This window comes from Enterovirga sp. CN4-39, assembly GCF_049446235.1.
GTDB lineage: Bacteria > Pseudomonadota > Alphaproteobacteria > Rhizobiales > Beijerinckiaceae > Enterovirga.
On the sequence record NZ_JBMSEF010000001.1, the window covers coordinates 559,718 to 614,977 of the forward strand.

At 67.6% G+C, this 55,260-nt stretch carries 54 protein-coding genes (2 of these 54 only partly in view); 34 read left to right on the top strand and 20 right to left on the bottom strand.

Annotated elements, in window-relative coordinates; translation table 11 throughout:
* The 3 genes from ACO2SS_RS02775 to ACO2SS_RS02785 form a co-directional block, all read right to left on the bottom strand.
* Nucleotides 1–416: the start of an alpha-ketoacid dehydrogenase subunit beta gene (locus ACO2SS_RS02775; protein WP_423276024.1), read on the bottom strand. 598 nt of this gene lie to the left of the window's left edge; only the first 416 of its 1,014 coding nucleotides appear in the window; its start codon is at nt 414–416; its stop codon lies off the left edge, out of view.
* A gap of 3 nt (nt 417–419) precedes the next feature.
* Nucleotides 420–1,652: a 3-methyl-2-oxobutanoate dehydrogenase (2-methylpropanoyl-transferring) subunit alpha gene (locus tag ACO2SS_RS02780; RefSeq protein WP_423276025.1), complete on the bottom strand. Its 1,233-nt coding sequence runs from the start codon at nt 1,650–1,652 to the stop codon at nt 420–422.
* Nucleotides 1,653–1,719: 67 nt separating this feature from the next.
* Entirely contained in the window at nt 1,720–2,004 is a 285-nt protein-coding gene (locus ACO2SS_RS02785; protein ID WP_423276026.1) for a hypothetical protein, read from the bottom strand.
* 106 nt (nt 2,005–2,110) lie between these two features.
* On the opposite strand from ACO2SS_RS02785, the gene ACO2SS_RS02790 reads away from it, so the two are divergent.
* Nucleotides 2,111–2,641 carry an Lrp/AsnC family transcriptional regulator gene (locus ACO2SS_RS02790; RefSeq protein WP_423276027.1) on the top strand — a complete coding sequence of 177 codons (531 nt, stop codon included), beginning with the start codon at nt 2,111–2,113 and terminating at the stop codon, nt 2,639–2,641.
* A 69-nt stretch (nt 2,642–2,710) separates the two neighbouring features.
* Here the strand turns inward: ACO2SS_RS02790 and ACO2SS_RS02795 are convergent, their stop codons facing one another.
* The 9 genes from ACO2SS_RS02795 to ACO2SS_RS02835 form a co-directional block, all read right to left on the bottom strand.
* Nucleotides 2,711–3,718 (bottom strand): Gfo/Idh/MocA family protein, encoded by a 1,008-nt coding sequence (locus tag ACO2SS_RS02795; protein ID WP_423276028.1) that lies wholly within the window; start codon nt 3,716–3,718, stop codon nt 2,711–2,713.
* On the bottom strand, nt 3,715–4,749 hold the full coding sequence (locus ACO2SS_RS02800; RefSeq protein ID WP_423276029.1) for a Gfo/Idh/MocA family protein: 1,035 nt from the start codon (nt 4,747–4,749) through the stop codon (nt 3,715–3,717). Before ACO2SS_RS02800 ends, ACO2SS_RS02795 begins: the two co-directional genes overlap by 4 nt.
* A complete protein-coding gene (locus ACO2SS_RS02805; protein ID WP_423276030.1) occupies nt 4,746–5,939 on the bottom strand; it encodes an extracellular solute-binding protein in 1,194 nt (397 codons plus the stop codon). The genes ACO2SS_RS02800 and ACO2SS_RS02805 overlap by 4 nt, the downstream gene beginning before the upstream one ends.
* A gap of 63 nt (nt 5,940–6,002) precedes the next feature.
* Nucleotides 6,003–7,475 (bottom strand): mannitol dehydrogenase family protein, encoded by a 1,473-nt coding sequence (locus ACO2SS_RS02810; protein WP_423276031.1) that lies wholly within the window; start codon nt 7,473–7,475, stop codon nt 6,003–6,005.
* On the bottom strand, nt 7,472–8,317 hold the full coding sequence (locus ACO2SS_RS02815) for an ABC transporter permease (protein ID WP_423276032.1): 846 nt from the start codon (nt 8,315–8,317) through the stop codon (nt 7,472–7,474). The genes ACO2SS_RS02810 and ACO2SS_RS02815 overlap by 4 nt, the downstream gene beginning before the upstream one ends.
* Before the next feature lie 4 nt (nt 8,318–8,321).
* Nucleotides 8,322–9,218 carry an ABC transporter permease gene (locus ACO2SS_RS02820; RefSeq protein WP_423276231.1) on the bottom strand — a complete coding sequence of 299 codons (897 nt, stop codon included), beginning with the start codon at nt 9,216–9,218 and terminating at the stop codon, nt 8,322–8,324.
* Between the two features lie 23 nt (nt 9,219–9,241).
* Nucleotides 9,242–10,324, bottom strand: a complete 1,083-nt coding sequence (locus ACO2SS_RS02825; protein WP_423276033.1) for an ABC transporter ATP-binding protein — start codon at nt 10,322–10,324, stop codon at nt 9,242–9,244.
* Between the two features lie 136 nt (nt 10,325–10,460).
* A complete protein-coding gene (locus tag ACO2SS_RS02830) occupies nt 10,461–11,669 on the bottom strand; it encodes an extracellular solute-binding protein (RefSeq protein ID WP_423276232.1) in 1,209 nt (402 codons plus the stop codon).
* 48 nt (nt 11,670–11,717) lie between these two features.
* Nucleotides 11,718–12,476, bottom strand: a complete 759-nt coding sequence (locus ACO2SS_RS02835) for an SDR family NAD(P)-dependent oxidoreductase (RefSeq protein WP_423276034.1) — start codon at nt 12,474–12,476, stop codon at nt 11,718–11,720.
* Nucleotides 12,477–12,797: 321 nt separating this feature from the next.
* Here ACO2SS_RS02835 and ACO2SS_RS02840 point away from each other — a divergent pair, with 321 nt between their 5' ends.
* Both ACO2SS_RS02840 and uxuA read left to right on the top strand, forming a co-directional pair.
* Complete coding sequence (locus ACO2SS_RS02840; protein WP_423276035.1) at nt 12,798–13,463, top strand: GntR family transcriptional regulator; 666 nt, start codon at nt 12,798–12,800, stop codon at nt 13,461–13,463.
* Between the two features lie 28 nt (nt 13,464–13,491).
* Nucleotides 13,492–14,706: a mannonate dehydratase gene (gene uxuA / locus ACO2SS_RS02845; RefSeq protein ID WP_423276036.1), complete on the top strand. Its 1,215-nt coding sequence runs from the start codon at nt 13,492–13,494 to the stop codon at nt 14,704–14,706.
* A gap of 172 nt (nt 14,707–14,878) precedes the next feature.
* On the opposite strand, the gene ACO2SS_RS02850 is transcribed toward uxuA, so the two are convergent.
* The 3 genes from ACO2SS_RS02850 to ACO2SS_RS02860 all read right to left on the bottom strand — a co-directional run bounded on the left by ACO2SS_RS02850 (nt 14,879) and on the right by ACO2SS_RS02860 (nt 16,608).
* On the bottom strand, nt 14,879–15,487 hold the full coding sequence (locus tag ACO2SS_RS02850; RefSeq protein WP_423276037.1) for an HdeD family acid-resistance protein: 609 nt from the start codon (nt 15,485–15,487) through the stop codon (nt 14,879–14,881).
* 232 nt (nt 15,488–15,719) lie between these two features.
* On the bottom strand, nt 15,720–16,010 hold the full coding sequence (locus ACO2SS_RS02855) for a hypothetical protein (RefSeq protein ID WP_423276038.1): 291 nt from the start codon (nt 16,008–16,010) through the stop codon (nt 15,720–15,722).
* A 28-nt stretch (nt 16,011–16,038) separates the two neighbouring features.
* A complete protein-coding gene (locus ACO2SS_RS02860) occupies nt 16,039–16,608 on the bottom strand; it encodes a DUF1269 domain-containing protein (RefSeq protein WP_423276039.1) in 570 nt (189 codons plus the stop codon).
* Between the two features lie 652 nt (nt 16,609–17,260).
* On the opposite strand from ACO2SS_RS02860, the gene ACO2SS_RS02865 reads away from it, so the two are divergent.
* The 4 genes from ACO2SS_RS02865 (at nt 17,261) to ACO2SS_RS02880 (ending at nt 22,737) form a co-directional block, all read left to right on the top strand.
* The gene (locus ACO2SS_RS02865) at nt 17,261–18,541 is read left to right on the top strand and encodes an arginine deiminase (protein ID WP_423276040.1); all 1,281 of its coding nucleotides are present in this window, start codon (nt 17,261–17,263) and stop codon (nt 18,539–18,541) included.
* A gap of 26 nt (nt 18,542–18,567) precedes the next feature.
* Nucleotides 18,568–20,082, top strand: a complete 1,515-nt coding sequence (locus ACO2SS_RS02870; protein ID WP_423276041.1) for a Na+/H+ antiporter NhaC family protein — start codon at nt 18,568–18,570, stop codon at nt 20,080–20,082.
* Nucleotides 20,079–21,152, top strand: coding sequence for an AI-2E family transporter (locus ACO2SS_RS02875; protein WP_423276042.1), 1,074 nt, complete (start codon nt 20,079–20,081; stop codon nt 21,150–21,152). Before ACO2SS_RS02870 ends, ACO2SS_RS02875 begins: the two co-directional genes overlap by 4 nt.
* Before the next feature lie 187 nt (nt 21,153–21,339).
* Nucleotides 21,340–22,737, top strand: a complete 1,398-nt coding sequence (locus tag ACO2SS_RS02880; protein ID WP_423276233.1) for an amidohydrolase family protein — start codon at nt 21,340–21,342, stop codon at nt 22,735–22,737.
* Between the two features lie 70 nt (nt 22,738–22,807).
* Here ACO2SS_RS02880 and ACO2SS_RS02885 read toward each other — a convergent pair whose 3' ends face one another.
* The 3 genes from ACO2SS_RS02885 to ACO2SS_RS02895 are packed head-to-tail and all read right to left on the bottom strand — an operon-like array spanning nt 22,808 to nt 26,086.
* Nucleotides 22,808–24,703 carry a bifunctional sugar phosphate isomerase/epimerase/4-hydroxyphenylpyruvate dioxygenase family protein gene (locus ACO2SS_RS02885; protein ID WP_423276043.1) on the bottom strand — a complete coding sequence of 632 codons (1,896 nt, stop codon included), beginning with the start codon at nt 24,701–24,703 and terminating at the stop codon, nt 22,808–22,810.
* A gap of 40 nt (nt 24,704–24,743) precedes the next feature.
* Nucleotides 24,744–25,421 (bottom strand): GntR family transcriptional regulator, encoded by a 678-nt coding sequence (locus ACO2SS_RS02890; protein WP_423276044.1) that lies wholly within the window; start codon nt 25,419–25,421, stop codon nt 24,744–24,746.
* A complete protein-coding gene (locus ACO2SS_RS02895; RefSeq protein WP_423276045.1) occupies nt 25,418–26,086 on the bottom strand; it encodes a GntR family transcriptional regulator in 669 nt (222 codons plus the stop codon). Before ACO2SS_RS02895 ends, ACO2SS_RS02890 begins: the two co-directional genes overlap by 4 nt.
* A gap of 172 nt (nt 26,087–26,258) precedes the next feature.
* On the opposite strand from ACO2SS_RS02895, the gene dctP reads away from it, so the two are divergent.
* From dctP to ACO2SS_RS02950, 11 genes are all read left to right on the top strand, one after another.
* Nucleotides 26,259–27,251, top strand: a complete 993-nt coding sequence (dctP, locus tag ACO2SS_RS02900; protein ID WP_423276046.1) for a TRAP transporter substrate-binding protein DctP — start codon at nt 26,259–26,261, stop codon at nt 27,249–27,251.
* A 57-nt stretch (nt 27,252–27,308) separates the two neighbouring features.
* The gene (locus tag ACO2SS_RS02905; RefSeq protein ID WP_423276047.1) at nt 27,309–27,827 is read left to right on the top strand and encodes a TRAP transporter small permease; all 519 of its coding nucleotides are present in this window, start codon (nt 27,309–27,311) and stop codon (nt 27,825–27,827) included.
* Entirely contained in the window at nt 27,824–29,125 is a 1,302-nt protein-coding gene (locus tag ACO2SS_RS02910; protein WP_423276048.1) for a TRAP transporter large permease, read from the top strand. Before ACO2SS_RS02905 ends, ACO2SS_RS02910 begins: the two co-directional genes overlap by 4 nt.
* Before the next feature lie 26 nt (nt 29,126–29,151).
* Entirely contained in the window at nt 29,152–29,601 is a 450-nt protein-coding gene (locus tag ACO2SS_RS02915; RefSeq protein WP_423276049.1) for a type II 3-dehydroquinate dehydratase, read from the top strand.
* The gene (locus ACO2SS_RS02920; protein ID WP_423276050.1) at nt 29,594–30,475 is read left to right on the top strand and encodes a shikimate dehydrogenase; all 882 of its coding nucleotides are present in this window, start codon (nt 29,594–29,596) and stop codon (nt 30,473–30,475) included. Before ACO2SS_RS02915 ends, ACO2SS_RS02920 begins: the two co-directional genes overlap by 8 nt.
* 255 nt (nt 30,476–30,730) lie before the next feature.
* Nucleotides 30,731–32,836 carry an acetate--CoA ligase family protein gene (locus ACO2SS_RS02925; RefSeq protein WP_423276051.1) on the top strand — a complete coding sequence of 702 codons (2,106 nt, stop codon included), beginning with the start codon at nt 30,731–30,733 and terminating at the stop codon, nt 32,834–32,836.
* Nucleotides 32,836–33,825: an NADPH:quinone oxidoreductase family protein gene (locus ACO2SS_RS02930; protein WP_423276052.1), complete on the top strand. Its 990-nt coding sequence runs from the start codon at nt 32,836–32,838 to the stop codon at nt 33,823–33,825. The genes ACO2SS_RS02925 and ACO2SS_RS02930 overlap by 1 nt, the downstream gene beginning before the upstream one ends.
* Nucleotides 33,826–33,841: 16 nt before the next feature.
* The gene (locus tag ACO2SS_RS02935) at nt 33,842–35,068 is read left to right on the top strand and encodes an acyl-CoA dehydrogenase family protein (RefSeq protein ID WP_423276053.1); all 1,227 of its coding nucleotides are present in this window, start codon (nt 33,842–33,844) and stop codon (nt 35,066–35,068) included.
* Nucleotides 35,061–36,125, top strand: a complete 1,065-nt coding sequence (locus tag ACO2SS_RS02940) for a phosphotransferase (RefSeq protein ID WP_423276054.1) — start codon at nt 35,061–35,063, stop codon at nt 36,123–36,125. Before ACO2SS_RS02935 ends, ACO2SS_RS02940 begins: the two co-directional genes overlap by 8 nt.
* A complete protein-coding gene (locus ACO2SS_RS02945) occupies nt 36,115–36,996 on the top strand; it encodes a crotonase/enoyl-CoA hydratase family protein (RefSeq protein ID WP_423276055.1) in 882 nt (293 codons plus the stop codon). Before ACO2SS_RS02940 ends, ACO2SS_RS02945 begins: the two co-directional genes overlap by 11 nt.
* A gap of 40 nt (nt 36,997–37,036) precedes the next feature.
* Nucleotides 37,037–37,954, top strand: a complete 918-nt coding sequence (locus ACO2SS_RS02950) for an SMP-30/gluconolactonase/LRE family protein (RefSeq protein ID WP_423276056.1) — start codon at nt 37,037–37,039, stop codon at nt 37,952–37,954.
* Nucleotides 37,955–37,957: 3 nt separating this feature from the next.
* Here the strand turns inward: ACO2SS_RS02950 and ACO2SS_RS02955 are convergent, their stop codons facing one another.
* Nucleotides 37,958–38,752 (bottom strand): helix-turn-helix domain-containing protein, encoded by a 795-nt coding sequence (locus tag ACO2SS_RS02955; protein ID WP_423276057.1) that lies wholly within the window; start codon nt 38,750–38,752, stop codon nt 37,958–37,960.
* A 134-nt stretch (nt 38,753–38,886) separates the two neighbouring features.
* Between ACO2SS_RS02955 and ACO2SS_RS02960 the strand changes: the two genes are divergently transcribed.
* On the top strand, nt 38,887–40,170 hold the full coding sequence (locus ACO2SS_RS02960; protein ID WP_423276058.1) for a CaiB/BaiF CoA transferase family protein: 1,284 nt from the start codon (nt 38,887–38,889) through the stop codon (nt 40,168–40,170).
* Between the two features lie 19 nt (nt 40,171–40,189).
* On the opposite strand, the gene ACO2SS_RS02965 is transcribed toward ACO2SS_RS02960, so the two are convergent.
* On the bottom strand, nt 40,190–41,278 hold the full coding sequence (locus ACO2SS_RS02965) for an SDR family oxidoreductase (RefSeq protein WP_423276060.1): 1,089 nt from the start codon (nt 41,276–41,278) through the stop codon (nt 40,190–40,192).
* A 124-nt stretch (nt 41,279–41,402) separates the two neighbouring features.
* On the opposite strand from ACO2SS_RS02965, the gene ACO2SS_RS02970 reads away from it, so the two are divergent.
* From ACO2SS_RS02970 to ACO2SS_RS03040, 15 genes are all read left to right on the top strand, one after another.
* Nucleotides 41,403–42,545 (top strand): ABC transporter substrate-binding protein, encoded by a 1,143-nt coding sequence (locus tag ACO2SS_RS02970; RefSeq protein ID WP_423276061.1) that lies wholly within the window; start codon nt 41,403–41,405, stop codon nt 42,543–42,545.
* Between the two features lies 1 nt (nt 42,546).
* Entirely contained in the window at nt 42,547–43,314 is a 768-nt protein-coding gene (locus tag ACO2SS_RS02975) for an ABC transporter ATP-binding protein (protein WP_423276062.1), read from the top strand.
* On the top strand, nt 43,311–44,042 hold the full coding sequence (locus ACO2SS_RS02980; RefSeq protein WP_423276063.1) for an ABC transporter ATP-binding protein: 732 nt from the start codon (nt 43,311–43,313) through the stop codon (nt 44,040–44,042). Before ACO2SS_RS02975 ends, ACO2SS_RS02980 begins: the two co-directional genes overlap by 4 nt.
* Nucleotides 44,039–44,908, top strand: a complete 870-nt coding sequence (locus ACO2SS_RS02985) for a branched-chain amino acid ABC transporter permease (RefSeq protein WP_423276064.1) — start codon at nt 44,039–44,041, stop codon at nt 44,906–44,908. The genes ACO2SS_RS02980 and ACO2SS_RS02985 overlap by 4 nt, the downstream gene beginning before the upstream one ends.
* Complete coding sequence (locus ACO2SS_RS02990; RefSeq protein WP_423276065.1) at nt 44,905–45,918, top strand: branched-chain amino acid ABC transporter permease; 1,014 nt, start codon at nt 44,905–44,907, stop codon at nt 45,916–45,918. The genes ACO2SS_RS02985 and ACO2SS_RS02990 overlap by 4 nt, the downstream gene beginning before the upstream one ends.
* Entirely contained in the window at nt 45,911–46,288 is a 378-nt protein-coding gene (locus ACO2SS_RS02995) for a Zn-ribbon domain-containing OB-fold protein (protein WP_423276066.1), read from the top strand. Before ACO2SS_RS02990 ends, ACO2SS_RS02995 begins: the two co-directional genes overlap by 8 nt.
* A gap of 4 nt (nt 46,289–46,292) precedes the next feature.
* A complete protein-coding gene (locus tag ACO2SS_RS03000; RefSeq protein WP_423276067.1) occupies nt 46,293–47,441 on the top strand; it encodes an acetyl-CoA acetyltransferase in 1,149 nt (382 codons plus the stop codon).
* A 3-nt stretch (nt 47,442–47,444) separates the two neighbouring features.
* Complete coding sequence (locus ACO2SS_RS03005) at nt 47,445–48,308, top strand: MaoC/PaaZ C-terminal domain-containing protein (protein WP_423276068.1); 864 nt, start codon at nt 47,445–47,447, stop codon at nt 48,306–48,308.
* A 4-nt stretch (nt 48,309–48,312) separates the two neighbouring features.
* Complete coding sequence (locus tag ACO2SS_RS03010; protein ID WP_423276069.1) at nt 48,313–49,107, top strand: enoyl-CoA hydratase/isomerase family protein; 795 nt, start codon at nt 48,313–48,315, stop codon at nt 49,105–49,107.
* Nucleotides 49,108–49,109: 2 nt separating this feature from the next.
* Nucleotides 49,110–50,165 carry an acyl-CoA dehydrogenase family protein gene (locus ACO2SS_RS03015; RefSeq protein WP_423276070.1) on the top strand — a complete coding sequence of 352 codons (1,056 nt, stop codon included), beginning with the start codon at nt 49,110–49,112 and terminating at the stop codon, nt 50,163–50,165.
* A gap of 10 nt (nt 50,166–50,175) precedes the next feature.
* A complete protein-coding gene (locus ACO2SS_RS03020) occupies nt 50,176–51,330 on the top strand; it encodes an acyl-CoA dehydrogenase family protein (RefSeq protein ID WP_423276071.1) in 1,155 nt (384 codons plus the stop codon).
* A gap of 25 nt (nt 51,331–51,355) precedes the next feature.
* Nucleotides 51,356–52,144 carry a crotonase/enoyl-CoA hydratase family protein gene (locus ACO2SS_RS03025; RefSeq protein ID WP_423276072.1) on the top strand — a complete coding sequence of 263 codons (789 nt, stop codon included), beginning with the start codon at nt 51,356–51,358 and terminating at the stop codon, nt 52,142–52,144.
* A 45-nt stretch (nt 52,145–52,189) separates the two neighbouring features.
* Nucleotides 52,190–53,167, top strand: coding sequence for a Bug family tripartite tricarboxylate transporter substrate binding protein (locus tag ACO2SS_RS03030; protein ID WP_423276073.1), 978 nt, complete (start codon nt 52,190–52,192; stop codon nt 53,165–53,167).
* A 47-nt stretch (nt 53,168–53,214) separates the two neighbouring features.
* Nucleotides 53,215–53,994, top strand: a complete 780-nt coding sequence (locus ACO2SS_RS03035; RefSeq protein WP_423276074.1) for an SDR family NAD(P)-dependent oxidoreductase — start codon at nt 53,215–53,217, stop codon at nt 53,992–53,994.
* Between the two features lie 98 nt (nt 53,995–54,092).
* Nucleotides 54,093–55,260 carry the 5' portion of an ABC transporter substrate-binding protein gene (locus tag ACO2SS_RS03040; RefSeq protein ID WP_423276075.1) on the top strand. It continues 44 nt past the right edge of the window, so 1,168 of the gene's 1,212 nt are visible here — the first part of the coding sequence; the start codon lies at nt 54,093–54,095; its stop codon lies off the right edge, out of view.

The window sequence follows — 55,260 nt, forward strand, 5'->3', positions numbered from 1 at the left end:
TGGGTGAACAGCGCCTCGGGGCTCTGGCTGTGCGTCTGTCCGCCGAAGATGCCGCCGCCGGTCGGCATGCGGACGACGATCGGCGCCGTGAACTGCCCGGCCGAGCGGTAGCGGATGCGCGCCGCCTCCGAGACGAGCTGGTCGTAGGCCGGATACATGTAGTCGGCGAACTGGATCTCGACGCAGGGCTTCAGGCCATAGGCCGCCATGCCGATCGCGGCGCCCACGATGCCGAGCTCGCTGATCGGCGCATCGAAGCAGCGATGCTTGCCGAAGCGCGGCTGCAGGCCCTGCGTGCAGCGGAAGACGCCGCCGAAATAGCCGACATCCTCCCCGAAGACGACGACGTCGTCGTCCCGCTCCATCGAGACCGCCATCGCGTCGCGGATGGCTTCGATCATCGTGCGGCGGGCCATGCGTCAGTACCCCGCCTGCTGCCGCTGCTTGCGCAGATGCGGCGGCATCTCCGCGAAGACGCCCTCGAACATGTCGCGCGAGGAGGGCTTGGGGCCTGAATGCAGGGTGCCGTGGCTCTCCGCCTCGCGCTGGGCGGCCAGGACCTCGTCGAGGATCTCGGCCTCCCCCTGCTTGTGGCGCTCCTCCGACCAGAGCCCGCGCGCGATGAGGTGCGCCTTCAATCGCAGGACCGGATCGCCGAGAGGCCATGCCTCGAACTCGGTCTTCGGCCGATAGGCGGCGGGGTCGTCCGAAGTCGAATGCGCGCCGGCCCGGTAGGTCACGTATTCGATGATCGTCGGGCCAAGATTACTGCGGGCGCGCTCGGCCGCCCATTTCGCGACGGCATGGACCGCCAGGTAGTCGTTTCCGTCCACGCGCAGGGCCGGGATCCCGAAGCCGTGGCCGCGCGCCGCGAAGGTGGACGAGCCGCCGCGCGCGATGCCCTGGAAGGTGGAGATCGCCCACTGGTTGTTGACGATGTTGAGGATCACCGGCGGCCTGTAGGTGGAGGCGAAGACGAGCGCCGCGTGGAAATCGGATTCCGCGGTCGAGCCGTCGCCGATCCAGCCGGCAGCGATCTTCGTGTCGTTCTTGATGGCGGAGGCCATCGCCCAGCCGACGGCCTGGATGTACTGCGTCGCGAGGTTGCCGGAGATCGAGAAGAAGCCGTCCTCCCGGGACGAGTAAAAGACCGGGAGCTGCCGGCCATGCACCGGATCCTCCGCGTTGGAGAAGATCTGGTTCATCATCTTCGCCATCGGATAGCCGCCCGCGATGAGGAGGCCGGCCTGGCGGTAGGTGGGGAAGTTCATGTCCCCGGGCTGCAGCGCCTTGCGGAAGGCGGTGGAGACGGCCTCCTCGCCGAGATGCTGCATGTAGAACGAGGTCTTGCCCTGGCGCTGGGCGAGCAGCATGCGGGCATCGAAGGTGCGAAGCCGCATCATGTCGCGCAGCCCCGACAGAAGCTCCTCGTCTGTCAGCGACCCGGCCCAGGGGCCGACGGCCTGCCCGTCCTCGTCGAGAACCCGGATCAGCGTGTAGGCGAGGTCGCGGATCTCCTCCGCGGGGGCGTCGATTGCGGGCCGGCGCACCTCCCCGGCCCTGGGGATCTGGAGATCGGAGAAGTCCGGCGTGCCGCCGGGCCGCACGGCGGGCTCCGGAACGAACAGGGACAGCCGGTCACTCGCCCTCATCTGTGGCCTCCGGGCCGCCTCGGGGACAGGGTCAATACCTGAAAGCGAGGCTGGATCCGCGCCGGCGTCAAGCCGCCGAAACCCGCGGGGTCTGGCCCAAGGCTTCCCAGGCTATGGCGCGCCGCACCGCCGGATGCCGGGAGCTGCGCGCCGCGATGAGCTGGGTGTCGGCCGATTCCGGGATGCCGAGGGTGATCCGCGCGAGCTTCGTCTGGTCCGGCCGCGTCGTCATCGCGACGGCCCGAAGTTCGTAGCCCGAGCGCTCCGAATCCCCGAGCAGGCGCACGAGACCGTCGTAGCCCTCGTTGAGATCCGCCTCGATCACGACCTCCCGCAGCCTCTGGTCCGACATCGGCTCCTCCCCGTCTTCTGGCGAGCGTTATCTTATCGGTGCGCGGCGGTGATTTCTTCCCGTTCATAGGGCAATATGGCGGAACCTTAGAACAGGATCCCGGATCTTGCGAAAACCACGAAACAGCCAATCTGCATCGGCCGGCAAGGCGACCGACCTCCCGCTCGACCAGACGGATCGCAAGATTCTGTCCGCGCTCCGCAACAATGGCCGGCTCACGATGGCGGAGCTCGCGCAGGAGGTCGGGCTGTCGCAATCGCCCTGCTGGACACGCGTAAAGCGGCTGGAGGCGAGCGGCGCGATCGAGCGGTATGTAGCGATCCTCGACCACCGCGCCGTCGGGCTGCCGAACACCGTCTTCGTGGAGGTGACGCTCGACCGGCACGACGAGCGCGCGCTCGAGGAATTCGGCGCAGCCCTCGCCAGGATCCCCGAGGTGGTCGAGGCGCATCTCGTCACCGGCGACTACGACTACCTCGTGAAGGTCGCGGTCGCCGGAACTGAGCACTATGAGCGCTTCCTGCGCGAGAGCCTCTACCGCATCGCCGGCATCCGCCATTCGCGATCGACCTTCGCGCTCAGGGCGCTGAAGAGCAGCATCTCGGTGGATCCGCTGCTGGTCCGGGACCAGCGATAGATCCCGACCCTCACGGACCCGCGCTGCTGCGCGGCGCAGAACGAGGCCTGGACCAAGCCAAGGCCGACATCAGCCGGCTCGAAACCCGGAGACGCGCAGCACCTCATCGACGAGCTGCTGGGTGGCCAGAGCATCTTCGCCCGTGACCGCTGGATCACGGTTCTCGCGGCAGGCGCTGAGAAACTCGCCGATCAGCGCTCGGTGCGCGTCGATCGGGAAATCCATGATGTTCGCCCCGCTACCCGTCGAGCCCTCGGCCTGCACCGTTTCCTCGGTGCCATCCGGATAGTCCACCCGGAGGTTGCCCCCGACGAGCGACGCCGAACCCCTCCGGCCGATGATCTCGATCCGCTCGGGCTGGCCCGCCATGAAGGCGGTGGTCGCCGTGATTGTCCCCGGCGCTCCGTTCCCGAGATGAACCAGGGCCGAAACGTAGTCCTCCGTCTCCATACGATGCAGGCCGGTCGTGCGCGCCTCGGCGGCCACGACCTTCGACACTCCGACAAGTGATCGGAAGAGATCGAGTGTGTGGATCGCTTGCGTCAGCAGGACGCCGCCGCCGTCTCGGGCCATCGTGCCGCGCCCGGGCTCGTCGTAATAGCTCTGCGGCCGCCACCACGGTACGTTCATCCACGCCGCCTCGATCCCGCCGAGGCTGCCGGAGCGGAGAAGAGCGCGGAGGCGCAGGCTCCCCGGCCGGAACCGGTGCTGCAGCACGACGCCCAGGTGCCGGCCTGCGCGGCGCCCAGCCGCGACGAGCCGCTCGCCGCGCTCCACCGTGAGCTCCAGGGGCTTCTCGACCAGGACGTGCTTGCCGGCCGCGAAGCACCGCTCCGCCACATCGAGGTGCGCCGCCGGAGGCGTCAGGACGATCACGGCCTGCACAGCCGGATCGGCGATCGCGGCGTCCAGGTCGTTCGTAACCGGGAACGGGAAGCTTTTCGCAAACGTCGCCGTGCGCTTGGGACTGCGGCTCGCCGCCCAGCGCACCTCCGCCTGGTCGGCCAGTTCGAGCAGGCTGCGCGCGTGCGGCTGCGAGGCGGGCCCGAGCCCGATGATGGCAATCCCGAGCTTCATGCCTGCCCTATTCCGCCGACGCCCGTTGCAGGGACGCGCCGGGCCCTCGCCTGAGCCTCGAGCGCAAGCCGCGTCACAGTGAACATGTGCTGCTGCGAGGCGGCAGTCTCGGTCCGGTTCTCCACATCCGCCTTGAAGGCACCGAAATAGGTCAGCGGCTCGCCGCTGGCCTCGATATGGCGGACACCCTTCCCGTCCGTGATGAAGACGTGGTCCGTTCCAGGGCGGCCGGCGATGTCGACGTATTTGCGCAGTTCGATCGTGCCTTCAGTCCCGAGGATCGTGAGGCGTCCGTCGCCCCAGGTCGGCAGACCATCCGGCGTGAACCAATCGACGCGGACATAACCCGTCGCGCGCTCGCTCTCGATGATGAGGTCGCCGAAATCCTCGAAGGCCGGCAGTTCCGGATGGCCGACATTGCCGACGGCGCTCGTCACGATCCGAGCATGCTGCGACCCAGTGAAGAAGAGGAACTGCTCGATCTGGTGCGAAGCGATGTCGGTCAGGATACCGCCATAGGTGCTCGTGTCGAAGAACCAGGCCGGACGGATCGCACGGTTCAGCCGATGCGGCCCGAGCCCGACCGTTTGCACGACGCGCCCGATCGCGCCCTCCGCGATGAGCCGCGCAGCGACGATCGTCGATGGCGCAACGAAGCGTTCGGAGAAGCAGATCGAGAAGATCCGCCGGGTTTCGAAAACCGCGCCCTCGACGAGCGCCAGAGCCTCGAAGCTCGTGACGCCGGGCTTGTCGACCATCACGTCCTTGCCCCTTCGCATGGCCTCGATCGCGATCGGGGCCCGGTCTCTCGGGATTGCGGCGCAAAGAACGGCGTCCACACTCGAGTCGTCGAGCAGGCGATCGCGGTCGACCGCCCGCAGATCCGGGAAGCGCTCCTGGAAGCCCGCGAGGACCCGCGGGTCCGAGGTGGCCGGGCAATAGCCGGCGCAGGTCGCGCCGGCGGCCAGAAGCTCGCCCACCATGTGGTAGATGTGCCGGTGGTCGAGGCCGATGGCCGCGAAGCGCATCATTGCTTCGACTTCCTGGCGCCGACCTCCTGGTCCCAGCGCCTGAAGGCCGCGACGAGCCGGTCAGGCGCGAGCGGCACCTCGACAGGTAGCTCGGCGATAAGCTTGTCGTAGATCGGCCGCCCGTATTCCCTGATGACGTCCTGGCTCTCCTGAGGCGCCATCGCCAGAGTCACGCCCTTCACGGCCGGGCCGGGATAGAAGTAGCCCTTGTCGTAGGTGAGCGCCTGCTGCTCCGGCTTCAGCATGAAGGACATGAGCTGCAGCAGGACCGCGACCTTGTCGTTCGGCACGCCCTTCGGAATGCACATGAACTGGGTGTCCGGCACCCAGCGCGTGCCCTCGAGCGCGAAGACTTCGACCTCCTTCGGGACGATCCCGAGCGCTCGCGGATTGATGTCCCAGCCGCAAGTCGAGACGATGATGTCGCGCGTGCCCTCCCCCAGTTCCTTCATCGTGACCGCCGTCCCGGCCGGGTAGTAGTCGATCCCGTCGTCGAGCTCCTTCAGCCAGGACCAGGTCTTGTCCCACCCCTTCATCGGGTCCTTGGGGTCGCGATCGCCCAGGATGTAGGGCATCGCCATGAGGAAGGTCCAACCCGGCCCTGAATTCACCGGCCGCGCATAGGTGAAGCGGTTGGGATTCTGCTTCACCCAGGCCAGAAGATCGGCCGCCGTCTTCGGCACGGTCTTCACCTTGTTGGCGTGGTACTCGAACACCGGTCCCGAAGGGGAGTACACGACCGCAACGCCCTGGTCGCGGCCGAAATTGCGCTGCATCATCAGCGCCTGCTCATGGTAGGTGTCCGCCGCCTTGGGCAGTCCATCCGGATACTTGGACCACACCTCGATCCACAGACCCTGCTGGACGCCGTCCGACATGGCGCCCGGTCCGGTCAGGACGAGGTCGATGTCCACACGCCCGGCATCCTGCTGCGCCTTCAGCTTGCCCGGCAGTTCCGGCGAGGGAGCGCGCTGGAAGTTGATGCGCGAGACGAGCTTCGGGTTCTGCGCCCGAAAGCGGTCGATACCTGCCTGGGTCAGTTGCAGCTGACCCGCAACGTCGATGATGTTGAGCGTCACCGGCTGGCTCGGCGCCGGGAGCGCCTGGGCAAAGGCTCCGCTCGCCCCCGCCGCCGCGAGCCCGGATAAGCCGCCGACCACGGCGCGGCGCGTGACTTGGTCTCGTCCCATCGTTTCCTCCAGGCCTTGTCCTCTGTCGGGACTTGCTTCGAGCGAGGCCGATCTCACCCGGTGCTACATGGCTGCTGCCATCCTGACGGTTTCGGCCGCACCTCTCTCGAACAGCGTAGCGAGCCAGTTCCGGACCGGCTCTCGGAAGCGGGGCTCGGCGGGAAGGTCCGTGCCGAACATCTGCCTCATGCCAAGCAGCGCGTCGACGATACGGTCCGGGTCATGGCCGGCCGCATCGGCACGGGCGCGGAGATCGGTCGCGAGCGGGTCGCGCACATCGATTGGGGCGCCCCTCTCGTCGGTCCCGGCCACGTAGCGCATCCAGGCCGCGAGACAGAGGGCGATGCGCTCGATCGGCAGCCCCTGCGTGATGCGCTCGCGAGCTGGCCCCAACAGACGGTTCGGAAGCTTCTGCGAGCCGTCCATGGCGACCTGCCACGTCCGATGCTTCAAGGCGGGGTTGCGGAAGCGCTGGAAGAGCTGGTCCTTGTAGGCAGCAAGATCGAAGCCTGGCAGGCGCGGCAGCGTCGGCGTGACCTCGTCGTCCATCAGCCGGCGGACAAGGCGTTCCATTCCCTCCTGCCGCACCGCGTCGGCGATGGTCTCGCTCCCGGACAGATAGCCGAGATAAGCCATGGTCGAGTGGCTTCCGTTCAGGAGCCGCAGCTTCATGAATTCGAACGGCTCGACATCCGCCACGAAGGTCGCGCCCGGCCAGTCCGGTCGCCCGGCGGGAAAGTGGTCCTCGATCACCCATTGCGAGAAGGGCTCTGCCATCACGGGCCAGCTGTCCTCGAGGCCCAGCAGGGCCGCGACCCGGTCGCGGTCCCCGTCCGTCGTTGCCGGCACGATGCGGTCGACCATCGTGGACGGGCAGGCGACCTCGCCCTCCACGTAGTGGCCGAGGTCGGCGTCGCGCAGACTCGCTAGCCCCGCCAGCACGCGTTTGGTCACGACGCCGTTCGACGGGAGGTTATCGCAGGAGAGCACAGTGAACGGCGCAATCCCGGCCGCCCGCCGCCGCCCTAGTGCCTCGACGATCAATCCCGGCGCGGAGCGCGGAGCGGCCGGATGCTCGAGGTCGTGGCGGACGTCAGGGTTGTTCGGGTCGAGTTCGCCAGTCGCAGGATTATGGCAGTAACCCTTCTCCGTGACCGTCAGCGACACGATCCGCACATCGGGATCGGTCATCCTCTCAAGGAGCGCAGCGGGGTTTTCCGGAACGACGACCACACCCGTCAGCGCGCCGATCACCCGCACCTCGTCGTGGTCGCCGGCGCGGACGTTCACGGCATACAGGCCGTTCTGAGGGAGCAAGGCGTCCCGCGTGTCGGGCGAGCGTAGCGATGCGCCGAGAATACCCCAGCCTAGGTCGCCGCTGGCTAGCACGTCGTCGGTGTAGACAGCCAGGTGCGCCCGATGAAACGCTCCGATCCCGAGATGGACAATGCCCGTTTTCAGTTGCGCACGGTCATAGGCGGGCCTCCGGACAGAGGAGGCGAGAGAAGGGAGAGTACGGTCCGAGAGCCTGGTCATGGTTGCGCCTGCTGCTGCTTTGCGCGCGCGACGATCTGGGTCGGGTTCACAAAGCGCAACGCTATTACCAGCCAGATGAGCGTGACGACCATGTAGACGACCGCCATGGCATCGATCGACTGCCCAGCCCGTACGCCGGCGGCGAAGACGGCGTAGTAGAGCGCGACCACGAGCGTCTGGCTGGTCGGGCCCGCCGTCAGGAACGTCAGCTCGAACATTGCTATCGTACGCACGAGCACCAGCAGCATCGCGGCGAGCATCCCCGGCAGCAGCAGCGGCAGAAGGATGCGGACGAAGAGTTGCAAGGTGGATGCCCCGAAGACACGCGCCGCCGCCTCGATCCGCGGATCGATCTGCTCGATGAAGGGTATCATGACGAGCACGACGAAGGGGATCGTGGGAACGAGGTTCGCGAGCACCACGCCCCAGAACGTGCCGGCGAGGTTCAGCTGGTAGAGCACCGTCGCGAGCGGGATGCCGTAGGTGATCGGCGGGACGAGGAGCGGCAGAAGGAAGATCAGCATGGCCAGCCGCTTCCCCGGGAAGTCGCGTCGCGCCATGGCATAGGCTGCCAGCACGCCGAGCAGCCCCGACACGATCACGACCGCGAAGACGACCTGGAAGGTCACGATCAACACGTCGTGGAGCTGGAACTCCTCCCAGGCCGAGAAGTACCAGCGAGTCGTGTAGGCGACCGGCAGCCAAGTCCCGAGCCACCGCGTCGCGAAGGAATTCACCAGAACCGACGCGATCATCGCCAGGAGGTTCAGGACGAACAGGATGGTCACCGCCCACACGGCGATGCGCCAGATGCGAGAGCTGAGTCCTGTATCGCGGATCATCGCCTCAGCCCTTCGTGCCGCCCACGGGCCCGCGATAGAGCAGGCCCCGCGCGCCGAGCACCGCCGCCACGAGAGCAAGCTGGACCGCGCCCATGATCATCGCGATCGCCGAGGCCAACGAGTAGTCGTATTCCTCGAAGGCGGCCTGGTACGCGGCGATCGAGATCACGCGTGTCGCGCCGGCAGGGGCGCCGAGGAGCACCGCCGAGGGAAACACCGCGAAGGCCTGTACGAAGGACAGGCAGAAGGTGATCGCGAGGCCAGGCAGGATGAGCGGCATGATGATCTTGGTGAAGCGCTGGCGCGCGCTCGCTCCGTGAACGGCGCCCGCCTGCTCCAGCGCCGGATCAATTCCGGTGACGTAGGAGAGGGTCAGCAGGAACGTGAAGGGAAAGCCCGTGATGAGGAGCGATGCGAAGACGCCCCAGTAGTTGTTCGTGAGCTTCACGGGGCCGGACAGGACACCTGCCCAGATGAGCGCGCGGTTGAACCAGCCTTGCGGGCCCAGATAGTTCAGGAGGCCTTCGGCGACGAGCACGGTTCCAAGCGTGACCGGCAGCACGAGTATGGTCGTCAGAAGCCGCTGGCGCCGCATCAGGCGGACCCGCATGGCGATCGGAACGGCCAGCGCGAGGTTCAGGATGGTTACAGGAAGCGCGATCCGAAGCGTAGTCCAGATCGTGTCGTAGAGGAACGGATCGGAGAAGAAGTGGGTGTAGTTGCCAAGGAACCCGCCCTGTTTCGGCCGGAACGAGAGAGCGAGCCCATACAGGAAGGGATAGACGAACAGCGCCAGGATCGCGATCATCGCGGGTAGAACGAGAAGAGTGGTGCCATCGAGCCCCCGCACGGCAAGCCGCGTCTGAAGGCTTGCTTCTTCCTCGATCCCAGCCGCTGTCACGATCTGATCCAGCGGGACCGAACTCACGCTACGGCCTCCGCAAAGACCAGCGTTCGCGATGGCTCCGCCCGAAGCTGGATCTCGGCGCCCTTGTCGAGCGCTCGGTCGGTTCGAAAGAACAGCGGGGTCCCGTCAGCGGCGACTGCATTTCCGAAGAAGGCGCGGCCGCGATACTCGATCGCCACCACGCGTGCCGGGAGGCCCCGTTCCGTGCCACCCGGCACCAGGTCTTCCGGCCTGATCGAGACGAGAGCACCGCTTCCCGCCCTGACGTCCTCCCGGACGATCCCGGACAGGCGGGCGCCCGCCACCTCGACCTCGGCGCGGCCATTCGCGATGCCCACCACCTTGCCCGTCAGACGGTTGCGGAAGCCCATGAAGTCCGCAACGTCCTGGTGCGCGGGCTTCTCGTATAGCTCCTCCGGCGTGCCGACCTGGCGGATCACGCCGTCCCGCATGACGACGACGCGGTCTGCCATCGAGAGCGCCTCGTCCTGGTCGTGGGTGACGTAAACCGTGGTGGAGCCGATCATCTCGTGAATCCGCCGGATCTCAGCCCGCATCTCGAGGCGCAGCTTCGCGTCCAGGTTCGAGAGCGGCTCATCCATGAGCACGACCGCCGGCTCGATGACGATGGCGCGGGCGATGGCGACGCGTTGCTGCTGTCCACCCGACATCTGGCCGGGAAGCTTGTCCGCCTGCTCGCGGAGCCGCACGAGGCCGAGCGCCTCGTCGACGCGCCTGTTGATCTCGCTCCGCTTCACGCCCCGCATGGCCAGGCCAAACCCGACATTCTTCCGGACCGTCAGATGCGGAAAGAGCGCGTAGCTCTGGAACACCATACCGAAGCCGCGCTGCTCGGGTTTCAGCTGGTCAATCCGGCGGTCACCGAGATGGATGGAGCCGCCGGACAGCGGCAGCAGGCCCGCGATGCAGTTCAGCGCCGTCGACTTGCCGCAGCCCGAAGGGCCCAGAAGCGCAATGAACTCGCCGGCCTTGATCGATAGGTCGATCCCGGCGAGCGCGGCATGGCTGCCGAAGGTTCGCCTGACCTTGCGCAGTTCGAGAGCGACCCCGCCCGGGACTGCTGGTGCGTAAAGGGTCATGGGTATTGCCGGGGGAGAGAGGGGCGACTGGACACTCCTTCTGACGGACAGCTTGACCCGATCCCCGGCCTCAGACCCGAGCAGGAAGGTCCAGAGAGGGGCAGGATGGTCGAGCCCGCTTTGGCACGGCCAGCCATTAGCCCCTCCGCTTGCCGCCCGAACCGATCTCCTGGTCCCATCGCTTGAAGGCGGAGACCATCTTCTCGGGCTCGAGCGGCGTCTCGATCGGATTGTCGGCAATCCAGCGCTCATATTGCGGGCGGCCGAATTCCTTGATGGCGGCCTGGCTCTCAGGCGGAGCCATGTCGAGTGTCACGTTCTTCGCGGCAGGACCGGGGTAGAAGTAGCCCTCGTCGTAGGTATAGGCCTGCTGCTCCGGCTTCATGACGAAGCTGATGAGTTCGAGCAGGACTGCAATCTTCCCCTCTGCGACACCTTTCGGGATCGCCATGTATTGGGCGTCCGAAACCCAGTGAAAACCCTTCAGGGTGGCTACTTCGGCCTCCTTCGGCACAATGCCGAGGGCGCGCGGATTGATGTCCCAGCCGGTCGTCGACACGATCATGTCGCGCGTACCCTCGCCGAGTTCCTTCATGGTGACCCCGGTGCCGGTCGGATAATATTCGATGTTCTCGCCGAGCGCCTTCAGGTAGCCCCAGGTCTTATCCCAACCCTTCATCGGATCCTTCGGGTCGGCGTCACCGAGGAGGTAGGGCAGGCCCATCAGCCAAGTGCGGCCCGGGCCGGAATTCGCAGGCCTCGCATAGATGAAGCGGTTCGGGTTCTGCCTGGTCCAGTCCAGCAATTCCTGCGCTGTCGCGGGCGCCGTCTTCACCTTGGCCGGCATGTATTCGAGAAGCGGGCCCGACGGGTAGTAGACCATGCACATGGCCTGTCCTTTGGCCAGATTGTGCATGTCGAGCGCCGCCTTCTGCAGGATTTCGTCCGGGTTCGGCAGGGTTCCGGCGAAGCGGGGGAACAGCGGCTGCCACAGGTTCTGGTCGATGCCGCCGGACACCGCGTCTAGTCCGCCGAGCATAAGGTCGATGTCCACCCGGCCGGCATCCTGCTGGGCCTTCAGCTTGGCAGGCAGTTCGGGCGCGGGCGCCTTGGTGAAGGTGATGCGCGAGACCAGTTCGGGTCGCGCCTTGCGGAAGCTCTCGATGGGCTTCTGCACGAGGGCGAGCGCGCCGCCGACATCGATGATGTTGAGCGCAACCGGCGACTTCGGCAGGGTGGGTCTCTCGCCCTGCGCTCTCGCCCCGCTCAGGCCCATCGCTGCGAGCGTCGTGAGGCCGCCGACCACCCTGCGGCGTGACGGAGCGGAGATCGTCGGGCTCTTCATCATGCGCCTGCTCCCGTTGTCGTTCTACGCTGGTCCGCCGCAGCCGGCTCAGAACATCCCGAGCCCGCCATTGATCTGGATGACCTCGCCAGCGAGGAAGCCCGATCTCTCGGACGCGAGGTAGACGACCGCCTCCGCGACGTCCTCTGGCGTCCCCTCCCGGCGAAGCGGAGTGCGTTCTGCCGTGGCCTTACGGCCCTCAGGCGTGTTGAAACGGTCGTGAAAGCGCGTCCCGATCAGCCCCGGCGCGACCCCGTTCACCCGGATGCCGAGCGGCCCAACCTCCTTGGCGAGCCCGCGCGTATAGGTCGTGATCGCGCCCTTGGAGGCAGCGTAGTGCGTCGCTCCCGGACCACCGCCATCGAATGCCGCGAGCGAGCTCATGGTGACGATCACGCCGCGTCGCCTCGGCTCCATCCGGGAGAGTGCCGCCTTGCAGGCGAGGAACGTACTCTTCACGTTGACGGCGAAGACCTCGTCCCAGAAGTCCGGGCTCGTATCGACGCAGCGCTCCCGCTTCAGCAGTCCGCCCGCATTCGCGAACAGGATCTCGACGGGTCCGAGCGCTTCCTCGGCTCTGGCGAAGGCCTCCTCGACCTCCTCCCACTTCGTCATGTCCGCCCGCAGCGCGAGCGCTCGCCCCCCGGCCGCCGAGATGCGGCTTTCGAGCTCCCGCGCCTCGACTTCGCTCGTGATGTACGTGAAGGCTACGGCGGCGCCTTCCCGGGCGAAAGCGAGCGTCGCCGCGCGCCCGATGCCGGAGGCGCCGCCCGTCACGAATGCGACGCGCCCCGCAAATTCGCGCATCTCGCCTCCCGACGCTGTCATGGCCGGTAGGTCCGCTTCGCGAACCGGCGCCGATCCGCGTGGCCGTGTGGGGAGATGATCGGCAGAGCGGCGACCTCGGCACCGAGATGCCGGGCGGAGCCGCACGCGCCCGCCTCAACCGGCAACAGCCTGTCCGGATGCAACGCCACGCTGGACGCCTCCCCCTTCCGCAAGATGCGGCTGCTCATTGTCGCGCAATCAATACTAATATATCAATCCGGTCAATCGGTCGAAAGACAAGCGCCAGAAGACATGGATCCGCACCCGACGCTTCCCCCGACCGAGACCGAGCCCCGAAGGATGCAGCGGCGTCCTTTGACGGCGGCATCGGCCATCTGTGCCGAGCTCAGGGACGAGATCGTCTCGCTCGGGCTCGAGCCGGGCGCGGCATTATGCGAGAAGGACCTCACCGAGCGTTTCGGCGTCAGCCGCACACCTGTCCGGGAGGCGCTCATCCGCCTCTCGGAGGAGGGCCTCGTCGACATCCGCCCGCAGGCCGGGACCTTCGTTGCCCGCATCCCCCTTTCCGGGATTCCCGAGGCGGTCGTGGTCCGGCAGGCTCTCGAGGGCGCGCTCGTCGAGATGGCGGCCATGCGAGCCGGTCCGGCCGGCGCAGATGCGCTGAGCAAGATCATCGAGCGGCAGGAGGCCTTTGCCAGGCTGGGCGATCAGGCGGCGTTCCACGAGGCGGATGAGGGATTCCACGAGGCGATCGCAGCCCTTTCCGGCCATGCGGGGATCTGGAAGACCGTCCGTCAGGCCAAGCTGCAGATCGACCGATGCCGAAGGCTGACTCTCCCGGCGCTCGGCCGAATGGGTCAGGTCATCGGCGAGCACCGGGTCATCGCCGACGCCGTCCGCGACGGGAACGCTCCCGCCGCCCGGAGTGCGATGCAGGCCCACCTTCAGGCCGTCCTCCCGGATGCTCGGATCCTCGCAAGGCTCCATCCGGCCTACTTCACCTGAGCTCCACCACAACCGGGGAGAGGGAAACATGCGGCAGGGCTGGCGCTGGTACGGGCCGGGACGCGATGCCGTCTCGCTCGACGACATCCGCCAAGCGGGCGCGACGGACGTCGTGACCTCCCTGCACGACATCCCGATCGGCCAAGCGTGGACGGCATCCGAAGTAGCCGCCCGCAAGCGCCTGATCGAGGACGCCCCGGACGGCCGTTCCGAACTTGCCTGGACGGTCGTCGAGTCGATCCCGGTGCCCGATTCCGTCAAGCGTCTCGGCCAGCGGGCGAAAACCGAGATCGAGGCCTGGATCGCGAGCCTCGAGGCGCTCGCTGCCAACGACGTCAAGGTCGTCTGCTACAATTTCATGCCCGTGGTCGATTGGACCCGCACCGATCTCGACTGGGTGCTGCCGACGGGCGCGACGGCGCTCCGCTTCGAGCAGGATCGCTTCGCTGCCTTCGACCTGCACATCCTCGCGCGCGACGGCGCCGAGGCGGATTACGCGCCGGAGGAACGTGAGCGGGCACACGGGATCTACGACGCGATGAGCCAGGAGGACCGTGACGGCCTCGTCGTCACGATCGCGAGCGCCCTCCCCGGCTCTACCACGGACCCGCTGTCGATCCCGGCCTTCCGCGAGCGGCTCAGGAGCTATGCGGGCATCGGTGCGACGCGGCTCCGGCAGCACCTGATCGAGTTCCTCCAGGCGGTCACGCCCGCTGCCGAGGCGTTCGGGATTCGGCTGACACTCCATCCCGACGACCCGCCGCGCCCGTTATTCGGCCTGCCTCGCGTCGCCTCGACCGAGGAGGACTACGCGGCCCTCTTCGAAGCCGTCCCCTCCCCGGCGAACGGCATGTGCTTCTGCACGGGCTCGCTCGGGGTGCGCGCGGACAACGATCTGCCGGCAATCGTTCGCCGGTTCGGCGACCGCATCCACTTCGCGCACCTGCGCGCAACGAAGCGCGATGCCGACGATCCGCGCTCCTTCCACGAGGCCGCGCATCTCGAAGGCGATGTCGACATGGTCGCCGTGCTCCGCGAACTCGTGGCAGAGGACAGGAAGCGCGGCCCGGGGCAGAAGCTGATCTTCCGACCCGACCACGGCCACCGGATGATGGACGACCTCCGCAAGACCGTGAACCCAGGCTACGCCGCCATCGGCCGGCTGAAAGGGCTCGCGGAACTTCGCGGCATCCTCTACGCGCTCGACGCCCCGCCAGAAGCTGTACGCGTGCGCCAGGTCTGATTGGAGATAATGAGAGCAGCCAGTTTCACGCGTTTGCCGATACGCGTTCGCTTCGGGCGGTGACGTCACCCGAGCGGGTCTCGGGAGGCCCTCCTGAAGGCTCGCCCCGCTCCCTCAACACCCGACAGCTTCCGAACTGTACAGGAAGAACCCTCCTCAGAGCGGGCGCGCCTTAAGTCGGCGTGGCTGCTGGGGCCTTCGCGTAGCCGAGCCATGCCGCACCGTGGACGATGAGATCGATCCCGAGCAGCAGCCCGAAGATCCAAAGGCCGGTCTTCGGGAACTCCGCCAAGACGATGACGCCTGCCGCAACTCCGAACGTGCCTGCGCCTAGCATCCCCCAGCCGCCTTGCAGCCGATGCCTCAGCGCAAAGAGGATCCTGACGGCGCCGGAAAGCACGAGCGATAGCCCGAGAGCGTAGGCAAGGAGGAGTTCACCCTGTCGCGCCGAGCGCACGAGGAACTGCGTGAGGTCTATCGCGCTCGAGCCGCCAGTGCCCACCAGCAGGAGACCGACGAGGACGTACAGCAATCCGAGCAGCATCTGCCACCGCATGCCGCCCAGTCGCCGGCTCCAGACCGCGTGGATGATCTCGCTGGCCCCGACGAGGATCGCGATCGCGCCGATGAAGGTCGGGCTGACGAACGAGGCGAGCGCCAGGTCTCCGAGAACGAGCGCGCCCGCGAGAACCATCACAGACCCCAACAGGAGCCGAGTTCGACCGAGAGCCCTTTCCGGCATCTCTGCCCCGCTCGGATAGGCACTATTGCCGCTTCTCATGAGCCTCTCCCTCGCCGTCAGGGCCGCTCCGGATTGAGCGGGCGACCTGCCCGACGCGCCCTCGACAGTGTGGCGCGGCCACGAGGGGCAGCGGTCGATCTCGACCTGGAGGGCGAAGCTAAGGAAGCTGCACCTCGGGACGATCGGGTTGATGACAGAAAGGCTCCCGATCGCGCGACATTTGCGTCCGAGCCGATCCGGCGACGCCTTCCTGGCCTCGGGGACCGTCCTCCTACCAACGACCGCGGCGGCTCACCCACCGGCCAGGAACCCAAACCCAACGCCAGCGCCGATCGGACCAGACCCAGCGACCAGGTATCCAGACAAAGTTCCGGCGAGGCGGCGGGCGACGCTCCGTCCGGGGCCGCGGTGCAGGAGGCCGGCGCCGCCTCGGGCGGCTGGGCCGGTCCGGCCGGTTCGGTCGCTCTCGTTGCGCCTCGGCCTCCGTCGACACAGTCAGGACGAGCGGTAGCACCAGCGGCGCGCCGAGGAGCGCAGAAAGAAGGAAACGGCGCGACAGCACTTTGGCCTCCCGGTGTTCGAGCCAGACGTCAGGCGCGCTGCGCCGCCATCTCGGCGGCGGCCTCCATCCCGTCGCTCGGGCTGGGTGGGTGGGCTCGCGAGAGCGCGGCCTGCAGCTTCGCTTCCTGCTCCGGTGACAGCGAGGAGCGGATCACGTGCCCCTTGTACTCGGACAGCTCAGCGAGGACCTTCTCGGGTTGGGACTTCCGGATCAGCAGGAACAGCGCAGAGGTGTCGGGCTTGAGCGTCTGCCCGATCGACTTGATGAGGTCGTCGTTGATCCCATAGTCGATCATGTTCCCGGACAGGGCCCCCGAGCCCGCCCCAACGGCGCCGCCGATCGCGAGGCCGGCGAGCGGGTTCAGGAAAAGCAGGCCGATGAGGCTGCCCCACAAGGCTCCACGCAGGCCGCCCGTGGTCGCGCCGAGACTCACCAGGTTCACGCTCTGTTTGATCCGAACGGATCCGTCCGAGCTGCGGATGGCGACGACGGCATCCTCGAGATCGATCAGATATTCTTTCTGCAGGCGCGACAGCTCCGTCAGAACACGGTCGGCATCGGTCGGGTTGTCAAACCCAACGATCACCAGTTCAGCCATGCGACGCCCTCCTCCAGCAGCGACGATCGTGGATCGTCGCAACGGGGAGCGTAACCCGGCCCGGCCATGTGACCATCAGGTCAAACCCCGAGCGCGGGAGGAAACTCTGCGGAGGGCTACCCGACGGCAGGCCGTCTTCGGAGGATCTCTCAATTCAAGACAGGCGCCTCGCCTCGCCTTGGTCGCGATCCCCTCCTCCTGGCGATCGCGTTGCCAACATGGTGGGTCCGCGCCAGTCGCCGAGCCCGGACCGACGTTCCCGCCCTCAGCCGTGGAGCTCTATCCAGCCCAGGGCATTCTCCGCCGGAACTCGGGGTTATGCCTGATTGCCCGCCAGCCGGAGGCCGGTACGTTCTGCAACAGCTATTGATGTCTGACTTCCTGAGCTCGGGACCGGGACGCCGCCAAATATTGCCGCGGGGTTCTTCGTGCGTTCACCCGGCCAGGCGCCAAGCGGATCGACATGCCAGTACGAATGACGATGGCTCAGGCCTAGCCTCTTGATACGGCGGCACCGGCGGCGGTGAGCAGGGACGGGCTCGACGGATGAGCGACCTTCTCCGTCGCCGCCATCGCCCGGATCTCGGCATCCACCGACGGGGCCGCCTCCAGCACCGTGTTGACGGAGCTTCACACGACCGGGAGCACGATCATGAGCGCCACAATGACCACATCGGAAGCTCCGGCGAGGTCGCTATCTGCTTTCGGCGTCCACTCCGAGGTCGGCACTCTTCGCAAGGTGATGGTTTGCGCCCCGGGGCGTGCGCACCAGCGCCTGACGCCATCGAACTGCGACGCGCTGCTGTTCGACGACGTCCTATGGGTAGACGTGGCCAAGCGCGACCACTTCGACTTCGTCCAGAAGATGCGGGACCGCGGCATCGATGTCGTGGAGATGCACAACCTCCTCACCCAGACTGTCGCCATCCCGGAGGCGCGGGCGTGGATCCTCGACAACCAAGTCGTGCCGGACCAGGTCGGGCTCGGGCTCGTCGACGAGATCCGGAGCTACCTGGACGACCTGCCGGACCGCGAACTGGCCGAGACACTGATCGGCGGATTGTCGACTGAGGAGTTCCCCGAGGATGTCGGCGGCGAACAGCTCGCCCTGATCAGGGATGCAGCCGGAGTCACCGAGTATCTTCTCCCGCCGCTCCCGAACACGCTCTACACGCGTGACACCACCTGCTGGATCTACGGGGGATGCACGCTGAACCCGCTCTTCTGGCCGGCGCGCCACGAAGAGACCATCCTCACGACCGCGATCTACCGCTTCCACCCGGACTTCGCCGGCAAGGTCAACGTCTGGTGGGGCGATCCTCTGCGCGACCACGGGCTGGCGACCCTCGAGGGCGGAGACGTGATGCCGATCGGCAAGGGTAACGTGCTGATCGGCATGAGCGAGCGCACGTCCCGACAGGCGATCAGCCAGCTCGCCGCCGCCCTGTTCGCGAAGGGCGCGGCGGAACGCGTGATCGTGGCCGCCATGCCGAAGCTGCGGGCCGCAATGCATCTCGACACGGTCTTCACCTTCGCCGACCGCGACTGCGTGCTGATCTATCCCGACATTGTCGACACGATCCACGCCTACTCGTACCGGCCCGCAGACAACGCGAGCGGGGTCGAGCTGCACAGGGACGAAGGCTCGTTCGTCGAGGTCGTGGCGGCCGCCCTCGGCATCAGGCAAATGCGCGTCATCGAGACGGGCGGCACCGCCTACATGCGCGAGCGGACGCAATGGGACAGCGGGGCGAACCTCGTCTGCGCCTCGCCCGGAGTTGTCTTCGCCTATGACCGCAACGCCTACGCGAACACCCTGCTTCGGAAGGCGGGCATCGAGGTCATCACCATCTCGGGCGCCGAGCTCGGCCGCGGGCGCGGCGGGGGGCATTGCATGACCTGCCCCATCATCCGCGACCCGGTGGACTTCTAGGAGCCACCAGGCTCGGGGCGGGGAACATGGGGGACGCACCGAGGCCGCGCCCCATACGCGACCCCTCCTACCTCGACGCCCTCACGCCGCTGGTCGTGCTTGTCGCCCTGATCGGCGGCGCAATCCTGCTGTTCGGCCTCGACGCGACGGATGGCCCTGTCCAGGTGGCCCTGCTCCTCGCGGCCGAAACGGCGGCCCTGGTCGCCCTGAAGAACGGGCATGCCTGGGAGGCGATCGCCGATGCGGGCCGGAGGGGCATTTCGTCAGTCGTGAGCGCGATCTTCATCCTGCTCGCGGTGGGTGCCCTGATCGGCACCTGGAACATGGCGGGGACGATCCCGACGCTCGTGTTATACGGCATCCAGCTCATCAGCCCGGACTGGTTCTACCTGGCCTCGCTGGCGATCTGCGGCGGCATCTCCCTCGGGATAGGCAGTTCCTGGACGACCGCGGGCACGGTCGGTGTCGGGCTCGTCGGCCTGGCGGCGCTCGCCGGGGTCTCGCCCGCGATCACGGCGGGAGCCGTGATCTCCGGAGCCTATCTGGGCGACAAGCTCTCGCCGCTCTCCGAGACCACGGTTCTCGCCGCCCAGCTTACCGGGAACGACATCCGCACCCACCTGCGGGCGCAGCTCTGGACCTCCGTTCCAGCCTTCGCGCTCGCCGCCTTGGCCATGACGATCCTGGGCTGGGCCGATGGTAGCAGCGGGGCCGGCGAAGCCGCGGTCGCGTCCGAGCTGACGGCCCTGGACACGCTGTTCCGCATCACGCCGCTAAACCTCCTGCCGCTGGTCCTGCTCGTGGCCTTATCGGTCCTGAGGGTCCCGTCGTCGCTGGCCATCATGGCAGCCGCTCTGTTCGCCGGCGCGATCGCGCCGATCCTCCAGCCCGAGGCTGTCCTCCGCTTCGTCAACGCACCCGAGCTCGGCACGGCAACGGCCTCCATCAAAGCCGTCTGGCAGGCGACGGCAAACGGGTTTCAGGCCAAGTCCGGCATCCCCGTGGTCGACGACCTTCTGTCTCGCGGCGGCATGGCCAGCATGCTCAAGACCGTGTGGCTGATCCTCGCCGCGATCGCGCTCGGCAGCGTCCTTGCGGAGTTCGGCATGCTTGCCAAGCTGGTGACGCCAGTGATCCGCCGCGTGCGCACCACCGGCCAGCTCGTCGGCGCGGTCGTGGGAACAGCCTTCGGCCTGAACGTCGTGGCAGGCGACCAGTACATCGCGCTGGTGCTGCCCGTCCGGCTGTTCCAGAACGAGTTCGAGAAGCGGGCCATCGCGACCACGACGCTGTCGCGTGCCGTAGCCGATGCCGGAACGGTCACGTCCCCGCTCGTGCCCTGGAATTCGTGCGGCGCCTACATGTCGGCTGTCCTGGGGGTGCCGACCCTTCTGTATCTGCCCTTCTGCGTGTTCAACATCGCGAGCCCGTTCCTGACGCTGGCGCTCGCCGCCGGGGGAGGTCACAGGCCACGCCGGCCAGAGGATCCGTTGGTCCGCGACACGAGAACGAGCTCAGCCGTCGTGCCCGAGGGAACATGAGCAGGCAGCTCGCCTCGAGCGGCTGGACCGGATTGATCGGCGCCGTCATCGTCCTCGCAGCCTTGAAGGCTGCGGACGCCGTGGTTGCGCCAGTCGCGTTCGCCTTGTTCCTGATCGCTCTCCTTTGGCCGCTGCAGCGCCGGTTGGAGGCGCTGATGCCGCGCCTCCTCGCCCTCGCGATCACCATCTCCGTTCTGGTCGTCACGTTCGCCGCTTTCGCCTCCCTGATCGCCTGGGGCTTCGGCCGGGTCGGGCGCTGGGGGCTCGCCAACATGGGACGCTTCCAGTCCCTGTACGACAGGGGCACCGCCTGGCTCGAGGGGCACGGAATTCCCATCGCGAGCCTCTGGGCTGACCACTTCAACGTCGGATGGGTGCTGGGGGTGGTGCAGAAGTTCGGTGCGCACGTGAACACGACCCTCAGCTTCTGGGTCGTCGTGCTCGTCTACGTGAGCCTCGGGCTGCTCGAGATCGAAGGCACCGCGCGGAAGATCAAGAAGCTGCCGGACGAAGCCACCGTCAGGTTCCTCAGCGAGGGGTGCGCTCGTACGGCAGCCAAGATCAGACGATACATGGGAGTCAGGACGCTCATGAGCCTGCTGACCGGCCTGCTCTTCTGGGCTCTGACGTCCCTCTTTGGATTGCCGCTCGCCCGTGAGTGGGGCGTCATCGCCTTCACGCTCAACTACATCCCGTTCATCGGTCCGCTTGTCGCGACGCTGTTTCCGACCTGCCTTGCCGTGTTGGAATTCGAGGAGTGGCAGGCAGTCTTCGTCGTTTTCGCAAGCCTGAACCTGATCCAGGCGGTCGTTGGGAGCTATGTCGAGCCGCGCGTGTCAGGCACCGCGCTCGCGATGTCCCCCTTCCTGGTCCTGTTCTCGATCTTCCTTTGGACGTTCCTGTGGGGCCTCCCGGGAACCTTCATAGGGGTGCCGATCACGGTGGCCGTGCTTGCGTTCTGCGCACAGCACCCGAAGACCCGCTGGCTCGCCATGCTGCTTGGGCCACCCGACGAAGCGGAGGATGCGGTGAAACTCGGTGCGGGGCGAGAGCCTGGCCTGCCGGGCTGACCATCACCTTTGCCCATGGGCGCGCCAGAGGAGAGTGCCTCTCTCGATACTCTTCCGGCTTCCTCTCGGGGTTTCCCCCGATGGCGAGACCTAGGGGGTGAAGCGAACCTTCGGGACGGCCCGCGACAGGATCGAGCCCGACCTGCAGGGGCGTGGCCGGACGATGCAAGTTCTTGGGGCACGCGCCATGTCCGCACGATCAACGGCCGAAGCCGCGAGGCACGCGATATCGGGCTGCCTCGTGCTGGGAGTTGCCCTCTGGATCGGGCATTCCGCGGCAGCTGTGGCGCAGCCCGGGCCGCCTTCCCCGTCCGAAAGGCCCGCAATCCTTTTCGAGAATGTCCGGATCTTCGACGGACGGAATCCGACGCTGTCGACCCCTTCTCACGTCCTGGTGAAGGGGAATGTTATCGAGCGCATCTCCACGACTCCGATTGAGCGCGCGGCAGAAACAGATGTCGTCGTGCTTCCAGGAGCAGGACGGGTGCTGATGCCCGGCCTCATCGACGCGCATTGGCACGCCATGATGGTGCGGCCGACACCCGCGATGCTCCTGTCCAGCGACATCGGCTACTCAACCCTCCTCGCCGGGGTGGAGGCGACGGCCACGCTGATGCGAGGCTTCACCACTGTGCGTGACCTGGGCGGGCCCTCATTCAGCCTGAAGCGGGCCATCGACCAGGGTCTGCTGCCCGGACCCCGCATCTACCCGTCCGGGGCCGTGATCACGATCACCAGTGGGCATGGCGACTTTCGCCAGCTCTCGGACTTACCGCGAACAATCGGGGGGATGCTTGCCCGCGTCGAACAGCTCGGCGGAAGCATGATCGCCGACAGCCCGGATGAGGTGCGCATGCGGGTGCGGGAGCAACTCATGCAGGGTGCCTCGCAGATCAAGCTCACGGCAGGTGGCGGCGTCGCTTCCCCGTTCAGTCCGCTCGACGTCTCCACCTTCACGGCCGAGGAGCTTCGCGCCGCTGTGGAGGCCGCCGAGAACTGGGCAACCTATGTCTGCACTCACGCCTATACGCCGGCCGCGATCCAACGCTCTATCGCGGCCGGGGTGAGATGCATCGAGCACGGCCACCTGATGGACGAACCGACCGCACGTCTGATGGCGGAGAGAGGTATCTGGCTGAGCACGCAGCCGTTCCTCGACATGAGCCCCGCCCAGGGCCTCGGGCCGGCCGAGCAGGCCAAGCTCCGGCAGGTCGTCGAAGGCACGCACAACGTCTATGCCCTGGCAAGGAAGCACCGGATCAAGACGGCGTTCGGCACCGACGTCCTGTTCTCGAAGGAGCTGGCGCAACGGCAGGGCTCGATGCTTGCAGCGCTGGCCAACTGGTACACGCCCGCAGAAGCGCTGATCATGGCGACGTCGACGAATGCAGAGCTCCTGAACCTGTCGGGGCCGCGCAATCCCTATCCCGGCAAGCTCGGCGTCATCGAGGCGGGAGCCCTCGCCGACCTGCTGCTGGTCGACGGCAATCCTCTCGAAAACCTTCTTCTCGTTGCGGATCCGGACAGGAACTTTCTCGTCATCATGAAGGACGGCGGGATTTACAAGAACCCGCTGCCGCCGTGAGCCGCCGGGCGCACCCGACAGCGCGGAGCGAAGTGCACCAGCCGCGCCGAACGCTCCCCCTGCTCGGATCTCATCCCACTCTCGGCATCCCGGGCGGGAGAAGCCTCGACTGCGCGGCGAGGCGGACGGGTGCGTTGACGGCGCCGAACCCTCGGTACCCGCCCCGCCGCTCGACGATCTCGAAGAAGAAGCCGCCATCGAGAACCGGCTGCGTGTAGGCGTGAAAGAACTCGGCTGTGCCCTCGCGATCGTAGAGGATGTTGCCCGCCCGCATTCTGTCGATGGTCTCGGCCGGGAGATCGGCCCTGACTTCGAGATCGTCGTAGTAGTTCTCCGGGATGGGCAGCAACGCGACGCCGTTTTGCCGAAGCTGCTCGACGGTGCCGAAGATGTCGGCGCTGCCGAAGGCGACGTGCTGCACGCCGCCGCCGAACCCGTCCGAGACGAAGCGTGAGGCCAGTGTCTGGTGGCTCTGCGAGGCATTGAGCACGATCCGGAGCGAGCCGTCTTCCGTTTCCACAACCTGGCTCTGGACGATGCCTCCCGGATCGACCACGTCCTGGACGGGGCTCTTCGCCGCCTGAAAGAGCGAGCTGTAGAACAGGAGCCAGCTCAGCATCTCCTCGTAGAGCATCGCCTGGGAGAGGTGATCCACGGCGACGAGCCCCGCCGCTGCGGGAGGATCCGCATCCTGCGTGGGCTCGAAATCGACATCCCACAGCCGATCGAGCCCGCTCTTCTGGTCCACGAAGTAGAGCAGGCTTCCGGCGACGCCGCGCACCGCCGGGATGTCGAGTTCGCCGGGCCCGACCGGCTGACGGAAGGGCTGGTCGAGGAGCGCAGTCGCGCGATCCGCGCAGGCCGCGGCGTCCTCAACCTTGAGGGCGATCGCGCAGACCGACGGCCCATGCGTCACCAGGAACGAGTGCGCGAAGCCCTCCTTCTCCCTGTTCAGGACAAGGTTGATTCCGCCCTGGCTCCAGCGTTCGACCGCCTTGGAGCGGTGCTTCGCGGCGCGGGTGAAGCCGAGTCCCCGAAGCAGCGACTCAAGCTTCGCACCCCCGACCTCGTCGACCGCGAACTCTACGAACTCGACGCCCTCACAGATCGCGCGCTCCGGGAGGGGGGCGACACCGGGCACCAGAGAACCGAGCCGGCGACCGAGTTCGTCCAGCATGAACAGGAGCGAGCGACGGCCATCGACGGCCACGCCGCGGGCCGAACCAGCGCGGAAGCGGTCGCTGAAGATCTCGAGCGAGAGCAGGCCGTCGAAGCCGGTCGCCGCGAGCGCATCCATGAACGGCTCGATCGGCAGGTCGCCCTGGCCCGGAAAGGAGCGGTAGTGCCGGCTCCAGGACAGGTAGTCCATCTCCAGCTTCGGGGCGTCCGCCATCTGGACCAGGAAGATCTTGTCTTTCGAGATCGCCCTGATGGGGCGCAGATCGGTCCCGCGCACGAGGACGTGGAAACTGTCCAAGACGAAGCCGACGGCCGGATGGTCGGCCCGGCGGACGATCTCCCAGGCGTCGCGGTAGTCGCTGACGTGCCGGCCCCAGGCAAGCGCCTCGTAGGCGACCCGCATGCCCCGACCCGCCGCACGCTCTCCGAGCTCGTGAAAGTCCGCGGCGGCCCGGTCGATCCCGCGGAGGCTGTAGGGCGAGACGTTCGAGCACACCATCAGGAAGTCGCAGCCGAGCTCCGCCATGGTGTCGAACTTCCGTTCGGCCCGCGCGAAGACCTTGGCCCGCTGCGGCTCCGGCATTCCCTCGAAGTCGCGAAAGGGCTGGTAGACGGCGATCTCGAGGCCGAGATCCTCCGCCAGGCGCCGCACGTCTGCCGGCGCTCCGTTGAAGTAGAGCAGATCGTTCTCGAAGATCTCGACGGCCGGGAAGCCGGCCGCCGCGATGGCTTCCAGCTTCTCCCTGAGCGTTCCGCTCAGGCACACCGTCGCGATCGCGGTCCTCATGCCGTTCCTCCCGTTTCCGGCTCCCTGATCCGACGTCAGGTCAGCTGATCGTTCCGGTGGCCAGCGCGTGCTCGAGGCCGCCCGCCACGTGGCGGGTCAGGACCTCGCAGGCGCGTGCCGCATCCCGCCGAAGCGCGCAGTCCAGGAGCTCGGAGTGCTCGCCCGAAGCGATGCCGCCGCGATAACTCAGCGCGATCATCTGGTAGCGCAGGTATTTGTCGAAGACTGCGGCGTGGTTCGCGATCAGCATGCGGGAGCCGCAGGCCGAGATCAGCGCCTGGTGGAACTGCCAATCGTACTGCTTCCAGAGCTCGGTCTCGGAGCGGTCTCCCTCCGCCATGCGCTGCTCCATCCGGGCGAGACGGTGGTGGGCCGCAACGACTTCGCCCTCCCATTCGACGTCCCCTGCCCTGAACGACTGCTCCAGCGCCCGGCACTCGAGGAGCTGCCGAAGCGCCGCGATCTCCTTCAGGTTGACGGCCGAGACCGGCGCGACCGCAAAGCCCTTCTGGCCTTCCGCCAGGACGAGGCGTTCGGATTGCAGCCGGTTCAGGATCTCGCGCAGCGTGCTGACGCCGACCCCGTAATCCTCCTTCAGCCGCTCCAGGCGGAGGCGCTGGCCCGGCGCAAGCCGGCCGAAGATGATGTCGGCCCGCACGCGCCGGTACGCGCCCTCGCCGACCGTGGCGGGCGGCGGGCGGTCGAGAACCTCGCTCATGCGAGCGCTCCCGAGGCGAGCGTGTGGGCGACGCAGCCATCCACATGGGCGCGCAGGATCTCGCAGGCGGTGTCCGCGTCGCGCGTAAGCGCGCAGCGCAGCAGCTCGCCATGCTCGCGCGCCGCGATCTCGCCGCGGAACACGACCGCGGCCATCTGGTAGCGCAGGTACTGGTCGAACACGCCCGCATAGAGATCGAGGAGCGTTTGCGACCCGGAGGCCTCGATCAACGCGTGGTGGAACTCGCGGTCGTAGCGCTTCAACAGGTCGGTGCCGTCCTGGTCGCCAGCTGCGACGCGCCGCTCGAGCGCCGCCAGCTTGTGGTGGGCCGCCACGACGCGGCCCTCCCATTCGAGGTCGCCGGCCGAGAACGACAGCGGGATCGCGTGCGTCTCCAGGAGGAGCCGCATCGCGGCAACGTCCTCGAACCCTGCCGCCGAGATGGGCATCACCTGGAAGCCGCGCTGCTCCTCCGCGAGGACGAGGCCTTCCGACGAAAGCCGGTTCAGAATCTCGCGCAGCGTGCTGACGCTCGCGCCATAGAGCTCGGCCAACCGTTCTAGGCGCAACTTCGAGCCCGGCTTCAGGCGCGCCAGCACGATGTCGGAGCGGATCCGGTCATAGGCCTGGTCGGCGATCGAGTTCGCCACAAGCTCGATGCTCACCGGGATCTCGCGTTGTGAGACGACGACATGCCTCAGCATCTCACGCGTTGCCATCGGAGGAAACGCGAAATCTCATACGAAAGCCGATTTACCCATTGATCTCCCGTGCGCCAGACGGAATGATGCCGGGCAGCAGACGCCGCAAATGGCGCAGCAGGGACGGGAGGAAGGAATGCCGGTCAGGTTCAATCGCCGCGCCGCGATGGTGGCGGGACTCGCCGCTTTCGGCTGGCTGGGGGCCGGGCCGGCCCTCGCACAGGCCCCGACAAACCTCCGCTTCTCGGCCGTCTTCTCGGAGCAGGACATCCGCGCCGAGATGATGAAGCGCTTCGGCGAGGATGCGAAGGCGATCGGCTTCAACCTGCAGCCCTATTACGGCGGCACGCTCTTCAAGCAGGGCACCGAGCTCGTCGCGATGCAGCGTGGCAACCTCGACATGGGCAACATCGCGCCCCAGGACATCTCGAACCAGATCCCGGCATGGTCGATCGTGACCTCGGCCTACCTGTTCCGCGACGCCGACCACCTGAAGAAGGTGATGGCGAGCGATGTCGGCGCGCAGCTCAAGAAGATGGCGTCGGACCAGCTCGGGATCCACGTCCTCGGGCCAACCTATTTCGGCGCGCGCCATGTCGGCCTGAAGCCGAAGAAGAAGATCAGCACCCCGGCCGACCTCGCCGGCATCAAGCTGCGCATGCCCGGCGGCGACGCCTGGCAGTTCCTCGGCCAGTCGCTCGGCGCCAACCCTACCCCGATGGCCTACCCGGAGGTCTATACGGGCCTGCAGAGCGGGGCGATCGACGGCCAGGACAACCCGTTGCCGAACGTCCAGAACATGAAGTTCTACGAGGTCAGCTCGCAGATTGTCCTCACCTCGCACCTCGTCGGCTTCGACCTGCTCGCGGTATCCAACAAGGTCTGGAACGCGATGCCGGCCGACAAGAAGGCGGCCTTCCAGGCGGCGGCCGACAAAGCCATCGCGTGGAGCACGGCCGAGCACCTCAAGAAGGAGGGCGAGCTCGCCGAGTTCTTCAAGAAGCAGGGCCTTGAGGTCTACACGCCTGACCTGAACGCCTTCCGGGACTTCGCGCAGAAGAAGTACCTGGCCTCCGACCTCGCCAAGAACTGGCCGGCCGGCATGCTCGACAAGATCAACGGCATGTGAGGACGGCGCCGGACGACCCGCCCCTTGCGGTTTCGCGGACAGCCAGAGGTCTCCCCCATGCTGACGACGGCAAGACGGCTTGGGCCCTGGCTGGCCCGGCGCGCCGAGAACGTGCTTGCGGCGATGCTCGCGGCGATGTTCGCCGTCTTCATCCTGCAGATCGTCTTCCGCTATGTCGCCAACCTGCCGATCGGCTGGACGCACGAGATCAGCGTCGCGCTCTGGCTGTGGATGGTGCTGTTCGGCGCCGCCTTCGTCGTGAGCGAGCGCGAGGAGATCCGGTTCGACATCATCTACGGCGCCGTCGGCCCCGGACCGCGCCGGATCATGTGCCTCATCACGGCGGTCGCGCTCGTGACGCTGTACACGATCTCGCTCCCGGCCGTGGTGGACTACGTCCGGTTCATGCGGGTCGAGCGCACGGCCTACCTGAAGATCCCGTTCGACTGGCTCTTCTTGATCTATGTCGTCTTCGCGGTCGCGGCGATCGTCCGGTACCTCTGGCTCGGCTGGCGAGCCCTGCGGGGCGAGGCGCCCGAAGCCTTCGATCCGACCAAGGCGAGCTCCGGCGTATGAACCTCGCCAGCCCCTTCTCGCTGGCGATCGTGGCGATCACGGCCCTGGCCTTCCTAGGCCTGCCGATTGGCCACGCGATGATCGCGGGGTCGATCCTGTACCTGTTCCTCGCAGGCCAGGACATGGGCACGGCCGCCGAGCAGCTGCTCAACGGCATGTACACGAACTACGTCATCCTATCGGTGCCGCTGTTCATCCTGGCCGCCGAGTTCATGAACATCGGCAGCATGACCGACAGGCTGATGACGTTCTGCAACGCGCTGGTCGGCCGCTTCCGGGGTGGCCTGGCGCATGTGAACATCCTGCAGAGCATCATCTTCGCCGGCATGTCGGGCTCGGCCATCGCCGACGCCGCCGGCACCGGCCGCATGATGCAGGCCATGATGACCCGGGGCGGCCGCTATACGCCAAGCTATGCGGCGGCCGTGACGGCCGTGTCCTCCGTCATCGGGCCGATCATTCCGCCCTCCATTCCGATGGTCCTTTACGCGCTGGTCTCGGATGCCTCGATAGGCTTCCTGTTTCTGGGCGGGGTGGTGCCGGGCCTCCTGATGGCCCTCAGCCAGATGATTATCGTGGCGATCACGGCCCGCCGGAAGAACTTCCCGGTCGAGGCGCCGGTCCCAATCCGCAAGCTGCCCCGCATCACTTGGGACGCGCTCCCCTCGCTGATGATGCCGGTCGTGCTGCTCGGCGGCATCTATGGCGGCGTGATGACGCCGACCGAGGCCGCCGCGGTCGCGGCCGCCTACGCATTGCTGATCTCGGCCGGCCTCTACCGCAGCGTATCCTGGGCCGACTTCTACCGCTCCCTCGCGGTGAGCGCGCGCACGACGGCCTCGATCGGCATGCTGATCGCCGGGGCACTCGTGTTCAACTACGTGGTTACGGTCGAGAACATCCCGGAGACGGTTAAAGGCCTCCTGGCAGGATGGCAGCTGACGCCCTTCGCCTTCCTGATCCTGGTGAACCTCGTCCTTCTTCTCCTCGGCTGCGTCCTGGAGGGAACGGCGATCCTCCTGATCATCGTGCCGGTCTTCATCCCCACGGCACAGGCGCTCGGTATCGACCTCGTCCATTTTGGGGTCGTGGTCGTTGTCAACATCATGATCGGCCTGATCACGCCGCCCTACGGCCTGCTGCTCTTCATCATGGCCAGCATCTCGGGCGAGCCCCTGCGCGACATCGTGCGCGACTGCATGCCGTTCCTGGCCGCCATGCTGGTCGCGCTCGCGATCATCACCTTCGTGCCCGAAACCGTGCTCTGGCTGCCCCGCCTCTTCGGCTACAAGGGCTGACGGAGCGGTCGTCCGGAGTTCCTCGCATGACACGCCCGATCTGGGTCCTGAACGGCCCGAACCTGAACCGCCTCGGCAAGCGCGAGCCACAGATCTACGGCGCGACAACGCTAGCCGAAGTGGAGGCGATGTGCCGCGAGGCGGCCGAAGGCACGCCGGTCGAATTCCGGCAGTCGAACCGGGAATACGAGATCATCGACTGGGTTCACGAGGCGATCGAGACGGAGGCCGCCGGGATCGTCATCAACCCCGCCGCCTTCACGTTCACGTCCATGGCCATCATGGACGCGCTCAAGATGTTCCCGGGGCCGATCATCGAGCTGCACATCAGCAACATCCACAAGCGCGAGCCGATCTATCATCGCTCCTACATGTCTCCCGTGGTCACGGCCGTGATCGCCGGCCTGGGCGCACGTGGCTACGCTTTCGCGATAAGGGCGATGCGCGACCTCGCAGCCGAGGCTGCCCGTGCCTGAGGCGGCCGCGCTCGAGGGCGCCCTGCCCTCGGACTGGCCCGCAATCCTCGTCGGTCTGATCGGTTCGGGCATCCAGGGCTCGCGCACGCCGCCGATGCACGAGCGCGAGGGTGCCGAACAGCGCCTGCGCTGCATCTACAGACTCATCGACCTCGACGTGCTCGGCCTCGATGCCGGCGCGCTGCCAGACCTGCTCGGCTGGACCGAGCGGCTCGGCTTCGCCGGTCTGAACATCACCCACCCCTACAAGCAGGCCGTCATCCCGCACCTCGACGAACTCTCGCCGGACGCGAGCGCGCTCGATGCCGTGAACACCGTCGTGTTCCGGAACGGCAGGCGCATCGGGCACAACACCGATTGGTGGGGCTTTGCGGAAAGCTTCAGGCGCGAACTCGGCGATGCGCGTCGTAAGCGCGTGGCGCTGTTCGGGGCTGGGGGAGCCGGCGCTGCGGTGGCGCATGCTCTGCTGACGCTCGGCACGGCCGAACTCGTCGTGGTCGATCCCGGCGAGGGTCGCGCCAGTTCGCTCGCCGCCTCACTCTGCCGCCGCTTCGGCAAGGGCCGGGCAAGAGGTCTGACGAACACCTCCGAGGTTCCACCGATCGACGGAATCGTCAACGCCACGCCGCTCGGCATGACGGCCTACCCGGGCATGGCAGTCCCGCCCGCGCTGCTCCTGCCGCAGCGCTGGGTCGCAGATATCGTCTATCTCCCGCTCGAGACCGAGTTCCTGCGCGAGGCGCGCCAGCGCGGCTGCCGCACGATGTCCGGTGCCGGCATGGCGGTATTCCAGGCGGCCGAGGCGTTCAGCTTGTTCACGGGTCGCCGAGCGGATTCGGACCGAATGTTCCGCCACTTCCGACAGCTGGACTGAGGCTGGCGCCAGCCGCTCCCAGACGCCATCGGTTTCCTAGGCAGCGCGCTGATCCCGTACCACGGCTGTTGGGTGGGTTGCCCCGCTCTTTGAGCGTGGCCCAATTCCAGCTGCCTTTACAAGTGGGCTCCCTTTGATAATCATTATGAACACTAATTTCATCAGATGAAATAGAACGTGACGATATCTCTGCCTCCTCAGGGACTGCTGCCAGCCGGGTTCGAGGTACGCCGCGCTCCCTACGAGCCCGAGGAGATGAGGCGGCTCATCGCTCCGGAGAGCGTAGCCGTCGTGGGCGTGTCCGAGCGGTCAAACGGGTTCGGCAGCCGCACCGTCGCAAACATGAAGGCCTTTGAGGGGCGCCTCTACCAGGTCAACGGGAAGTATACGGAACTCGGCGGGCAGCCCTGCTATCCAAGCATCGCCGCCCTTCCCGAGGTGCCGGACTGCGTGGTGATCGCGACCCCGCGCGAGGTGGTTGAGCCCATCGCGCGCGACTGCGCCGCCGCAGGAGTCGGGGCGATCCTGGTTCTTGCCGCCGGCTTCGCCGAAACCGGCAAGCCGGAGCATGTGGCGCTTCAGGAGCGTCTGGTCGCGATATCGCGGGGAGCGAACATGCGCTTGGTCGGGCCGAACACGATCGGCCTCGTCAATTATGCGATCGGCGCCGGCCTGACATTCTCCGCGATGCCCGACCGGCGCCCGCTCAGGACGCACGCGATCGGGATCGTCACCCAGTCTGGCTCGCTCGGCTTCTCGCTGTCCCAGGCGGTCGAACGCGGAGTTTCGGTCAGCCACGTCCTGACCGCCGGCAATTCCTGCGACGTCGATGTCGCGGACCACGTCGCCTATCTCGCGCGGGATCCGGATTGCCACGCGATCGCCTGCCTGTTCGAGGGAATGGCCGATCCGAACCGGATGCTGCAGGCCGCCGCCCTCTGCTGGGAGGCTGACAAGCCGCTCGTGATGTACAAGATCGCGACCGGGCAGGAGGGCGCGCGGGCCGCGATGTCCCATACCGGCTCGCTCGCAGGCTCCGAGCAGGCCTACGCGGCCGGCTTCGCGCGGGCCGGCGTGGTGCAGGTCGACAAGCTGGAGGCTCTGGTCGAGACGGCGAGCTTCCTGGCCAAGGCCGGCCGGCCTAAGGCGACCGGCGCCGTCGTCATCGCGACCTCCGGCGGAGCCACCATCATCGCGGCCGACAAGGCGGAGTTGCACGGCGTCGCGCTGCCGCAGCCCGGGCCCGAAGCGGCGGCCGTGCTGGCCCGCGAGGTGCCTGAATACGGCTCGACGCGGAACCCCTGCGATGTCACCGCCCAGGTCATCTCCTCCGCCGACACCCTCGCTGCCTGCGCCGGCGCACTCCTTTCGGACCCGGCCTATGGCGTGATGGTGACCTCCCACGCCTATGCCTATGAATCGGCCACCAGCAGGCTCCCGGTCTTCAGCCGGGCTGCGGCCGAAACCGGCAAGATCGTGTGCAATGTCTGGGCGCCGGAATGGCTCGGCGGGCCGGGCTCGGTAGAGACTGAGAGCGATCCGCATCTTGCGCTCTTCCACTCGATGGACCGCTGCTTCGCGACCATCGCGGCCTGGCACCGGCGCGACGCGCTCCGGCGCGCCGACTCCAGTGGCGAGCATCGCTTCGCCGACGCGAGCGCAGGCACCGCCATGCGGAGCCTGCTCGCCTCCGCTCCGGCCGCGGCACTGACAGAGCGCGAGGCGAAAGCCGTGATGGCGCTCTACGGCATCCCGGTTGTCGAGGACCGGCTGGTTCAGAATGCCGCCGAGGCGCGCGCGGCCGCGGAGGCCGTCGGATTCCCGGTCGTGCTGAAGGGGGAAAGCCCGGACATCCTGCACAAGACCGAAGCGGGGCTCGTGAAGCTGAACCTGCGCAGCGCCGACGAGGTCGGGAAAGCGTTCGGCGAGATCATGGCCGCCGTCGACCGCATCGCGCCGAGCCCGGATTTCCGTGGCGTGGTCGTGCAGCCGATGATCCCAAAGGGCGTCGAAGTGATGGTCGGGGCCCGGCACGATCCGCAGTTCGGCCCGCTCGTCCTGGTCGGCCTCGGAGGCGTGCTGGTCGAAGTGCTGCGCGACACGGCGCTGTCGCTCGCACCCGTGGGGCCATCCGAGGCGGAGGCGATGCTGCGGAGCCTCAAGGGCGCGGCGCTGCTCGATGGCTTCCGGGGCGCCCCGGCGGTCGACATTCCGCGTCTGGCCGAGATCGTGTGCCGCTTCTCCGAACTCGCAGCGGATGCGGGCCACGCCATTGCCGAAATGGAGATCAACCCGCTCATCTGTGCCGGCGATAGGATCATCGCGGCGGATGCGCTGATCGTGCAGGGCGAGGCGCGCTGATGCGCTCGTGGGTCGTCGAGGAACTTACAGAGGCCGGCCACATGGCTTGGGCCGAGCTGCCGGATCCCGTGCCGGACGCCGACGGCTATGTGGTCCGGGTGGAAGCGGCCGGCGTCAACTTCGCCGACACCCTGATGATGCGGGGCCGCTACCAGCGGAAGCCCGACCTGCCGTTCGTGCCCGGGATAGAGGTCGCGGGGACGGTCGTCGCGGCGGGCAGCGGCGCTACCCTGCCGACCGGAACCCGGATCTGCGCCAGCGTCCCGACGGGCGGTTTCGCAGAGCTCGCGGCCGTGGCCGGCGCGGCCGCGATCCCGATTCCGGACGATGTGCCGGCCGACGTCGCGCTCGTTCTCCTCGGCGTGAACTACCCGACATCGTGGTACGCGTTGCACAACCGGGCGCAGATCCGCGCCGGCGAGACCGTGCTTGTTCATGCGGGAGCGGGCGGCGTCGGCAGCGCTGCGGTGCAGATTGCGGTTGCCGAAGGCTGCCGCGTGATCGCGACGGCGGGCTCCGAGGACAAGCTCCGGATCTGCCGGGAGCTCGGGGCGGAGACGGCGATCAGCTACGCGGACGAGGGCTGGGTCGATGCGGTTCGGGCCGCCACGGATGGCGCCGGCGCCGACGTCATCTACGACCCTGTCGGCGGCCGGATCGGCATCGACAGCCTGCGCTGCCTCGCATGGCAGGGCCGCCTCCTCGTGATCGGCTTCGCGGCCGGCCCGATCCCCGAACTCCCGTCGAACCGGCTCCTTCTGAAGGAAGGCGCGGCGCTCGGCGTGTTCTGGGGCGAGGCGAAGAAGCGGAATCCGGCCCTCGCCACCGAGGTGCGCGACGCGCTCCTCGACCGCTACCGCGCCGGGCGTCTCGACCCGCTGATCGGCGGCCGCTTCCCCCTTTCGGAGGCACGAACGGCCGTGGCCGAGCTCGCGGCTCGCCGGACGGTCGGAAAGATACTGCTCACGCCCGACCCCGTCGGGCATTGAACCTCAAGGACACGCGATGGATTTCCGCCCTTCCCCGAAGGTAACAGCCCTGCAGGAGCGCCTGCAGGCCTTCATGGACGAGCACATCTACCCGAACGAGAAGACCTACAAGGCGGAGCAGGCGGCGCTGACGGATCGCTGGCAGCCCGTCCCAGTCGTCGAGCGCCTGAAGCCGCTGGCGAAGAGGGCCGGCCTCTGGAACCTGTTCCTCCCGGCGAGTTCGTCGGGTGCCGGACTGACGAACCTTGAATACGCCCCGCTGGCCGAGATGATGGGCCGCGTCCAATGGTCGTCGGAGGTGTTCAACTGCTCTGCGCCGGACACCGGCAACATGGAGACGCTCGAGCGCTACGGGACGGAGGCGCAGAAACAGCAATGGCTGCGGCCGCTGCTCGACGGCGAGATCCGATCCTGCTTCGCCATGACCGAGCCCGACGTCGCCTCGTCCGACGCGACGAACATCGCCTGCACGATCATGCGTGACGGCGACGAATACGTCATCAACGGCCGCAAGTGGTGGTCATCGGGATCGGGCGACCCGCGGTGCAAGCTCCTGATCGTGATGGGGAAGACGAACCCGGATGGCGAGGACAAGTACCGCCAGCAGTCGATGATCCTGGTCCCGACGGATACGAAGGGCGTCACGATCACGCGCATGCTGCCCGTCTTCGGCTTCGACGACGCGCCACACGGGCATGGCGAGATCGTGTTCGACAACGTGCGCGTTCCGGCGGAAAACATCCTCCTGGGCGAGGGCCGCGGCTTCGAGATCGCGCAGGGCCGGCTCGGCCCGGGCCGCATCCACCACTGCATGCGGGCGGTCGGCCTCGCCGAACGGGCGCTCGAGATGATGTGCCGGCGCCTGAACGAGCGCACCGCCTTCCGCAAGCCGCTCGCACAGCAGGGCGTGATGATCGAGCGCGTTGCGCAAAGCCGTATCGAGATCGACCAGGTGCGGCTCCTCGTGCTCCACGCGGCCTGGAAGATGGACGAGGTCGGCAACAAGGCCGCCCGTGCCGAGATCGCGGCCATAAAGGTCGCCGCCGCCAACATGGCCTGCCAGGTGGTCGACCGGGCGATCCAGGCCTTCGGCGGCGCCGGCGTCACGACCGATTACGGCCTAGGCTACATGTACAAATACGCCCGCACGCTCCGCATCGTCGACGGCCCCGACGAGGTGCATCGGCACCAGATCGGGCGCCTCGAGCTCGGCAAATATGCCCCGGCGGCGGCCCATGGCTGACGCGGCTGCGATGCAGGAAGATGGCCCGGCCCTGGTCCCGGTGCTGCCGAACCACCGCTTCGACGAGGAGGCGCTCGTCCGCTACCTCGCCGGCAAGCTGCCGGGCTTCTCCGAGGGTTGCACGGTGCGGCAGTTCCAGGGCGGGCAGTCAAACCCGACTTTCCACCTCGCGACGCCCGCCGGGAACTACGTCCTGCGCAAGAAGCCGGGCGGCAAGCTGCTTCCATCGGCGCATGCAGTCGACCGGGAATACCGCATCATGAAGGCGCTCGCGGCGACGGGCGTGCCCGTGCCCCGCGTGCGGCTTCTCTGCGAGGAGCCGGAGATCATCGGCACGATCTTCTACGTGATGGATCACTGCCCGGGCCGCATCTACGCCGACCGGTCGATGCCGGGCGTCGATCCCGCGCATCGCCGCGCTGCCATCGAGGACATGGCGCGCGTGCTCGGGCGGCTCCACCGCGTGCAGCCGGACGAGGTCGGTCTCGGCGATTTCGGCAAGCCCGGCAACTATGTCGGCCGCCAGATCGACCGCTGGACCAAGCAGTACCGCGGCGCGAACCTCGACCCGGAACCCGCCATGGAACGGCTGATCCCGTGGCTGGCAGCGCGTGTGCCCGGGATCGCCGACGAGACCACCATCGCCCACGGCGATTTCCGGCTCGGCAACCTCATCCTCAATCCGACCGAGCCGCGCGTCGTCGCGGTGCTCGACTGGGAGCTCGCGACGCTCGGCCATCCGCTGGCCGACCTCGCCTATTGCCTCCTGCCCTGGCGGACCTCGCCGGAGCTGCAGGGGATCGTCGGCCTCGACGTGCCCGGGATGCCGAGCGAGGGGGAGGTCGTGGCCTGGTACAGCGAGGCGGCAGGCCGGCCCGTGCCGGCCGACCTCGACGTGTTCGTCGTGTTCTCGCTTTTCCGCTGGGCCGCCATTGTCGCCGGCGTCTACCGCCGCGCCCTCGACGGCAACGCGTCGGACGCGAACGCGGTCGCCGTCGCCGGCGACAAGTTCCGTCGCCTTGCGCGAGGCGCCTGGGAGATTGCCGATGGTCTCTGACGAGGTTCTGACCGCGGTCGAGGACGGCGTGCTCACCATCACGCTGAACCGTCCGGACAAGCTGAACGCCTTCACGCCCACCATGCGGGACGGGATGATCGCCGCGTTCGACCGCGCCGATGCCGACGACGCTGTCCACGTCGTGATCGTCACGGGCGCCGGCCGGGGCTTCTGCGCGGGAGCGGACATCTCCGCCGGTGCGGGCCGCTTCGACGTAAAGAGCCGGCTCGGCGCGGATGCCGCCGGCGAGGTTGATTACGGGCGCGAGGAGATTCGCGACTCGGGCGGGCGCCTCGCGCTCCGCATCTTCGCCAGCCTGAAGCCGGTCATCGGGGCCGTGAACGGCGCGGCGGTCGGCGTCGGCGCGACCATGCTCCTCCCGATGGACATCCGGCTCGCGTCGACCACGGCGAAGTTCGGCTTTCCCTTCGTGCGCCGGGGCATCGTCCCGGAGGCCTGCTCGAGCTGGTTCCTGCCCCGGGCCGTCGGGATGCAGCGGGCCATGGAATGGGTGGCGAGCGGGCGGGTGTTCCCGGCCGAGGAGGCGCTGGAGGCGGGTCTCGTCCGCAGCGTCCATGCGCCGGACGACCTGCTTCCCGCAGCGCGCGCCCTCGCCGCCACGATCGTGCAGGGATCGGCGCCTGTCTCGGTCGCGCTCGCCCGCCAGATGATGTGGCGGATGATGGGCGCCGCCCACCCCATGGAGGCTCACCGCGTCGAGAGCAGGCTGCTCTTCGACCTGAGCGGCAGCCCCGACCTCAAGGAGGGCGTGACGTCCTTCCTGGAGAAGCGCGCACCGGACTTCCCGGGGCGCGTCTCCGCCGACATGCCGCCGAGCTATCCCTGGTGGAAGGAGCCAGGGTTCCGCTAAGCCAGGCACGACGAAAACACGTGACGGGAAGGAAACGAGAATGAGTGACCTGAAAGTTCTGGCAACCGGGCTGCGCTTTCCGGAAGGGCCCGTCGTCATGCCGGACGGATCGATCGCGCTGGTCGAGATCGCGCGCGGCACGGTCACTCGGGTCGCGGCGGACGGCACGGTCTCCGTCATCGCCGATCTGGGCGGCGGCCCGAACGGGCTCGCGACCGGGCCGGACGGCGCTCTCTACGTCTGCAACAACGGCGGGTTCGAGTGGCACGAGGAGCCCGGCATGATCCGGCCGATCGGCACGCCGGCGAGCTACGCGGGCGGACGGATCGAACGAGTGGACCCGAAGACGGGCGAGTTCCGCGTCCTCTACGATCGCTGCGGGGAGCAGAAGCTCAAAGGGCCGAACGACATCGTGTTCGACCGGAACGGCGGGTTCTATTTCACCGATCTCGGCAAGACGCGCCACCGCGACCGCGACCAGGGCAGCGTCTACTACGCCAAGGCGGATGGCTCCTTCATCGTCGAGGTCGCCCATCCGATCCTCACGCCGAACGGGATCGGCCTCTCCCCGGACGAGACGACGCTCTACGTCGCGGAAACGGAGGGCGGCCGGCTATGGGCCTTCGACCTCGCGGAGCCCGGCGTGATCAAGCGCCAGCCCTTCCCGTCACCGAACGGCGGCCGCTTCCTGTTCAATGAGGCGGGTTACCAGCGCTACGACAGCCTGGCGGTCGATGCCGAGGGCAACATCTGCATCGCGACGCTGATGAAGGGAGCCATCACGGTGGTGTCGCCGTCGGGGAAGCTGGTCCGGAGCGTGAAGATGCCCGACGTCTATACGACCAACATCTGCTTCGGCGGCCCCGACATGCGGACGGCCTACATCACGCTCTCCGGCATCGGCCAACTCGTTTCGATGCCGTGGCCGGAGGCCGGGCTGAAGCTCAACTTCGGCTGACGGTCACGATCCGCCCGCCCGCAATCCGGCGAGCGCGTCGGCGATCGCGGTTGCGCCCTCCTGCAGCGGCTCGAGGAAGCGGGATACGACGCCCGCTTCGTCGATCGAGTTGCGCAGATACATGAGGTTCACGCTGCCGACCGCCGCTCCGTCAAGAAGGATCGGCAGCCCGATCGCGGACGCCGTGCCGTTGTACGAGCTGTTCGCATAGTCGGGGTTCATCGTGGCGTAGCCGTTGCGCCGCACGGTCGCCAGGAGCCGCTTCAGCTTTTCAGGCTGGCGGATGACGGCGTTCCACGGATCATCCGAGGTGCTGAGCGCGTCGAGCGCCGAAGCGCGCGTGGCCTCGTCGCAGAAGGCGAGGAACGCCATTCCCAGCGAGGTTCCGAGGAGGGGCGCGCGGTAGCCGGGGCGCCGGTTGAAATGCACGAAGCCCTCGCCGCGACTGGTGCGCGCCACCACCATGGCGTCGCGGTCGAACACGGCGACGTCCGAGGGCCACTGGAGCTGCCGGTGCAGGCGCGCGAGCACTGGCGCGGCCACGAGCGCCATCTCCTCGTGCTTCTGGTAGCCGCTGCTGAGGTCCAGCGTGCGGCCGGTCGGGAGATAGATCGGCTGGCCGGGGAGCCGGCTGACGAAGCCAGCGTGGATCAGCGTCTCGAGCATCCTGACGATCGTCGGGCGGTTGAGGCCCGTTTCCCGGAAGATGTCGCCCACGCTCGCCTGCTTGAGGCGGTTGACGGCGAGCAGGACGTCAAGGGCGCGCAGCACGGCCGTGACAGGCTGGAACGAGGGCATTGAACCTTCTCCGTTGCGTCGTCGACCACCAGCCGTCGTCCCGTCCGGCGATTGCAATGTCCAACGCTTGATGCCTATAATGAATAGCCGTTTCATAGAATGAAACACAAGAAGAATTGCTCGGGAGGTTCGATTTGGCGGATGCGACGACCGAAGCGGAACTGGAGACGCCGACCATGGCGCCTGCTTCCGCCGGTCCGCTCGACGGGCTGAAGGTCCTGGACCTGTCGCGAGTCCTGGCCGGCCCCTGGGCGTCGCAGATCCTCGGCGATCTCGGCGCGGAGGTCTGGAAGATCGAGCGGCCCGGCCAAGGCGACGACACCCGCACCTGGGGCCCTCCCTTCCTGAAGGGCGCCGAGGGGCAGTCTGACGCCGCCTATTTCCTCTGCGCCAACCGCAACAAGCGAAGCGTCGCCATCGATTTCGGCCGGCCGGAAGGCGCGGAGATCGTCCGGCGCATGGCAGCCGCCGCCGATATCGTCGTCGAGAACTTCAAAACGGGCGCGCTCGCCCGCTACGGCCTCGATTACAAGTCGCTTTCGGCAATCAACCCGCGCCTGGTCTACTGCTCGGTGACCGGCTTCGGTCACACGGGGCCCTACGCGTCACGTGGCGGTTACGACTTCCTCATCCAGGGGATGAGCGGCCTCATGAGCGTGACCGGGCGGCCGGACGGCGAGCCTGGGGCTGGCCCGATGAAGGTCGGCCTGCCGGTGAGCGACTTGTTCACGGGCCTTTACGCGGCGACTTCCATCCTTGCCGCCCTGCGACATCGCGATGCGACCGGAGAGGGCCAGCACATCGACTGCGCGCTCCTGGACAGCCAGGTCGCGGTGCTCGTGAACCAGGGCATGAATCACATCGTCGGCGGTCTGACGCCGCGCCGCCTCGGGAACTCGCACCCCAACGTGGTGCCCTACCGGGATTTCGAGACGTCGGACGGTCATGTCCTCGTAGCCTGCGGAAACGACGGGCAGTTCCAGAGCCTGTGCAAGCTCCTGGGCCTGACCGAACTCGCGGCCGATCCGCGCTTCCGCAACAATGTCGGACGACTGAAGGACAGGGGGGAGCTCGAGGAGAAGCTCGCCGCCGCCATCCGCGGCTGGACGTCCGCCGAGTTCTTCGCCGGCATGGAAAAAGCCGGGGTGCCGGGTGGTCCGATCAACCGCGTCGATCAGATCCTCGCCGACCCGCAGATCGCGGCGCGCGGCCTGCTGAAGAAGATGGAGCGCAGCGACGGCACTCCGGTCACGGTGATCGGATTTCCGGGGCAGCTGTCGCGGACGCCCGCGACCTACCGGATCGCGCCCCAAACGCATGGGGAGGATACGGACGCCGTGCTCGCCGAGTTCGGCATCGACGAGGCGACCGGCGAGCGGCTTCGGCGCGAGGGCGTGATCCATGCGGCCGGTCGCTGACGACCACGCCCGCGTACCGTCAGACGGTTGCCGGCGGCAGCAGGCGGCGTTCCTGCCAATGGGCGAGCCATTCGGCGAGCGATTTCTCCGTATCGATGCACTCGCCGAAGCCCGCCTGGCGAATCTTGATCGTCGAGAGCAGCGACGAGGTCGAGTGGGTGCGGGAGAAGGCGAAGTCGGCGAACTGCCAGGATCCGCTGACCAGCCGATCGAGCGGCACGGGCTCAAGGCCGTAGCGCTCTACGATCGCCTGCCACGTCGCGGCTCGGCCCGGCATGATGCGGGCGAGCGGCATCGGATGCGGCAGGCCGACCGGCATGGAGAAGGCGCGCGCAATCACCGGCCAGACGTTCTCCCAGGTAAAGACGTCCCCGTTCGCCACGTTGAAGATCTGGTTCTGCGCCGCGGGCGTGCGACCTGCCCACGCGATGGCGCTGGCGAGGAGCCGCGCATCCGTCGCCTCCGTCACGCGGGTGCCCGTCCCCGGGTAGACGAGCGGCAGCCCGAGCTCCCGGCTGATCGCCGCGTAGGCGCCGACGGCCGCGACCATGTTCATCATGCTCGGGTATCCGAAGCCGAGGACCACCTGCGGCCGGAACACCGTCCAGCTCCAGGCCTTCCCGGCCTGCCGCGCGGTCAGGAAGTCCTCCTGCGCCCAGTAGAAGTTCGGGTGGATGTGGCGCGGGGAGTCCTCGCGGGCCGGAACCGGAATCTGGCCGAGATGGACCCCGTAGGCCTTGGCGCCCTGGAGCAGCGTGACGTGGTGCAGCCCCGGGTTACCCGGCTCGACGGAATCCAGAAGGTTCGTCAGCATCGCGAGATTGACGGCGATCTGATCGTCCTCAAGCCAGCCCTCCGTCAGGTCGGGCTTCTCGAACAGAGCCGCGTAGACGATGTGAGTCACGCCCGTCAGCGCGGCGAGGCGATCACGGCACGATTGCGCGTCGGTCAGGTCCACCGCCAGATGCCCGGCGCCTGTCGCCGGGTCGGGCGGGCGCCGGGACAGCGCTACGACGTTCCATCCCCCTTCCGACAGGTATCGGTCGATCACCGCGCGGCCGACCAGGCCTCCGGCACCGGCCACGATCACTGTTCCCCTGTCGGCCATGCTCATCTCCGTTTGACAAGTAGTCTTGGATTGATTAGCCAAATCGAAAGCAAACTGCAATCTCATCAAAGGCAACAACGAAGTAACTTATAGACAAAACAACCAATTACTCTGGGAGGGAAACATGATTTCGAGACGAGGCGCTCTTGCCGGTTTGGTGGCCGCACCGATGCTCTCCCGCGCGGGTTTTGCGGCCGAGCCAGTCAAGGTCGGTGTCATCATCCCGCTCAGCGGCGGAGCCGGGCGCCAGGGCCAGGACGTCACCAACGCCATCACCAGCATGGCGGCGCTCATCAACGCCGAGGGTGGTGTGATGGGAAGGCCGGTCGAGCTTGTCGTCCGCGACGACGAGAGCACGCCGGCGATCGGCGTCGCCAAGGCAAACGAGCTTGCCTCAGCAGGCGTTGCGGTCGTGATCGAGGGCTGGAACAGCCCCGTGACGCTGGCGATGCAGTCGGTGCTGGCGCGCGCCAACGTCCTCGACATCACGATGATCTCGAAGGCCGACGGCATCCTGACCAGCGCCGCGAATCCTCTCGCCATCCGGCTGAACAGCGCCAACGCGCAGGACGCGGCGGTGATCGCGAAGTATCTCGGAAGCAAGTGGAAGACGGGCCGCCTCGTCTTCGTCACCGAGAACGACGCCTACGGTAACGGCGCCCAGCAGGGCATCGAGGCCGAAATGAAAAAGCAAGGCGTCGGCCTGACGGTCGCCCAGACACTGAAGTTCCCGTTTCCGCAGACCGACTTCCGCGTCGAGGTCACGAGCATTCGGGACGCGAAGCCGGACGTGGTCGTCAGCATCAATGCGAACGAGGGCGCGGGCCTGCCGGCATTCCTGCAGCAATATGCGCAGGCCAATGTCGGCGCGCAGGTGATCTGCTCCGTCGGCACCGTGAGTCCCAGCGTGATCGAGACGGCCGGCCCCTCGGCGAACGGGCTCATCAGCGCCGATGTCTACTTCCCGGATGCCGAGCCTTTCGCCAGCAACCCGGAAAACAAGCGCTTCGTCGCGCAGATGCAGAAGCAGTTCAAGACCGACCCCGACAAGTTTGGAGCGCTCGGCGCGGCGTCCCTTCAGGTCTGGGCCAAGGCCGTCGAGCAGGTGAAGACCTTCGAGCGCAAGGCCGTCGCCGGTGCGATCCGCGGTCAGGAGATCAAGGGCACGATCTTCGGCGACGTCCGCTTCGACGAGCGCGGCCAGATGAGCCAGACCTACGAAGTGTTCACCGTCAAGGACGGGAAAATTGTCGTCCTCCCGAGCTGACATGCCGGGCCCGATCCTGTCCGTGGAGGGCCTGTCTGTCCGCTTCGGCGGCTTTCAGGCCCTGAAGGACGTGTCGTGGTCGGTCGCGCCTGGCCGGATCCTCGGGATCATCGGGCCGAACGGCGCCGGCAAGAGCACCTGCTTCATGGCCGCCACCAACATGGTGTCGCATGACGGGACGCTCACGCTGGACGGGCAGGATGTGACCCATCTGCGTCCCGACGCCCTGCCCCGGCTCGGCCTCCGGCGCACATTCCAGCAGAACGCCTTCTTCGGCGGGATGAGCGTGCTCCAGAACATGGCCGGCGCATTGCTCGACAAGCCGCCGAGTTCGCTCGCAGAGTCGGTTTTCCTGCCATGGGCGGAGGCGACGCGGCGGCGCGAAATCGAGGCCGAGGCACGGGCGCATCTCCTGCGTTTCAATATCGCCGAGGAATTGCACGACAGGCTGCCGGGTGAGTTGTCCTATGGCACTCAGCGCATGCTCTCGATCGCGCTCGCGGCCGCACCGGGGGCCAGGGTTGTGCTCCTCGATGAGCCTGCGGCAGGGCTCGGCGGACGCGACATGCTCGCGCTGCGCGATCTGCTCATCCGGATGCGAGCCGGCGGCCTCGCGATCGTTCTCATCGAGCATCACATGGATCTCGTGATGGAGCTGGCCGACGAGGTGCTCGTCATCGAGCTCGGCGAGACCATCGCTCATGGGAGGCCTGCCGCGATCCAGGCGGATCCGCGCGTACTCGAAGCCTACCTCGGGAAGGCCGCATGAGCGCCCGGCTCGAGGTCCGTGACCTGCGCGTCAGTTACGGCGCGAGCGGCGCGGTCGCGGTCGACCGGCTGGTGGTCGAGCCCGGGACGCTTGCGGCGGTGATCGGCGCGAATGGCGCCGGCAAGTCCACGCTGATCAACGCGATCGCGAACTGGTCCCGCGCAGAGCCGCGTATCGCAGGCGAGGTCCTGGTCGACGGAGAGAACGTCGCCAAGTTGCCGGCGCACGAGCATGTCCGGCGCGGTCTCCAACTCGTCCCCGAAGGCCGGGGCGTGTTCATGGGTCTGACGGTCGAGGAGAATCTCCGGGCCGGCGCCTCGCCGGTCTCGGAAGCCGGCCGGCGGGCCTATTCCGTCGAGGACGTCTTCGCATTGTTTCCGCGTCTCGGCGAGCGTCGGGCCAACCTTGGCGGCTCCTTGAGCGGCGGCGAACGCCAGATGCTGGCGGTGGGCCGCGCGCTTCGGATGGCACCGAAGATCCTCCTGCTCGACGAACCCTCCATCGGGCTTGCGCCGCGCCTCGTCTCGGTCCTGCTGAAGACGATCCGCACGCTGGTCGACGGCGGCCTCACGGTACTGCTCGTCGAGCAGAATGTCCGCGCCGCCATGGAGGTTACGGACTTCGTCCACCTTCTCGAACGTGGCCGCGTCATCGCAAGCGGCACGGCGGATTCGATGCGCGACGATCCGCGCATCGTCGAGGCCTATCTCGGAGGCAGCCACGGATGAACGTGTGGCAGCAGATCGTAAACGGGCTCATCATCGGGCACGCCTACGCGCTTGTCGCGGTCGGCTGGACGATGCTGCTCGGCGCCGCCCGTCTGGTGAATTTCGGCCACGGCCAGATGTACATGGTCGGGGCCTTCGTGGCCTGGTGGTTCATGTCGGCCACCGGCATGCCCTATCTCCTGGCCATCGTGGCTTCGGTCGCGGTGGGGGCGCTGATCGGCGCGGTCATGCAGCGCCTGCTTCTCGGGCTTACACTGTCTCAGGACCTCGTCAGCCTGATGATCGTGACGCTCGGCTTCGGGCAGATCCTCGAGGGCGGTGCCGGCCTCGCGTTCGGGCCGAAGCCGCAGGCGCTCGTGAGCCCCTTCCAGCAGATGTCGCTCCACATCGGCCCGGTCTGGTTCACCGTTCAGGACGCGATGCTCGTCGTCGCCGCCATCGCGGTGTTCCTCGCCCTGCAATACGTCCTCAACCGCACCCGCTTCGGGACGGCCGTCCGGATGGTCGCCGAGGATCCGGCGCTGACGCGCCTCGGCGGGATCGAGATCTCGAAGGTCTACATGGGCATCTTTGCCTTCGAGGGCGCGGCAGTCGCTTTCGCGGCGACCCTCGTCGCGCCCCGCACGCCGATCCTCACCTCCATGGGGTTCGAGCAGGTCATCATGACCTTCGTGGTCGTGGTCCTCGGCGGCATCGGCAGCGTTGCGGGCAGCTACGTCGCGGGCATCGCCATCGGGTTGTTCACCGCCCTCTTCGGCGCGCTTGTCTCGCCGGCCTACACGACAGCCGCCGTCTTCGCGGTCCTGATCGCCGTCATGGTGCTGCGGCCTGGCCAACTCGCCGCCTCCGCGAGCTTCGCCCGATGACCGCGCTTCCGCCTGCCGCGCGCCTTCCCGCCATCCTGGCACTCGCCATCATAGGCTTCCTTCTGCCGCGGCTGCTGGGAGGCTCGAACCTCGTCTACGACACGCTGGTCGTCATCGCGATCTTCGGGGCGATGTCCTACGGGCTCGACATCATCCTATCGGATCTCGGCGAGATCAGCCTCGTCCATACGGCGTTCTTCGCCTCGGGCGCCTACGCGGCTGCGATCCTGACCGTGACCTTCGGCCAGAGCGCCTGGGTCGGGTTGGTCGGAGCTATCGGCGTCTCGCTCGCGCTGGCGGTGGTCCTCGGAATCATCACGCTTCGCACGCGTGAATTCGCCTTCTCGCTCGTGACCTATGCGGCGTCGGTGGTGCTGATGAGCATCGCGGCGAACTGGGACTTCCTGGGGGGATCCGACGGCATCGTCGGCGTACCGCCGCTCGACCTCTCGATCGGCCCGCTCACGCTGACCGCTGCCCAGAATGCCGAGTTCTGGCCCTACGCCTACGCCCTCCTCCTCCTGACCCTGTACTTCGTCCATCGCTTCCGTCGTTCGAGCCTCGGCCAGGCCGCCCTGATGGTGCACATGAACCCCCGGCTCGCGGCCATGTGCGGCCTCGACCCGAACCGCGTGCGCCTGAAAGTCTTCATCGTCTCAGCGCCGATCAGCGCGCTCGCCGGCTGGCTCTACGCCTTCCAGCGCTCCTATGTCGGAACGGACCTATTCGAGACCTACTTCCTCGTCCTGATGCTGACCGGCGTCATCATTGCAGGCCGACGGATCCTCCTTGGGCCACTTCTCGGCACGGCTCTCCTCCTGTCGCAGAAGAGCTTCGCGTCCCTCGGCGCCTATGGGGACAAGCTCGTCCTCGGCATCGTGCTCGTCACGGTTCTCTGCCTCAACCCGCGCGGGCTCGCAGCCCTCCGCTTCCGCCGGCGGCCCGCCCCCGCGCCCGAGGACGACGGCGCGGCCTACACGTCACCCGCAGCAAGGAGCCAGCATGGCTGACCCACAAGGCGCCCCTCTCGGTCCGGAGGCGCAGTTCAAGGCTTATCTCGCGCAAGGCCAGTTCATGATCCAGCGGAGCCGCTCGACCGGCCGCCACGTCTTCTACCCTCGCGTGGCCGTGCCAGGCAGCGGCGAGACGGATCTCGAATGGGTGCCGGCGTCCGGTGACGGGACGGTTTACGCGATCACGATCAACCGTACGCGGGAGGGCGGCTACAACATCGCGCTCGTCGACCTCGAGGAAGGCCCCCGCCTGATGACGCGTATCGAGGGCGTCGACACGGTCGCGATCGGGACACGGGTGAAGGCCCGCATTACGCCCATCGACGGCGAACCGGCAATCGTCTTCGACGTCGCGAACCAGGGCTGACATCATGACGGGAGCATTGCGCGGTCGCGCCGCCATCGCGGGCATCGCCACGGCCGGCACCGGGGAAGCCCCGGGCCGCACCTCCATCGAGATCCTGGGCGAGGCCGCAATCGGAGCGTTGGCCGATGCCGGGCTATCGCTCGGCGACGTAGACGGAGTCTTCGCGGCGACCGGCGTGCACGGCCTGCCGGCACTCTCGGTCGCCGAGTATCTCGGCATCAAGCCCCGCTTCATCGAAGGCACGAATATCGGGGGCTCCTCGTTCGAGAACTACCTCCTGACGGCTGCGGCGGCGCTCGATGCCGGCCTCTGCGACGTGGCGTTGATCGCCTACGGGTCGAACCAGCGCACGGCGGGCGGCAAGCTCGTCTCGATGAGTGAGTCGCAATGGCACGAGGTGCCCTACCGGCCGCGTCATCCGATCACCGGCTACGCCATGGCGGCCGCCCGGCACATGCACCAATACGGCACGACGCGCGAGGAGATGGCAGCCGTCGCGGTTGCAGCCCGCAAATGGGCGAACCGCAATCCTGCCGCCTTCGCGCGCGGACCTCTGACGATTGAGGACGTGCTGAAGAGCCGGATGGTCAGCGACCCGCTGAGCGTGCTCGATTGCTGCCTCGTGACCGACGGTGCCGCCGCCTGCGTGATGGTGCGCGCCGACCGCGCGCGCGATCTGAAGCAGAAGCCCGTCTACATGCTGGGCGCGGGTGTCGCGGCCTGGCACCGCTCGGTGGTGCAGATGCCCGACCTGACGGTCACGGCAGCCTCGGAAAGCGGCCCTCGCGCCTTCGCGATGGCGGGCGTGAGCCCGAAGGATGTCGACCTGCTGATGCTGTACGACGCCTTCACCATCAATACGATCCTCTTCCTCGAGGATCTCGGCTACTGCCCCAAGGGCGAAGGCGGCCGCTTCGTCGCAAGCGGCGCGATCGACCCGGGCGGCGCCCTCAACGTCAACACCAATGGCGGCGGGCTCTCCTGCATCCATCCGGGCATGTACGGCCTCTTCCTGATCGTCGAGGCGGTGACTCAGCTCCGGGGCCAAGCCGGTGAACGACAGGTCGAGGCGGAGATCGCGCTCTGCCACGGCAACGGCGGCACGCTCGCCTCCCAGGCGACAGCCATCCTCGGCACAGCAGCGACCCTCTGAGCCATGGCGTTCACCTACGAATCCCTCATGGCGTACGAGATCCCCGAGGTGAGGCAGCGCCTCACCGAGCGGGACACCGTCTTCTACGCCCTCTCGGTCGGGTTCGGTCAGGATCCGATGGACACGCGGCAGCTCGACTTCGTCGATGCGCACCGCAGCCTGAAGGCCGTCCCGACGCAGTCGGTGGTGCTCGCGCATCCGGGCTTCTGGATGGCCGATCCGAAAACCGGGATCGACGCCGTCCGCGTGGTCCATGGCGAGCAGCGCATAGCCATGCATCGTCCCCTCCCCGTCTCAGGCGAGGTCGTCGGCAAGACGCGTATCGTCGGGCTCGTCGACAAGGGGCCGGGACGAGGCGCCCTGATGTATTCCGAGAAGGAGGTCCGCGACGCAGGCACCGGCGACCTCCTCGCGACGACGCGGAGCACGACCTTCCTGCGCGGCGATGGTGGGTTCGGCGGGCCGGAGGGGCCGGTCGAGGCCCCGCATGCACTGCCCGACACGTCCCCGGACGAAACTGTGGACGTGGCGACCCGGCCGGAGCAGGCGCTCTATTACCGGCTGAACGGGGACGACAACCCGCTCCACGCCAATCCTTCCATCGCTGAGAAAGCCGGGTTCCCCCGACCGATCCTGCATGGGCTCTGCACGCTGGGTGTGGTCGGGCATGCCCTGCTGCGTATCCTCGGCGACTACGACGCGGCCCGCTTCCGCAGCCTTGCCATGCGGTTCTCCGCGCCCGTCTTCCCCGGCGAGACGATCCGGGTCGAGATCTGGCGCGACGGCTCGTTCCGGGCGTCGGTTCCGGAGCGTGGGGTCGTGGCCGTGAACAACGGCCTCGCGGTCTTCGCGTCGAGCGCAGGGTGATCACGTGGGCGACACGACAACCCCCAATCCGGGCGTAGAGCCCGTTCTCCTCGAGAGCCGAAACGCATCCGTTGCCATCCTGACCCTCAACGAGCCGACAAAGCGGAACGCGCTCTCGCCTGCGCTCCGCGTTGCGCTCGCGGAGGCGATCGACCGGATAGAGCGCGATCCCGAGATCCGCGCCGTCGTGCTGACGGGCGGCCCCATGGTCTTCAGCGCGGGGGGCGACCTCACGGCAATGCGGAACGACGGGTTGGCGGCCGGGCGCGAGCGGTTCCGCCTCCTGCACGGGATCGTCCGCTCGATCGTGAAGTCGAGCAAGCCGTACGTCGCGGCGGTCGAAGGGCCGGCGGCCGGAGCGGGATTCAGCCTGGCCCTCTGCTGCGACACGATCGTCGCGGGCGCAGGCGCCCGCTTCATCGCGTCCTTTCCGAAGGTCGGCCTCGTCGCGGATGCCGGGCTCCTCCTGACGCTGCCGGCCCGGGTCGGAATCGGCCGCGCCCGCCAGATCCTGCTCTACGCGGAGCCCATCTCGGCGGAGGCGGCCGAGCGCATCGGCCTCGTTGACGAGGTCGTGCCCGACGGGGCCGCTCTTGAGCGAGCCGTGGCCCGCGCCCGCGCCTTCGAGGCGCTCGCACCTCTCTCGACAGCAGTCGCCAAGGAGGCGCTCGCCGGCAGGCTCGACGAGGTGCTCGATTGGGAGAGAAGCGCCCAGGCCGCGCTCTTCCAGACCTCCGACCACGCTGAGGGCAAGGCGGCCTTCCTCGATAAGCGACCGCCCATCTTCCAGGGACGCTGACCTTGAACACTGACCGATCCGATGAAACCGCGGGCGACATGCTCCGCGAGTCGACCGAGCGCCTGCTCGCCGACGTCGTCACGTCTGCGGCACGCGCCCAGGTCGCGGCGGGCGAGTTCCCGCAGGACCTGTGGTCGGCCGTCGAGGAACTCGGGCTGCCCTCGGCGCTCCTGCCGGAAGAAGCCGGAGGATTCGGCGTCCCCATCGACGAGGCGCTGCCACTCCTGATGGTTGCCGGGGAGCACGCGCTCCCGCTGCCGCTCGCCGACACAATGCTGGCGGGCCTCCTGCTGTCGAAGGCCGGGCTCGAGATCCCGGCCGGGCCGTTTGCCGTCGCGCCGGCCGCGGACATCACCCTTGACGCGTCAGGCCGTGCATCCGGGCAGGCCCGCAACGTGCCGTGGGGCCGTCATGCCCGCGCCGTTGTTGCGCTCGCGGGTTCCGCATCCGGAACGGCCGTGATCTGCCTGCCGCAGTCGGCACTCAGCGTCGAGCCGAATACCGGTATCGCGGGAGAGCCGCGCGACGATCTGCGCTTCGAAGGTGCCGCGGCCGCGACCGCGAAGGTCGCCTTCGGGGCGCGAGAGTGGCGGGCAGCCGGTGCTGCGACCCGAGCGCTGCTCATGGCAGGAGCACTGCGCAGCGTCACCGCGATGACGGCGCAGTACGCGCAGGAGCGCAAGCAGTTCGGGCGGGCGCTCGGAAAATTCCAGGCCATCCAGCAGAGCCTTGCGGTGCTCGCCGGCCAGACTGCTTCTGCAGTAGCGGCCGCCGGGATCGCGGCCGAGGCGATCGCCGCCTGGGACGACAGCCTCCTGCCGGCAGTCGCGGCCGCCAAGGTCCGAACCGGCGAGGCAGCCGGCGCCGGAGCCGCCATCGCGCACCAGGTCCATGGCGCGATCGGCTTCACGCAGGAGCACCGCCTGCACGAGTTCACCCGTCGGCTATGGGGATGGCGCGACGAGTTCGGGCGCGAGGCCGAATGGGCACGCGAACTCGGCCGCCATCTCGCCGCCGCCGGCCCCGACGGGCTCTGGCCTGCGCTGACGACCGTCTGACGGATCGAAAATGTCCAGATTCACTTTTCCGCCTCCCCCGCCCTCCCCCGGAGGCGAAGCCTTCCGAGCCGAGGTCCGCACTTTCCTCCAGCAGGAGCTTGCGGACAGGCCGCCCATCGATCGCGCCCAGAGCTGGAACGGCAATGATCCGGCCTTCTCTCGCAAACTCGGCGAGCGGGGCTGGCTTGGTCTCACCTGGCCGAAACGCTACGGGGGCCACGAGCGCTCCGCGTTGGAACGCTACGTCCTCCTCGAGGAATTGCTCGCCGCGGGTGCGCCGGTCGGCCTGCACTGGATCGCCGAGCGGCAGAGCGGCCCGAGCATCCTTCGCTTCGGCACGGAGGAGCAAAAACTCTCCATCCTGCCTCGTATCGCGGCCGGAGAGTGCTTCTTCTGTATCGGCATGAGCGAGCCGGATACCGGCTCGGATCTCGCCTCCGTGCGGACCCGTGCCGTGCGCGAGCCGGGCGGCTGGCGCGTCAACGGCACCAAGCTCTGGACCACGAACGCCCACCATTGCCACTACATGATCCTGTTCTGCCGCACTGGGCCCGTCGTCCCTGAGCGGCGGCACGCGGGAACGAGCCAGTTCCTCGTCGATCTGACCCTCCCCGGCATCACGATCCGGCCGGTCCGCAACCTCACGGGCGAGCACCACTTCAACGAGGTCGTGTTCGACGACGCGCTCCTGCCCGAGGATTCGATCCTCGGCCGCGAGGGCGAAGGCTGGGCGCAAGTCACGGGCGAGCTCGCCTACGAGCGGAGCGGGCCGGAGCGCTTCCTGTCCTCGTTCCAGCTCCTGGTGGAGCTCGTGCGCGTGATGTCGGAAGCGCCCGGTGACGCGCGAGCGGAGATCGCACTGGGCCGGCTCGGCGCGCAACTCGTCACGCTTCGGCGCATGTCGCGCTCCGTCGCTGGCATGCTCCAGGCCGGCGCCGACCCGGCGCTCGAGGCCGCCATGGTGAAGGACCTCGGCGCGCTGCTCGAACAGGAGATCCCCGAGATCGCGCGCGACCTCGTCGCCGATGGCACGGATAGCCCGGCTGCGCGGCAGTTCGAGCGCGTGCTCGCCTACACGACCATGCACGCCCCCTCCTTCTCGCTGCGCGGGGGCACGCGCGAAATCCTGCGCGGCATCATCGCCCGCGGCCTCGGGCTGCGCTGAGACGCCCCCTCCGGAGACAAAATCTATGAACGACGCAGTGCTCTACGAGACCGATGGCGGCATCGTCACGCTCACCCTCAACCGGCCGGAGAAGCGGAACCCGATCTCCGAACGAGACGTGGTCGAAGGCCTCGTCGCGGCGCTCGGCCGCGTGCAGGCCGACGAGAGCGTCCGGGCCGTGATCCTCACCGGTGCCGGCAGCGCGTTTTCGTCCGGTGGTGACCTGCGGGCCATGGAGGCGGCGCTCGACGAGCGCACCCGCAACCCCACCAGCACGATCGCCTATTACACGGACGGCATCCAGCGCATCCCGCTCGCCTTCGAGGCGCTCGACGTGCCCGTGATTGCGGCCGTGAACGGCCCGGCGATCGGCGCGGGGACCGACCTCGCCTGCATGTGCGACCTGCGCATTGCCGCCGAGGAGGCGCGGTTCGCCGAAAGCTTCGTCAAGATCGGCATCATCCCCGGCGACGGCGGCGCCTGGCTCCTGCCGCGCATCGTCGGGTGGTCGAAGGCCTGCGAGATGGCGTTCACGGGCGACATCCTCTCGGCCGAGGAGGCGCTCGCCTGCGGGCTCGTGTCCAAGGTCGTGCCGGGGCCCGAGCTGATGGACGCGGCCCGCAAGCTTGCGGGACGCATCGCGGTGAACCCGCCGCTCGCGGTGCGGGCCACGAAGCGCCTGCTGCGCGAGGGCCGCTTCGCGCGGCTCGACACGCTGCTGCAACTCTCAGCATCCGCGCAGGCCATCGCGCACACGACGGCCGAGCATCGCGAGGCGCTCGCCAAGGCACTGGCACCGCGGCCGAAGCGCTAAGTTCAGCCGATTGCGAGCGACAACATGATCAAGGGAGAACGATCGATGGCAGGCTGGATGGCATGGCGCGTCCTGGGTGCGCTGGCTGCGGCGGCGGTGTTCGCTGGGCCGCCCGCCCGGGCCTCCGACTACCCGGTGCGGCCGGTAACGCTGGTCGTGCCGTTCCCGGCGGGCGGGACGACGGATGTCGTGGCGCGACTATTGGCGGAGCGGCTTACGCCGGGCCTCGGCCAGCAGATCGTGATCGAGAACCGCGGCGGCGCCTCGACCACCATCGGGGCGACGGTCGTGGCCAATGCCCAGAAGGACGGCTACACGCTGCTCCTGGCGAGCGCGAGCACCTTCACGACGATCCCGCATGTCATGAAGGTGCGCTACACCCTGGCCGACTTCGAGCCGATCTCTATGGTCGTGAAGGTCCCGTTCGCCTTCGTCGTGAAGAAGGATTTTCCGGCCAAGACGCTGGCCGAGTTCCGCGCCCATGCGCTGGCGCGGCCGACCGCCGTCAACAACGCCACCAACGGGCCGGGAAGCCTCGTCCACCTCGCTGGCGAGGTCGCCGCCAGGGAACTCGGCGTCAAGGTTACGCACGTCCATTACCGCGGCGCGGCGCCCGCCACGCAGGACATGATGGCCGGCATTGTCGACAGCAACGTCGAGGCTCTCACCAACGCGGTCCCGAACGTGCAGGCCGGCGCCTACCGGGCGCTCGCCGTTCTCAGCCCCCAGCGCCTGCCGCAAATGCCGGACGTGCCGACCTTCGCCGAGCTGGGCTACCCGAAGGTCCAGGCCGAATCCTGGTTCGCCGTGCTGGCGCCGGCCGGAACGCCGGCCGAGGTGACCGCCCGCCTGAGCGCAGAGATCGACAAGGTCGTCCGCTCGCCCGACTTCGCGAAGCGCATGGAGGAGATCGGCAACGTCGCCGTGCCGATGAGCCCGGCCGAGTTGAAGGACTTCATCGCCAAGGAAAGCACCCTCTGGGGCGGAGTGATCCGCGAGGCTGGCGTCAAGATCGAGAACTGAGCCGGGCAGAGCCCGACCGCAGAGTCGTAAGCAGGAAGGTTTCGAGGATGAACAAACTGAACCCTATGTCCCTTGCCGACCGGACGGTGCTGGTCACCGGAGCAGGCCAGGGCATCGGCTTCGGCGTGGCGAAGCTCGCCTCCGATCTGGGAGCGAATGTGGTCCTGGCGGACATGAACCCAGACGCGCTCAAGTCCGCAGCGGCCTCGTTCCCGGATGGCCGCGTGCTCACCGGTGCGGGTGATGTAGCCGATCCGGACTTCGTGGAGGGGCTCGTCGAGCGCGCCACGCAGACGTTCGGGGTGGTGGACGGACTGGTCAACACGGCCGGCATCACCCGTCCGGCCATGATCGAAAAGATGACGGTCGCGCAGTGGGAGCAGGTTCTCCGCGTCCACCTCACAGGAGCGTTCCTGTGCATGCAGGCGGTCGGCCGCCGGTTGATCGCGCGGCACAAGGCGGGCCAGCCGGTCGCAGCGGCGATCGTCAACATCTCGTCGGATGCCGGCCGGCAGGGAACGATCGGCCAGATCAACTACAGCGCCGCTAAGGCCGGAATACTCGGCGCTACGATGAGCGCCGCGCGCGAATGGGCCCGCTACAACATCCGGGCGAACACGGTCTCGTTCGGCATGGTCGAGACGCCGATGACGGAAGTGATCCGGGGCGAGAAGTTCCGCGACACCTACCTTGCCAAGATTCCGCTTGGCCGCTGGAGCACACCTGATGAGGTTGCGCCTCCCGTCTGCTTCCTCCTGTCGAACGGTGCATCCTTCATCACCGGCCAGAGCCTGTCCGTGAACGGCGGTAGCGAGATGAACGCCTGAGGCGCGGCCACAAGCGCGGCTTTCGCTTGTCCGCGTACATACTAACGAGTATCATGTTTTTGAGACCCACAACGGGCTTCGCGAGAGGGAGAAACGTTATGAGATGGTCCGGCCTTGCAGCGTTCACGCTGGGGTTGGCGGTCGCGACCGCCGCCGCGGCGCAGTCGGGGCCGCCCATCCGCATCGGCGTCCTCTCGGATCTCGGCGGGGGCTTCGCCGACGTGAGCGGCCCGGGCTCCGTCCTGGCTGCGAAGATGGCGGCGGAGGACTACCGGGCCAAGCATCCCGGCCGGGCCGTCGAGGTGATCTCGGGCGATCACCAGAACAAGGCCGATGTCGGCTCGACCATTGCCCGCCGCTGGGTCGACACGGAAGGCGTCGACCTCATCATCGACGTGCCGAACTCGGCCGTCGCGCTCGCGGTGAGCGAGATCGTCAAGAATGCGAACCGCACCTTCCTGGTGACGGGCGGCGTGTCGAGCGCGCTGACCGGCGCGCAATGCTCGCCCAACACGGTGCATTACTCGATCGACACCTGGACGATGGCGAACGTCCCGACCCAGGCGCTCGTGCAGCAGGGCGGAAAGACCTGGTTCTACGTCTCCGCCGATTACGCCTTCGGCCATGACATGCAGCGCCAGTCGACTCGTGCTCTCGAATCCGCCGGCGGAAAGGTGGTCGGCAGCGTCAACTACCCGCTGAACACGATGGATTACTCGTCCTTCCTCCTTCAGGCCCAGGCGTCCAGGGCCGACGTGATCGCGCTTGCAGCCGCCAACGGCGACTTCGTCAACGCGATGAAACAAGCGGTCGAATTCAACCTAACGGGCGGCGAGCAGAAGGTCGTCGGCCTCGCCGTCTACATCTCCGACATCGTGTCTCTCACCTCGAAGGTGGCGAAGGGCGCCGTCGTGACCAACAACTGGTACTGGGACCTGAACGACGAGACGCGCGAGTTCACGGCGCGGTTCTCGAAGCGGTTCAACGGCAAGGTGCCGACCAGCCTCCAGGCGGGAGCCTACGCGGCCGTGTACAACTTCCTCGCGGCTGCCGACGAGGCCAAGACGTCCTCGGACGGGCGCGCGGTCGTTGCGAAGATGAAGGCGCGGCCGAACCTGGACCCGATCTTCGGTGAATCGACCATCCGGGCCGATGGCCGGCGCACGTCGCCGGTCTATGTCTGGAGCGTCAAGGATCCGACGCCTGAGAAGAAGTTCGACCTGTACCAGCCGATCAGGACTGTTCCGGTTGCCGAGGCCTACCGCC

Excerpts from the sequence above, each read along its gene's own strand:
- ACO2SS_RS02780 (WP_423276025.1), bottom strand. The coding sequence starts at position 1,652 with ATGAGGGCGAGTGACCGGCTGTCCCTGTTCGTTCCGGAGCCCGCCGTG.
- ACO2SS_RS02785 (WP_423276026.1), bottom strand. The coding sequence starts at position 2,004 with ATGTCGGACCAGAGGCTGCGGGAGGTCGTGATCGAGGCGGATCTCAAC.
- ACO2SS_RS02795 (WP_423276028.1), bottom strand. The coding sequence starts at position 3,718 with ATGAAGCTCGGGATTGCCATCATCGGGCTCGGGCCCGCCTCGCAGCCG.
- ACO2SS_RS02800 (WP_423276029.1), bottom strand. The coding sequence starts at position 4,749 with ATGATGCGCTTCGCGGCCATCGGCCTCGACCACCGGCACATCTACCAC.
- ACO2SS_RS02805 (WP_423276030.1), bottom strand. The coding sequence starts at position 5,939 with ATGGGACGAGACCAAGTCACGCGCCGCGCCGTGGTCGGCGGCTTATCC.
- ACO2SS_RS02810 (WP_423276031.1), bottom strand. The coding sequence starts at position 7,475 with ATGACCAGGCTCTCGGACCGTACTCTCCCTTCTCTCGCCTCCTCTGTC.
- ACO2SS_RS02815 (WP_423276032.1), bottom strand. The coding sequence starts at position 8,317 with ATGATCCGCGATACAGGACTCAGCTCTCGCATCTGGCGCATCGCCGTG.
- ACO2SS_RS02825 (WP_423276033.1), bottom strand. The coding sequence starts at position 10,324 with ATGACCCTTTACGCACCAGCAGTCCCGGGCGGGGTCGCTCTCGAACTG.
- ACO2SS_RS02830 (WP_423276232.1), bottom strand. The coding sequence starts at position 11,669 with ATGAAGAGCCCGACGATCTCCGCTCCGTCACGCCGCAGGGTGGTCGGC.
- ACO2SS_RS02835 (WP_423276034.1), bottom strand. The coding sequence starts at position 12,476 with ATGCGCGAATTTGCGGGGCGCGTCGCATTCGTGACGGGCGGCGCCTCC.
- ACO2SS_RS02840 (WP_423276035.1), top strand. The coding sequence starts at position 12,798 with ATGCAGCGGCGTCCTTTGACGGCGGCATCGGCCATCTGTGCCGAGCTC.
- uxuA (WP_423276036.1), top strand. The coding sequence starts at position 13,492 with ATGCGGCAGGGCTGGCGCTGGTACGGGCCGGGACGCGATGCCGTCTCG.
- ACO2SS_RS02850 (WP_423276037.1), bottom strand. The coding sequence starts at position 15,487 with ATGAGAAGCGGCAATAGTGCCTATCCGAGCGGGGCAGAGATGCCGGAA.
- ACO2SS_RS02860 (WP_423276039.1), bottom strand. The coding sequence starts at position 16,608 with ATGGCTGAACTGGTGATCGTTGGGTTTGACAACCCGACCGATGCCGAC.
- ACO2SS_RS02865 (WP_423276040.1), top strand. The coding sequence starts at position 17,261 with ATGAGCGCCACAATGACCACATCGGAAGCTCCGGCGAGGTCGCTATCT.
- ACO2SS_RS02870 (WP_423276041.1), top strand. The coding sequence starts at position 18,568 with ATGGGGGACGCACCGAGGCCGCGCCCCATACGCGACCCCTCCTACCTC.
- ACO2SS_RS02875 (WP_423276042.1), top strand. The coding sequence starts at position 20,079 with ATGAGCAGGCAGCTCGCCTCGAGCGGCTGGACCGGATTGATCGGCGCC.
- ACO2SS_RS02880 (WP_423276233.1), top strand. The coding sequence starts at position 21,340 with ATGTCCGCACGATCAACGGCCGAAGCCGCGAGGCACGCGATATCGGGC.
- ACO2SS_RS02885 (WP_423276043.1), bottom strand. The coding sequence starts at position 24,703 with ATGAGGACCGCGATCGCGACGGTGTGCCTGAGCGGAACGCTCAGGGAG.
- ACO2SS_RS02890 (WP_423276044.1), bottom strand. The coding sequence starts at position 25,421 with ATGAGCGAGGTTCTCGACCGCCCGCCGCCCGCCACGGTCGGCGAGGGC.
- dctP (WP_423276046.1), top strand. The coding sequence starts at position 26,259 with ATGCCGGTCAGGTTCAATCGCCGCGCCGCGATGGTGGCGGGACTCGCC.
- ACO2SS_RS02905 (WP_423276047.1), top strand. The coding sequence starts at position 27,309 with ATGCTGACGACGGCAAGACGGCTTGGGCCCTGGCTGGCCCGGCGCGCC.
- ACO2SS_RS02910 (WP_423276048.1), top strand. The coding sequence starts at position 27,824 with ATGAACCTCGCCAGCCCCTTCTCGCTGGCGATCGTGGCGATCACGGCC.
- ACO2SS_RS02915 (WP_423276049.1), top strand. The coding sequence starts at position 29,152 with ATGACACGCCCGATCTGGGTCCTGAACGGCCCGAACCTGAACCGCCTC.
- ACO2SS_RS02925 (WP_423276051.1), top strand. The coding sequence starts at position 30,731 with ATGAGGCGGCTCATCGCTCCGGAGAGCGTAGCCGTCGTGGGCGTGTCC.
- ACO2SS_RS02930 (WP_423276052.1), top strand. The coding sequence starts at position 32,836 with ATGCGCTCGTGGGTCGTCGAGGAACTTACAGAGGCCGGCCACATGGCT.
- ACO2SS_RS02935 (WP_423276053.1), top strand. The coding sequence starts at position 33,842 with ATGGATTTCCGCCCTTCCCCGAAGGTAACAGCCCTGCAGGAGCGCCTG.
- ACO2SS_RS02940 (WP_423276054.1), top strand. The coding sequence starts at position 35,061 with ATGGCTGACGCGGCTGCGATGCAGGAAGATGGCCCGGCCCTGGTCCCG.
- ACO2SS_RS02945 (WP_423276055.1), top strand. The coding sequence starts at position 36,115 with ATGGTCTCTGACGAGGTTCTGACCGCGGTCGAGGACGGCGTGCTCACC.
- ACO2SS_RS02950 (WP_423276056.1), top strand. The coding sequence starts at position 37,037 with ATGAGTGACCTGAAAGTTCTGGCAACCGGGCTGCGCTTTCCGGAAGGG.
- ACO2SS_RS02955 (WP_423276057.1), bottom strand. The coding sequence starts at position 38,752 with ATGCCCTCGTTCCAGCCTGTCACGGCCGTGCTGCGCGCCCTTGACGTC.
- ACO2SS_RS02965 (WP_423276060.1), bottom strand. The coding sequence starts at position 41,278 with ATGGCCGACAGGGGAACAGTGATCGTGGCCGGTGCCGGAGGCCTGGTC.
- ACO2SS_RS02970 (WP_423276061.1), top strand. The coding sequence starts at position 41,403 with ATGATTTCGAGACGAGGCGCTCTTGCCGGTTTGGTGGCCGCACCGATG.
- ACO2SS_RS02975 (WP_423276062.1), top strand. The coding sequence starts at position 42,547 with ATGCCGGGCCCGATCCTGTCCGTGGAGGGCCTGTCTGTCCGCTTCGGC.
- ACO2SS_RS02980 (WP_423276063.1), top strand. The coding sequence starts at position 43,311 with ATGAGCGCCCGGCTCGAGGTCCGTGACCTGCGCGTCAGTTACGGCGCG.
- ACO2SS_RS02985 (WP_423276064.1), top strand. The coding sequence starts at position 44,039 with ATGAACGTGTGGCAGCAGATCGTAAACGGGCTCATCATCGGGCACGCC.
- ACO2SS_RS02990 (WP_423276065.1), top strand. The coding sequence starts at position 44,905 with ATGACCGCGCTTCCGCCTGCCGCGCGCCTTCCCGCCATCCTGGCACTC.
- ACO2SS_RS02995 (WP_423276066.1), top strand. The coding sequence starts at position 45,911 with ATGGCTGACCCACAAGGCGCCCCTCTCGGTCCGGAGGCGCAGTTCAAG.
- ACO2SS_RS03000 (WP_423276067.1), top strand. The coding sequence starts at position 46,293 with ATGACGGGAGCATTGCGCGGTCGCGCCGCCATCGCGGGCATCGCCACG.
- ACO2SS_RS03005 (WP_423276068.1), top strand. The coding sequence starts at position 47,445 with ATGGCGTTCACCTACGAATCCCTCATGGCGTACGAGATCCCCGAGGTG.
- ACO2SS_RS03020 (WP_423276071.1), top strand. The coding sequence starts at position 50,176 with ATGTCCAGATTCACTTTTCCGCCTCCCCCGCCCTCCCCCGGAGGCGAA.
- ACO2SS_RS03025 (WP_423276072.1), top strand. The coding sequence starts at position 51,356 with ATGAACGACGCAGTGCTCTACGAGACCGATGGCGGCATCGTCACGCTC.
- ACO2SS_RS03030 (WP_423276073.1), top strand. The coding sequence starts at position 52,190 with ATGGCAGGCTGGATGGCATGGCGCGTCCTGGGTGCGCTGGCTGCGGCG.
- ACO2SS_RS03035 (WP_423276074.1), top strand. The coding sequence starts at position 53,215 with ATGAACAAACTGAACCCTATGTCCCTTGCCGACCGGACGGTGCTGGTC.